Genomic DNA, 56,643 nt, shown 5'->3' with positions numbered 1-56,643 from the left:
TGCGGCGATGATACTGATGACGCGTAAGTACGTTGAAAACTGGCTGCTGTGGGTGATCATTAACGTAATAAGCGTAGTGATTTTCGCCCTGCAAGGCGTATATGCCATGTCGCTGGAATATGTGATCCTGACTGTTATCGCACTGAACGGTAGCAGGATGTGGATTAACAGCGCGCGCGAGCGGGGTTCCCACGCGCTGTCCCATTAATGGTGATGGTGTGAATGGCCGGATACCCCCTGATACAGGTGGCAGTCCGGCCCATTACACGGCTGATACTCCATCTGGATTGTGGCGTGTTCAATCTGGTAGTGATGGATAAGGAAATGCTGAATACGCTCCAGCAGCGCGTCGTGATCGTGCGGCGGGACCACCTGCACATGCAGCGTCATTACCGGTTTTTCACCCACCATCCAGACATGGACATGGTGCACATTGCGGACTTCGGGGATATCCCGGCTGAGATGGCGCTGTAGTGCGGCGATATCCAGCGTCAGCGGGGCGCCTTCCAGTAATTCATTAACGCTATCCTTTAACAGTCGCCAGGCGCTACGCAGTACCAGCACGGAAACCAGAATCGAGAGAATCGGGTCCGCAGGCGTCCAGCCCGTCCAGATAATAATCAGCGCAGCGATGATCGCCCCGACCGAGCCGAGTAAATCGCCCATCACATGTAGTGCCGCGGCGCGGACGTTCAGGTTTTTCTCCTCACTGCCGCGGTGTAGAACCCAAAAAGCCAGCACGTTAGCCAGTAAACCCGCGACAGCTATAACCATCATCATGCCGCCAGCCACGGGGCGGGGCGTATGGAAGCGCTCAATGGCTTCCCAGACGATTAAAATGGTGATCACGACCAATGCGATGGCGTTAACAAACGCGGCCAGTGTCGTGAGCCTCAGCCAGCCGAAGGTGTGTCGTATTGTGGGCGGGCGATGGGAAAACCGGACGGCCAGCAGCGCAAAAAGGAGCGCTGCGGCATCAGTGAGCATATGCCCGGCATCGGCCAACAAGGCCAGTGAACCTGAAAGTATTCCACCCACCACTTCAACCAACATAATTCCGGCTGTAATGCAGAATGCAAACATCAAGCGGCGGGCATTATTGTCCTTGGGTTGCTCAGAAGAAGTATGAGTATGCGAGTGCGCCATTATGCCATCCCTTTGTTATTCTCATCTTTACTGTATGCCATCATACCGTTTTTGGGATGATAAAATTAAAAAGGAGAGCTATTGCTCTCCCATTATTAGCTTTATTTTCAGCGTTACTGCGTAGTGCCATCAGTTTTTGTCTCAGCATCATTGTTAATGCCGTTTCCGGTCTCAACCTTCTTATTCACATCAGGGCAGCGACCGTCCTTACACATGGTGTTTTTGTGCATCTCGTCTTTGGTCATCCCTTCATGGTTCATTGATGAACCGTTCGGGTGCAGCATTGTGCCACCCGAATTCACGTTACTGTTGTCGACATTATTTGGTGCCACGTTTTCGCGTGCGTCTGGGGCGACCTGACCGGCATCCGCCGAGGAATTTGCCTGGCCGTTATTGGACTGCGTATTGGTTTCAGCTGCCAGCGCCGCGCCGCTGGCGAGGCTGAGTGTAGCGGTAAGAAAGAGTGAAGCCAGCTTTGTCATATGCATAATATGCTCCTGTTATGGTCGATATGTCGGATAACGTCTTCCAACAGTGCATGTGCCAGTTACATCATCAATATGTGGTTAATAGTTTTGCCAGAGAAATTAAACCCAGCATAGAATCTTGAAATTTATGAAAATTAAAGCTGTTACAGTTATAAATTGTAGGTTGGATCTCGTTTTTCGCTACTTTATTGCGTTTTTTTGGCCAATTCCAGGATTAATCCGTCCAAAGTGTAAAACCCCGTTTACACTTTATGACTGAAGATATAGATTGGAGGGATTGCATTCATTTATATAAGTATGGCAACGCTGGAATAATCATGAATTATCAGAACGACGATTTACGCATTAAAGAGATCAACGAGTTATTACCGCCAGTCGCATTGTTGGAAAAATTCCCCGCTACTGAAAATGCCGCAAACACGGTGGCTCATGCTCGTAAGGCGATTCATAAAATCCTGAAAGGGAGTGACGATCGCCTGCTGGTAGTGATTGGGCCTTGCTCTATTCATGATCCGGCAGCCGCCAAAGAGTATGCCGCTCGCCTGCTGGCACTGCGTGAAGAGTTAAAAGGCGAGCTTGAAATCGTTATGCGCGTCTATTTTGAAAAACCGCGAACTACCGTCGGCTGGAAAGGGCTTATCAACGATCCGCACATGGACAACAGCTTCCAGATCAACGATGGGCTGCGCATTGCGCGTAAACTGCTGCTGGATATCAATGACAGCGGATTGCCTGCTGCGGGTGAATTCCTCGATATGATTACGCCGCAATACCTCGCCGACCTGATGAGCTGGGGCGCGATTGGGGCACGTACCACAGAATCTCAGGTGCACCGCGAATTGGCGTCTGGTCTGTCCTGCCCGGTTGGCTTTAAAAACGGTACTGATGGCACGATAAAAGTAGCGATTGATGCGATTAACGCCGCAGGAGCGCCGCACTGCTTCCTGTCTGTGACCAAATGGGGTCATTCGGCGATCGTAAATACCAGTGGTAATGGCGATTGCCATATTATTTTGCGCGGCGGCAAAGAGCCGAACTACAGCGCTCAGCACGTTGCCGATGTGAAAGAAGGTCTGATCAAAGCAGGGCTTTCAGCGCAGGTGATGATCGACTTTAGCCATGCCAACTCCAGCAAGCAGTTCAAAAAGCAGATGGATGTCGCGAAAGATGTTTGCGGACAAGTTGCTGGGGGCGAAAAAGCAATTATTGGTGTGATGATCGAAAGCCATCTGGTAGAAGGTAATCAGAACCCGGATAGCGGTGAGCCGCTGACCTACGGTAAGAGCATCACCGACGCCTGCATTGGCTGGGAAGATACCGATGCAGTATTGCGCCAGCTGGCGGATGCTGTAAAAGCGCGCCGCGGTTAAAAAATTCATCCGGGCTACGCTCGGTAGGCCGGATAAGGCAACGCCGTCATCCGGCAATAAAAAAGCGTGGAGCATTCCACGCTTTTCTCGTTTGATCCGGGATGAAAATTACTTCGCTTTACCCTGGTTCGCAACGGCTGCCGCTTTTGCTGCGATCTCGTCAGCATTACCCAGATAGTAGTGTTTGATTGGTTTGAAGTTTTCGTCGAACTCATATACCAGCGGTACGCCGGTCGGGATGTTCAGTTCAAGGATCTCATCTTCGCCCATGTTATCCAGATATTTAACCAGCGCACGCAGAGAGTTACCGTGAGCGGCGATAATTACGCGCTCACCGCTTTTCATGCGCGGCAGAATGGTTTCGTTCCAGTAGGGGATAACGCGATCGATGGTCAGCGCCAGGCTTTCGGTAACCGGTAACTCTTTGTCGGTCAACTTCGCATAACGCGGATCGTGACCCGGATAACGCTCGTCATCTTTGGTCAGTTCCGGTGGCGTTACCGCAAAGCCGCGACGCCATTGCTTAACCTGCTCGTCACCGTATTTTTCAGCGGTTTCAGCTTTGTTCAGACCCTGCAGCGCGCCGTAATGACGTTCGTTCAGTTTCCAGGATTTTTCAACCGGCAGCCAGGCCTGATCCAGTTCGTCCAGTACGTTCCACAGGGTGTGGATGGCACGTTTCAGCACAGAAGTATAAGCAAAATCGAAGCTGTAGCCTTCTTCTTTCAGCAGTTTACCTGCCGCTTTTGCTTCGCCCACGCCTTTCTCTGACAGATCAACGTCATACCAACCGGTAAAACGGTTTTCGTTGTTCCACTGACTTTCACCGTGACGTACCAGAACCAGCTTAGTTACAGCCATACACTCACTCCTATAAATCATATTGAATGATAATAATTCTCATTATATTGCCGTAAAGCGTCAGCGGCAATGCTTACGCATAACCATAGCGAAAATAGCGCCACAGTGTAAGGTTCTTGTGAATTCAAGGTTGCGATTTTGTCTTTGAGTGGTGGGGATTTGAGCGGTTCTACTGTGATAAACAAATAACAGGCCCGCTACGTTACGTCATCGGGCCTGTGAGGGGAAAGGATCAGACTGGAATAAACTGATATTCCGTCACGCTGGCATACTCTTCACCCGGGCGTAAGAAGCAGTCCGGCTGCCGCCACTCTGGATGGTTTGGGCTGTCCGGGAGAAACTCACTTTCCAGCGCCAGACCTTGCCAGTCTTCGTAGGCGTCTGGTCCGCGAGATGGTGTACCGCCGAGGAAGTTGCCGGAGTAAAACTGCAATGCTGGGGCGGAGGTGTATACCACCATCTGCAGTTTTTCATCCTGGGACCACAGTCGAGCGACCGGCGTACGCGCATTGCCCTGTGCCTGAAGCAGGAAGGCGTGATCGTAACCTTTCACCTTGCGCTGATCGTCATCGGCAAGAAATTCACTGCTGATGATTTTAGGCGTGCGGAAATCGAAAGTGCTACCAGCGACGGATTTCAGCCCGTCATGCGGGATGCCCATTTCGTCCACCGGCAAGTACTCATCCGCCATAATTTGCAGCTTATGCTGGCGCACATCCGTTTTGTCACCGTCGAAGTTAAAATAAACGTGATTCGTCAGATTCACCGGACAGGGCTTATCGACCGTGGCGCGGTAGGTTATCGAAATACGATTATCGTCAGTCAGGCGATACTGCGCGGTGGCGCAAAGATTACCAGGGAAACCCTGGTCGCCATCGTCAGATGTTAAGGCGAACAGCACCTGACGGTCATTCTGATTCACTATCTGCCAGCGACGTTTGTCGAAACCGTTCGGTCCGCCGTGCAGTTGGTTATCACCCTGGCTTGGCAGCAATTCAATGGTTTCGCCGGCAAAGGTATAGTGGCTGTTGGCGATACGGTTAGCGTAGCGACCAATTGAAGCGCCCAGAAACGCAGCCTGCTCCGGGTATTGTTCCGGACTGGCGCACCCGAGTAATGCTTCGCGCACGCTACCATCGCTAAGCGGAATACGCGCAGAGAGCAGCGTCGCGCCCCAGTCCATGAGCGTGACCACCATCCCTGCGTCATTGCGCAGGGTGAGCAGGCGAAACGGCTGACCGTCCGGAGCCTGCACAGGGGTTTCGCTTAACATTGTCCTGCTCCTTGTGAAGGTTTGCAGACGTAGAATGTTTCTTTGATACCGGTTTTTGCTTCGTATTGTTCCGCGACGGCCTGCTGTACGGCAGGTACCAAATCTTGCGGGATCAGCGCCACGATGCAGCCGCCGAAGCCGCCGCCGGTCATACGGACACCGCCTTTATCGCCGATGGTCGCTTTGACAATCTCGACCAGCGTATCAATTTGCGGCACGGTAATTTCAAAGTCATCGCGCATTGAGGCGTGAGATTCCGCCATCAGCTGGCCCATGCGCAGCAGGTCGCCTTTTTCCAGCGCCTGTGCGGCTTCAACGGTATGCGCATTTTCCGTGATCACGTGGCGAACGCGTTTGGCGACAATCGGATCCAGTTCGTGGGCGACGGCGTTGAAGGCTTCAAGGCTGACATCACGCAGCGCTGGCTGCTGGAAGAAACGCGCGCCGGTTTCACACTGTTCGCGACGGGTATTGTATTCGCTACCGACCAATGTGCGTTTAAAGTTACTGTTGATGATCACCACCGCGACGCCCTCAGGCATGGAAACGGCTTTGGTGCCCAGCGTTCGGCAGTCGATCAGTAGCGCATGATCTTTCTTACCAAGCGCCGAGATCAGTTGATCCATAATGCCGCAGTTACAGCCGACAAACTGGTTTTCAGCTTCCTGGCCATTCAGGGCAATCTGCGCGCCGTCGAGCGGCAGATGATAGAGCTGCTGGAATACCGTACCCACAGCGACTTCCAGTGAGGCAGAAGAGCTTAAGCCCGCACCCTGCGGGACGTTACCGCTGATAACCAGATCCGCGCCGCCAAAGGCGTTATTGCGCTTTTGCAGATGTTTCACTACGCCACGCACGTAGTTTGACCACTGCTGGCTGTCATGAGCGATAATTGGCGCATCAAGCGAGAACTCATCAACCTGATTGTCGTAATCAGCGGCGATCACACGGACTTTTCGATCGTCGCGTGCCGCACAGCTGATAACGGTTTGATAGTCGATAGCGCAGGGCAGAACGAAGCCGTCGTTATAATCGGTATGTTCACCGATCAGGTTCACACGACCCGGTGCCTGAATAGTATGGGTGGCAGGGTAGCCAAATGTTTCAGCAAACAGAGATTGTGTTTTTTCTTTCAGACTCATTATTTAAACTCCGGATTCGCGAAAATGGATGTCGCTGACCGCACGCAGTCGTTCAGCCGCTTGTTCTGCCGTCAGGTCGCGCTGGGTTTCTGCCAGCATTTCATATCCGACCATAAATTTACGCACGGTCGCGGAACGCAGCAGCGGCGGGTAAAAGTGTGCGTGCAACTGCCAGTGTTGGTTTTCTTCACCGTTAAACGGTGCGCCGTGCCAGCCCATAGAATAGGGGAATGAGCACTGGAACAGGTTGTCATAACGACTGGTCAGTTTTTTCAACGCCAGCGCCAGGTCAGCACGCTGTTCGTCGGTCAAATCGGTAATTCGCAACACGTGCGCTTTCGGCAGCAGCAGCGTTTCGAACGGCCACGCGGCCCAGTAAGGGACAACTGCCAGCCAGTGCTCGGTTTCAACGACCGTACGGCTGCCGTCCGCCAGCTCACGCTGGACGTAATCAACGAGCATCGGTGCGCCTTGTTCGGCGAAGTACGCTTTCTGCAGGCGATCTTCACGTTCGGCTTCGTTAGGCAAAAAGCTGTTGGCCCAAATTTGTCCGTGTGGGTGCGGGTTTGAGCACCCCATCGCTGCGCCTTTATTCTCAAATACCTGCACCCAGGGATAGGTTTTGCCTAAGTCTTCAGTCTGTTCCTGCCACGTTTTCACAATTTCTGTTAGTGCAGGGACGCTGAGTTCCGGCAGCGTTTTGCTGTGATCGGGCGAGAAGCAAATTACACGGCTGGTACCGCGCGCGCTCTGGCATCGCATTAACGGATCGTGACTGTCCGGCGCGTCCGGGGTATCGGACATCAGCGCCGCAAAGTCATTGGTAAAGACATAGGTCCCGGTGTAATCCGGGTTTTTGTCGCCGGTAACGCGCGTATTGCCAGCGCACAGGAAGCAGTCCGGGTCATGTGCAGGCAGTACCTGCTTAGACGGAGTTTCCTGCGCCCCTTGCCACGGGCGTTTGGCGCGATGTGGTGATACGAGGATCCACTGCCCGGTGAGCGGGTTAAAACGGCGATGTGGATGATCGACAGGATTGAATTGCGTCATGATTGGTCCTTAATCCGAATATCCCTGCGGGTGGCGTGACTGCCAGTGCCAGGTATCTTGTGCCATTTCATCCAGTGTGCGGGTCACGCGCCAGTTGAGCTCTCGATCGGCTTTGCTGGCGTCAGCCCAGTAGGCCGGAAGATCGCCATCACGGCGCGGGGCGAAATGGTAATTCACCGGTTTACCGCAAGCTTTGCTGAAGGCGTTGACCACGTCCAGCACGCTGCTACCGATGCCTGCACCGAGGTTGTAAATATGTACGCCCTGTTTGCCCGCCAGTTTTTCCATGGCAGCAACATGGCCGTCGGCGAGATCCATCACGTGGATGTAGTCGCGTACGCCGGTGCCATCTTCAGTAGGGTAGTCATTGCCAAATATGGCAAGAGATTCGCGACGGCCAACGGCAACCTGCGCGATGTAAGGCATCAGGTTGTTTGGAATACCTTGCGGATCTTCCCCCATATCTCCCGATGGATGAGCGCCAACTGGGTTAAAATAGCGCAGCAGGGCAATGCTCCAGTCGGGCTGCGCTTTTTGCAGATCGGTCAGGATCTGTTCCACCATCAGCTTGCTTTTGCCGTACGGACTTTGCGGCGTGCCGGTGGGGAAGCTTTCAACGTAAGGAATTTGCGGCTGATCGCCATAGACGGTCGCGGAGGAGCTGAAAATGAAGTTTTTCACGTTGGCAGCGCGCATTGCATTCACCAGACGCAGAGTGCCGTTGACGTTGTTGTCATAGTACTCCAGCGGCTTGGCAACGGATTCTCCAACGGCTTTTAAACCGGCAAAATGGATGACCGTATCAATGGCATGATCGTGCAGAATTTCGGTTATCAGCGCTTCGTTACGGATGTCTCCTTCCACGAAGGTCGGATGCTTGCCGCCTAAACGCTCAATGACGGGCAGTACGCTGCGCTTGCTGTTGCAGAGATTGTCCAGGATCACCACTTCGTGACCATTTTTCAGTAACTGCACGCAAGTGTGGCTTCCAATGTAACCGCTACCACCTGTAACCAATACTCTCATAATTCGCTCCGTTAAGCCTATGGTATGCAATAACCATAGCATAACAAAGATGCGAAAAGTGTGACACGGAATAAATTAGTGGAATCGTTTACACTCCGGTGTTTTCACTCGATACTGCCAGTTACTTTATTATAAATCATTATGTTAGGTTGTTATTTCAGCACTTGTCTGAAAAAAAAGCAGAAAAAAGGGCGTGATAAACGCCCTGGCATGAAAATTAACGCAGAGAGGTTTGTCGATAGGCGTAGATATCACCCTCGGGTACAAACTCTAGCCGATGGGTAATGCAGGCAGGGGCATCTTCGGCGTGATGAGAGACAAACAAAAGCTGAGTTTCACCTTCACCGATCAGGACATCCACAAACCGACGGATCAGTTGACGGTTGAGCGGATCTAATCCTTGCAACGGTTCATCGAGGATCAGCAACGTAGGATGTTTCACCAGTGCACGAACAATCAATGCCAGCCGCTGCTGCCCCCAGGAAAGACTATGAAATGGCGCATCCGCGGTACGTTTATCGATGCCCAGAATATCCAGCCACTGTTGTACCAGCTTGTGCTGCCTGTCGGAGACGGCCTGATAAATGCCGATTGAATCGAAATAACCGGAGAGAATAACGTTGCGAACTGTCGTACTTACCCGGTAATCCAGATGCAGGCTGCTGCTGACATAGCCAATATGTTTTTTGATATCCCAGATAGTTTCACCGCTGCCCCGGCGGCGGCCAAACAGGGTCAGGTCGTTGCTATATCCCTGGGGATGATCGCCAGTGATTAAACTGAGCAGGGTTGATTTCCCCGCACCGTTGGGGCCGATGATTTGCCAGTGTTCCCCCGGATTTACCCGCCAGCTCAGATGATGCAGGATAGGGCGATCGTTATACGAGACGGTGCCGTCGTTAAGCACAATGCGCGGCTCGTTATCTGACAACGTGTGGCGCACCGAAGGCTCATCCGGTTCAGGTAACTGGATGCCTTCCAGCCGTTCGCTATGGGCAAGCTGAGCGATTAATGCCTGTTGCAGAAGGTCGGGTTTTGCACCGGTTTCCGTCAGCGTGCAGTCGGCAAGTACGCCGGCAAACTGCACGAACTCAGGAATTTCATCAAAGCGATTAAGCACCAGTACCAACGTTAAACCGGCCCGGTGCAACTCAGCGAGCAACTCTGCTAACTGGCGACGGGACGCCACGTCCAGCCCGTCAAAGGGTTCATCAAGGATCAGCAAATCCGGTGTGGACATTAATGCCTGGCAGAGCAGGGTTTTGCGCGTTTCACCGGTGGAAAGGTATTTGAAACGCCTGTTAAGTAGGGATGAAATGCCAAACTGCTGCGCCAGCGCAGCGCAGCGGGCGGGGTCGTGGACCTCATCCTGAATGATTTCTGCGGTCGTGCGCCCGGTGTCGTCTTCACCGGGACTAAGAAGATCGGTGTTGTTTCGCTGCCACTCGTCGCTGACCAGCTTTTGTAGCTGCTCAAAAGAGAGTCGGGTAATACGCGTAAACTGACAGTGACGTTCGCCTTTCAGGAGCGGTAACTCGCCCGCCAGCGCGCGGGCCAGCGCAGATTTCCCGCTGCCGTTAGAGCCAACAAACGCCCAGCTATCGCCCGCGTTTAACGTCAACGCATCTAACTGGAGCGTTTTTGTGTCGCTAAGACGAAACGTGCCTTGCGAAATTTGCAACGATGACATTTTGTATCCCATTATTTGCAGCGATGAATAACAGGGATACGTGTTCTTCAGGCTGATGTCAATTAACTCAGCACAGTGTGGCGATAATCACCCTGTCCGCATTAAAATATGCTGTGACGTTAGCGCCTTCCGTTAATGTGTGGGTCTGCTCTATCGGCAAAGTCGCGCACAGCGTCTGGCCGTCTGGCAAGGTCATCAACACTTCGCACTGCTCCGCTCCGCGTTCGATATGGCTAATCGTGCCCTGCAACTGGTTATCGGCGGCCTGAGCGATGGCGTCGTCCTGAGTGATTCCTACCCAAGGCGCTTTCAACAGAATCAGTACTTCTTTGCCTTCCTCAAGCCCGAGACGCTCGCCGCTTTGTGCAGTGATTGCCACTTTCAGGCGCGTTTCGCCATCCGCCAGTAGCACGTCGACATGCTGTTGAACCTGATCGTGGTCGCGGGCGGTAATGGTGCCAAACCACTGGTTACGGGCGCTGGTTTGCAGCGAAAAGCGAGAGATCGCCGCCAGCAGGCTATTGAGCGGCAGTGCGTCGTCATCGCTCAAAACATCGAAGGCTTTCTGTTGGATTTGCGCTAATAAATCATACAGCTGGATTAAGCGTTGGCCGTAGCGCGTTAACACCGCGCCGCCGCCGCCTTTGCCGCCAGTGGCGCGCTCAACCAGCGTTTGCTCACTGAGCTGGTTCATTTCGTTAATCGCATCCCAGGCGCTTTTATAGCTGATACCTGCATCCTTCGCGCCCTGACTGATGGAGCCGGAAAGCGCAATGTGCTTAAGCAGAGAAATGCGACGGGGATCGGCAAACAGTTTTTGCTGAAGTTTCAGCGTAAGAAGGATTTCGGCCTGCATCACAAGCTCCTGGCAAAAGGGGTATTGTGACGGAAAACCGCGCGCGCGCAAAGCCAACCGCACAAAAGGGGAGTGCTTTTCTGTGTTATGTGGTTAGAATACAACTAAGGACTATATCTGGAGTTGACCATGTTAGAGTTATTGAAAAGTCTGGTATTCGCCGTAATTATGGTTCCTGTGGTGATGGCTGTCATCCTGGGGCTGATTTACGGACTGGGTGAAGTGTTCAACATCTTCTCCTCTATCGGTCAGAAAGACCAGTCCAGACAGAATCATTGATTCCCCAAACGCCCGCTCAGTCGGGCGTTTATATTTTTTGCCTGCCAACTCGTTTTCTCAAGATCTTGCTTTCCCTGCCGATATTTTCTTTGTGTAACCTCTAATTGGTATCAATAACCACTGGGAAAATCCTGGTTTACTCGTTATATTTGCGCCTACATAACGAAACGCAAAGGAGTTACAGATGGCACGTACATGGTTACGCTTGTTTGCAGGGGCAACACTTTCTCTTACCGTTGCCGGACATGCGCTGGCGGATGAAGGAAAGATTACCGTTTTTGCAGCGGCTTCGCTGACCAACGCGATGCAGGACATTGCAACGCAATATAAAAAAGAGAAGAACGTTGATGTTGTCTCCTCTTTTGCTTCTTCTTCCACGCTGGCGCGTCAGATTGAAGCAGGCGCACCGGCCGATCTGTTTATTTCTGCCGATCAGAAATGGATGGACTACGCGGTAGACAAGAAGTCGATTGATACCGTATCGCGTGAAACGTTGTTGGGTAACAGTCTGGTGGTGGTTGCGCCGAAAGCCAGCGCGCAGAAAGACTTCACCATTGACAGCAAAACCAACTGGACCAGTCTGTTGAATGGTGGACGCCTGGCTGTTGGCGATCCAGAACATGTTCCGGCGGGCATTTATGCCAAAGAAGCGCTGCAAAAACTGGGTGCATGGGATACCCTGGCCCCGAAACTGGCTCCTGCTGAAGATGTGCGCGGTGCGCTGGCGCTGGTAGAGCGTAACGAAGCGCCGCTGGGGATCGTCTATGGTTCCGATGCTGTCGCCAGTAAGGGCGTAAAAGTTGTTGCGACTTTCCCGGAAGATTCGCACAAAAAAGTGGAATACCCTATCGCGATTGTTGATGGGCACAAAAACGCAACGGTTAGCGCGTTCTATGATTACCTGAAAGGACCGCAGGCTGCTGAAATCTTTAAACGTTATGGATTTACGACCAAGTAATGATACTGACCGATCCTGAATGGCAGGCCGTCATCCTGAGCCTGAAAGTTTCTTCCCTGGCTGTGTTGTTTAGTTTGCCGTTTGGGATCTTCTTTGCCTGGCTGCTTGTGCGATGCAAGTTCCCGGGCAAAGCGCTGCTCGACAGCGTTCTGCATTTGCCGCTGGTTCTGCCGCCGGTCGTGGTGGGCTATCTGCTGTTGGTCGCCATGGGGCGGCGCGGATTCATTGGCGAATGGTTGTACGACTGGTTTGGCATTACCTTTGCCTTTAGCTGGCGCGGTGCGGTACTGGCTGCGGCGGTGATGTCTTTTCCTCTGATGGTACGGGCAATTCGTCTGGCGCTGGAAGGTGTCGACGTCAAGCTGGAGCAGGCGGCCCGCACGCTGGGAGCCGGACGCTGGCGTGTATTCATGACCATTACGCTACCGCTGATGCTGCCCGGCATTATTGTCGGTACGGTGCTGGCGTTCGCGCGTTCCCTCGGGGAATTCGGCGCAACCATTACTTTTGTTTCCAACATTCCTGGCGAAACCCGCACCATTCCTTCGGCGATGTATACCCTGATCCAGACTCCCGGCGGCGAAAGTGCGGCGGCGAGGTTGTGTATCATTTCTATTGTTTTAGCGCTGATTTCGCTGCTGATTTCTGAATGGCTGGCGCGTATTAGCCGTGAGCGGACGGGGCGATAATTATGCTGGAACTCAATTTCTCCCAGACGCTGGGGACGCATTGCCTGACGCTCAACGAAACGCTGCCAGCCAGCGGCATCACCGCTATTTTTGGCGTTTCCGGCGCGGGCAAAACCTCACTGATTAACGCCATCAGCGGCCTGACGCAGCCGCAGTCCGGACGCATCGTGCTCAACGGTCGGGTCTTAAACGACGTCGAGAACGGTATCTGTTTAACGCCGGAAAAACGCCGGGTGGGCTATGTTTTCCAGGATGCGCGCCTGTTCCCGCACTATAAAGTGCGCGGCAACCTGCGTTACGGAATGGCGAAAAGCATGGCCGGACAGTTTGATAAGCTGGTGGCGTTGTTGGGCATTGAACCGCTGCTTGACCGTCTGCCTGGCGGTCTTTCTGGCGGTGAAAAGCAGCGTGTCGCCATCGGTCGGGCGCTGCTGACCGCGCCTGAGTTATTGCTGCTTGATGAGCCGTTAGCCTCACTGGATATACCGCGTAAACGCGAACTGCTGCCTTACCTGCAACGCCTTGCACGTGAAATCAATATTCCGATGCTGTATGTCAGCCACTCGCTTGATGAGATTTTGCACCTGGCGGATAAAGTGATGGTGCTGGAGAACGGGCAGGTCAAAGCGTTTGGTTCGCTGGAAGATGTCTGGGGTAGCAGCGTGATGCACCCCTGGCTGCCTAAGGAACAGCAAAGCAGTATTCTGAAAGTCAGCGTGCTGGAACATCATCCACACTATGCGATGACCGCGCTGGCGCTCGGCGATCAGCATCTGTGGGTCAATAAGCTGGAGCAACCGCTGCAAACCGCGCTGCGTATTCGTATTCAGGCATCTGATGTTTCACTGGTGCTCCAACCACCCCAGCAGACCAGTATTCGTAACGTTCTCCGGGCAAAAGTCGCGCAATGTTATGACGATAACGGTCAGGTGGAAGTTCAGCTTGAGGTGGGCGGTAAGACGCTGTGGGCAAGGATCAGCCCGTGGGCCAGGGATGAACTGGGTATCAAACCTGGCCTGTGGCTGTACGCGCAAATTAAGAGCGTATCGATTACCGCCTGATTACAGCAGGTGGGAGTAGATAAATTTCGCAATGCTGTCTGTGGTATTGTCACCAATCACGATGTTGGCGCGGGCTTTGACCGCGTCATCCGCGTTGCCCATCGCCACCCCGGTACCTGCGGCTTCCAGCATGCTGATGTCGTTAAAGTTATCGCCAAAGGCAATCACGTTTTCCATTGACCCGCCCTGTGCTTCAATCCACTGGGTCAGGCGTCGTCCTTTGCTGTTGCCTTTACGGGCAATGTCGACCTGATCGTGCCAGGACCATTCACACTCCAGCCCCAGCTGTTGCTCGACGTGCCGACCAAACTGCTGCAATTTCGGAATATCTTCATCGGTCAGGGCAAATTTCCAGACGGCGTTAACGTCATGCGCGGCCTGCGCCAGCGAAGGAACCTGGGTGAAGGTCGGGCGCTGTTCCGGCGGCAGAGTTTGTGCCCAGTTAGCGGTACGCACCACATGCCCGGTTGGGCGCTCATACAGCATGGCCTCATCCACATACATCAGCCCGTGGATCTGATGTTCATCCAGCATTTCGATCAGCTGTAATGCCTGGTCAACCGGGAGGGGATCGGATTCCAGTACCTTTTTTGCCTGATAATCATACAAGTAGGTACCGTTACAGCAAATTGCAGGTGTATCCAGCGCCAGTGCCTGATAAAAAGGATGAATAGCAACGTGATGGCGACCTGTGACAATGATAAGTTGGTAGCCTGCTTCTCTGGCGCGCGAGAGCGCTTCGAGAGAGGATGGCAGCAAGGTTTTTTTCGGGGTCAACAGGGTACCGTCTAAATCCAGGGCAATCACGCGTGCGGTCATAGTTTTTTCCAGATTAAGGTTGAGAATTTTGTCTGCTGGAATGGTACACCGAGACGGGAGCCGGACAAAATTCTGAGCCTTAATTAAGCATTCACCGTTAAAAGCGTCTACCTTAGGCGTGTGTCAGGCAATTGCAGCCACCTGCCAAAAAGCAAAGGAGTATTCATGAAGCAAACCGTTTATACCGCCAGCCCTGAAAGTCAGCAAATCCACGTCTGGAGCCTGAATCACGATGGTTCTCTGACGCTGACGCAGGTGGTTGATGTACCGGGTCAGGTACAGCCGATGGTCGTCAGCCCGGATAAGCGTTACCTCTATGTTGGTGTGCGCCCGGAGTTTCGCGTGTTGGCTTATCGTATTGCGCCTGATGACGGAGCGCTGACCTTCGCGGCAGAGTCTGCGCTGACGGGTAGCCCGACGCATATTTCTACCGATCATCAGGGACGTTTCGTGTTCGTTGGCTCTTATAACGCGGGTAGCGTGAGCGTCACGCGTCTGGAAGATGGCCTGCCGGTGGAACTGGTTGACGTGGTAGAAGGTCTGGATGGTTGCCACTCAGCCAACATCTCTCCGGATAACCGTACCCTGTGGGTTCCGGCGTTGAAACAGGATCGTATCTGCCTGTTTGACGTTAGCGATGATGGCCATCTGGTTGCGCAGGAACCGGCTGAAGTGACTACCGTTGAAGGCGCGGGCCCGCGTCATATGGCGTTCCATCCGAATAAGCAATATGCCTACTGCGTGAACGAGCTGAATAGCTCTGTTGATGTCTGGGAGCTGAAAGATCCGTACGGCAAGATTGAGTGTGTGCAGACGCTGGATATGATGCCTGCTGATTTCGCGGATACCCGTTGGGCAGCAGATATTCACATCACACCGGATGGTCGTCATCTGTATGCCTGTGATCGCACCGCCAGCCTGATTACGGTCTTTAGCGTCTCTGAAGATGGCAGCGTGTTGACCAAAGAAGGTTTCCAACCTACCGAAACTCAGCCACGCGGTTTTAATATCGATAACAGAGGTAAATACCTGATTGCAGCCGGACAAAAATCGCACCATATCGCGGTATACGAGATTGCTGGCGAACAAGGACTGTTGACGGAGAAAGGTCGTTACGCGGTAGGACAAGGCCCGATGTGGGTGGTTGTTAACGCGTACTAATATTGCGTCTAATGCCGGATGAGTATCCGGCACATTGCCCGGCAGAGCATGAATCTGCCGGGTTTACATCAGAGAATGACGTTTACTGCTTAGGTTCAGCAACCACTTTGCTACCGATACCGCGGTTGTTGTATTCCCACATACGGTTGAAGTTGGTGTCGTTCAGGTTACGCTGGATTTCACCTTTGTCATCTTCCGCACCGGTATTACCGGCAAACGGGCGTTTTGCGATAACGCTGTCAGCCCATGGTTTTGCCATGTTAAAGCCTTCGTTAATCACGCTGTCACGAATCACGACCTGACCGTTAGTGTTGGAATCGACATCCAGCGAGCGGCCTAACTGCGCCACGCCATCGCCACTTGCCGTGAAGCGACTATTAATCGCCAGGAAACCGTAGTAGATGTTTGACAGGGTAGCCGGTGCGAATACATAGGCTTCATGCTGGGTACGGGAGTTCACTACGCGGAAATCGGTGTTATCGAACACTACGGCACCGCGACCGGAAACGATATCCACATCGCCTTCAATGTAGCTGTTGGTAACCAGCGTACGCGGCTGACGATCGTTTTCCAGACGGTTTTGTACGCCGCTATTGGTCACGAAGAAGGTATTCTGGCGGCCAAGGATATTGACCTTGTTGATCTGCACTTTATCGCCATCGGTACGCAGTGCAACGGCCGGGTGGTTACCCGCATCAACGCTGTCACCCAGGTTGTTTTCGATGGTCAGGTTCTGCAATTGCAACCCGTTGTTTTGCGACCAGACGACAGCAGAACACATCACGCCAATATTCGTGCCGCGTTTGTTCTGGCAATTATCAAACATATACCACGCAGGTTTACCCGGCATGTATTTACCGGCTGGGTTCACCGTACGACGCCAGTCCGCGGTGCTCATTTCACCGTCAATGGCCTGGCCAATTTTCACATCAAGCGGTTTTTCGCCCATGCCGTACAGCGTCAGGCTACCTGTTGCTGCCGGGATATATACCGTACCCTGGTACTCGCCTGGCATAATCGCGATGTACTGACGTTTGTTAGTACGTTTGATGATTGCTGCATCAACAGCGGCCTGAATGCTGGTATGGGTGACGCCCTGAGTCCCTGCCGGGCCAACGACGAAGTCAGGCTGTGCAGGCAGAGAAATAGAAGAAGGGCTCCACGGCGCGGTGTTTGGCGTCAGCGCGGAAAAATAGTGCGCAGTAACGAAGTTTTTCGCTTCATTGGCCGACAAAATCGGGCGCGAAGAGGTTCCTGGCGCGGTTTGATCGGAAGGAATTTGATCGGGCGGCGTAGAGCTACAGGCGGTCAGCGTCACGCCAAAAGCCATTGCCAGCGCCAGACGGGAAACTGATGATATGTTCACAGGTTGCTCCGGGCTTTGAAAGTTATCCATTAAAGCCTGCTTTTTTATACTAAGTTGAGCGAAACGGGAAGGCGAAAAGGTAAAAAGTTGTTTTTTATCGCAGCAATGTCTGGCGCGGAGAGTCTTTATATCACAAATAGATAACAATTATGGTTCTTCAGGTTGACAACATCCCTATAATCAAAAATAAATGTCTATACAACCTATGACAAGTGGTGAGTCGAATGCAGCAATTCTTCCCTGATGATGTTATCTGGCGCAATGTTCGTCTGGCGACTATGGACCCTGAACGTGGTACCCCATATGGGCTGTTGGACGGTCACGCGCTGATCGTCCGCCAGGGCAAGATTCGCGATATCGTCCCGGAATCATCGTTATATCTCACGCATGACAATACTCTTGATATGCAGGGCAGGCTGATTACGCCTGGCCTGATTGATTGCCATACGCATCTGGTCTTTGGCGGAAACCGCGCAGGTGAGTGGGAGCAGCGGCTAAATGGTGTCTCCTACCAGCAGATAAGCGCTCAGGGTGGGGGGATCAATGCCACCGTATCGGCGACCCGCAGCGCCACGGATGAACAACTCTTACACGTAGCCCATCAGCGGATGGAACAGCTGATCAAAGAAGGTGTTACGCTGCTGGAAATAAAATCCGGCTACGGCCTGGATTTGCCGACAGAAGAGAAAATATTGCGCGTGGTGGCAGCGCTGGCGGCAGAGAGTATCGTTGAAATCAGCCCGACGCTGTTGGCCGCGCATGCAACTCCAGCGGAATACCGGGATGATCCTGACGGCTATATTACGCTGGTGTGTGAGACCATTTTGCCGCAATTGTGGGAACAAGGGCTGTTTGAGACCGTCGATCTGTTCTGTGAAAGCGTTGGTTTTTCGTTGGCGCAGAGTGAGCGGGTGTTTCAGGCTGCACAGGCGCTGGGCATCCCGATTAAAGGCCATGTCGAACAACTGTCATTGCTTGGCGGCGCACAGTTGGTAAGCCGCTACCAAGGGCTATCCGCCGATCATATTGAATACCTCGATGAAGCGGGTGTAGCGGCGATGAGCCAAAGCGGTACGGTCGGTGTGCTGCTGCCCGGCGCATTCTATTTCCTCAAAGAGCAGCAGCGCCCACCGGTAGCGTTGCTGCGTCAATATCAGGTACCGATGGCGGTAGCGACAGATTTTAACCCCGGTACCAGTCCGTTTATCAGCCTGCACTGGGCGATGAATATGGCCTGCGTTCAGTTTGGCCTAACGCCGGAAGAAGTATGGGCGGGCGTAACCCGTCATGCGGCCCGGGCACTGGGGCGTCATGCCACCCACGGTCAATTGAAGGCCGGGTTTGTGGCCGATTTTGTGGTGTGGGATGCAACCCTCCCGGTCGAGATCCTGTATGAACCCGGGCGCAATCCGCTCTACCAACGCGTATTCAAAGGACAAATAGCATGACCAACTGGCAACCAGCCTCACCTGCGCTGTGGCAGGGACGTGATGACCGCGCCGAATCGCCGAATGCGCTGCGCCTGTTTCAGACTATCACCCTGAGCCAGACGTTTAGCCCAGAAATGTACCGCGAGCAGATAGCGTTACTCGGGTTTGCCTGCGACGAAGGCGTTAAACGCAATCAGGGGCGCACGGGCGCCGCCGGAGCGTCCGATGTGCTGCGCAAGGCGTTGGCGAATTTAGCCAGTCATGATGGGCACAATCGACTGGTGGATCTGGGAAATATTGTGGCGCAGGCTCCCGATCTTGAGGGCGCGCAGCAGGCGTTACGCAATGCGGTACAGCGCTGTCAGCACGAGAACATGCGTACCTTTGTTTTGGGCGGGGGACACGAAACTGCCTTTGCGCACGGCGCGGGCGTACTGGATGCGTTCCCGCAGGCGAAAGTGGGGATAGTCAACTTCGATGCGCATCTCGATTTGCGCAAAGCTGAACAAGCTACATCCGGTACGCCATTTCGCCAGTTGGCGCAGCTTTGCGATGAACAGCAGCGTGAATTTCACTATGCCTGTATCGGCGTTAGTCGGGCGGCAAACACCCAGGCGTTGTGGGATGAGGCCCAGCGGCTCGGTGTTACCGTGGTGGAGGATCTGCATTGTGATACGGCGCAGGCGCAGTTAGCGCAGTTCATTGCCAATCTGGATGTCATCTATCTGACAATCGACCTCGACGTGCTGCCGGTGTGGGAAATGCCCGGCGTGTCGGCCCCCGCCGCGCTTGGCGTACCGTTGGCGACGCTGCTGAGACTGATTGAGCCTCTGTGTCGTAGCGGTAAACTCCTGGCGGTGGATATAGTTGAATTTAATCCACGCTTTGACGATGATGGCAGAGCAGCACGCGTGGCGGCGCGATTAGGCTGGCAAATCGCCCACTGGTGGCACTGATATACCTGATGGCGTTGCGCTTATCAGGCTCGGGTAATGCCTGTAAACTCTACCCACTCACATTTTCAGCTTAAGGAAGGCTCACGCATGCTCCCATCCCGTTCTGCTCCGGCTCCTTTTTACGAAAAGGTCAAACAGGAGATCAGCGAAAAAATTGCCAGCGGTATCTGGCAGCCTCACGATCGCATTCCGTCTGAGGCAGAACTGGTGGCGCAGTATGGTTTCAGCCGCATGACCATCAACCGGGCGCTACGTGAGTTAACGGATGAAGGTTTACTGGTGCGTTTGCAGGGCGTGGGGACGTTTGTCGCCGAGCCCAAAGGCCAGTCCGCGCTGTTTGAAATCCGCAGCATAGCGGATGAAATCAACGCCCGTCAGCATCAGCACCGGTGCGAAGTGCTGACGCTGGAAAAAACCCAGGCCAACGCCCAGCAGGCTTTGGTGTTAAATGTCAAAGAAGGCACCTCCATTTTTCACTCTGTCATGGTGCACTACGAGAACGACCTGCCGGTACAGATAGAAGATCGCTGCGTGAATGCCGAAATTGTGCCGGAGTATCTGGCGCAGGATTACAGCCAGACTACACCGCACGCATACCTGTCGTTGATAGCCCCTTTAACGGAAGGTGAGCATATTGTTGAAGCGGTACGTGCCAGCGCTGAAGAGTGCGCGCTGCTGAATATCAAAGAACACGATCCCTGCCTGCTGATTCGCCGTAAGACCTGGTCTGCGTCGTCCATAGTCTCTCATGCCCGTTTGCTGTTCCCGGGTTCCCGCTATCGCCTGCAAGGACGGTTTATGTCCTGATACAGGACATGAAAACCGTGATTGCTGACGCAATATAATAAAAATGTATCCTAATTGTTAAAATCACCCTTGCGATGACTTGTATAGACAAGTATATGTTTCTTATCTATCCGACGTTCGCGAGGAGTTTTCTGTCATGTCCCATAGCAAATATCGTCAGCAGGATATTCGTGCCCCACGCGGCACCACCTTAACGGCCAAAAGCTGGCTGACCGAAGCGCCGCTGCGCATGTTAATGAATAATCTGGATCCCGATGTGGCGGAAAATCCGCATGAGCTGGTGGTATACGGTGGGATTGGCCGCGCCGCGCGTGACTGGGAATGTTATGACGCCATCGTCAACGCGCTGACTAAACTGGAGACCGATGAAACTCTGCTGGTCCAGTCTGGTAAACCGGTAGGCGTATTCAAAACTCACGACAACGCACCGCGCGTGCTGATTGCCAACTCCAACCTGGTGCCACATTGGGCTACCTGGGAACACTTCAACGAACTGGATGCCAAAGGGCTGGCGATGTACGGCCAGATGACCGCCGGGAGCTGGATCTACATCGGCAGCCAGGGCATCGTGCAGGGGACTTATGAAACCTTCGTTGAGGCCGGGCGTCAGCATTATCAGGGTAACCTCAGCGGACGCTGGGTGCTGACCGCCGGGCTGGGCGGCATGGGCGGAGCACAACCGCTAGCCGCTACACTTGCGGGTGCGTGTTCGCTGAACATTGAATGCCAGCAAAGCCGAATTGATTTCCGTCTGCGTACCCGTTATGTCGACGAGCTGGCGACATCGCTTGACGATGCGCTGGCGCGTATCGACAAATACACCCGCGAGGGTAAAGCTGTGTCCATTGCGCTGTGTGCTAATGCCGCCGACGTTGTGCCGGAACTGGTGAAGCGCGGTGTGCGCCCGGATATGGTCACCGACCAGACCAGCGCCCACGATCCGCTGCATGGTTATCTGCCGTGCGGCTGGAGTTGGGAAGAGTATCAGGCAAAAGCGGTGTCCGATCCCCAGGGCACGGTGCAGGCGGCGAAACGTTCAATGGCAACGCACGTTGAGGCGATGCTGGCGTTTAGCAAAATGGGTGTGCCGACGTTTGATTACGGCAACAACATTCGCCAGATGGCCAAAGAGATGGGCGTGGAAAACGCCTTTGATTTCCCCGGCTTCGTACCTGCTTATATTCGCCCCCTGTTCTGTCGCGGTATAGGCCCGTTCCGTTGGGTGGCGCTGTCGGGCGATCCGCAGGATATTTATAAGACAGATGCCAAAGTGAAAGAGATCGTGGCTGATGATAAGCACCTTCATCACTGGCTGGATATGGCGCGTGAGCGGATTAACTTCCAGGGCTTACCAGCGCGTATCTGCTGGGTCGGCCTGGAGTGGCGACAAAAGCTGGGGCTGGCGTTTAATGAAATGGTGCGCTGCGGTGAAGTATCCGCGCCGATTGTTATTGGCCGTGATCATCTGGACTCCGGTTCTGTTGCCAGCCCAAACCGCGAAACAGAAGCTATGCGCGACGGTTCAGACGCCGTATCCGACTGGCCGCTGCTGAACGCGCTGCTTAACACCGCCAGCGGCGCGACCTGGGTGTCGCTTCATCACGGCGGCGGGGTTGGCATGGGCTTCTCTCAGCATGCCGGGATGGTGATTGTTTGCGATGGCACCGATGAAGCCGCGGCGCGCATCGCCCGGGTATTACATAACGATCCGGCTACCGGGGTGATGCGCCACGCCGACGCCGGGTATGACATTGCGGTGGAGTGCGCCGTTGAAGAAGGGCTGAATTTGCCAATGATTGCTGCGACGCAGGAGAAACGCTGATATGAACACCATGACACTCACGCCGGGCCATCTGAGTTTTACCCAGCTACGTGAAATCTGGCAGCAGCCGGTCAAACTGAACCTGGATGCCGGGGCGATTGATGCAATCAACGCCAGCGTCGCCTGCGTCAATAATATTGTCGCAGAAGGCCGTACGGCGTATGGCATTAATACCGGCTTTGGCCTGTTGGCTCAGACCCGTATCGCCACGGAAGATTTGCAGAATTTACAGCGTTCGCTGGTGCTTTCCCATGCGGCAGGCGTTGGCGAGGCGCTGGATGACGCAATGGTTCGCCTGATTATGGTGCTGAAAATCAACAGCCTGGCGCGCGGTTTTTCCGGCATTCGTTTGAGCGTGATTGAAGCGCTGATTGCGCTGGTGAATGCCGAGGTATATCCACTGATCCCGGCGAAAGGGTCGGTGGGCGCATCGGGCGACCTGGCGCCGCTGGCACATATGTCGTTGACGCTACTGGGCGAAGGTAAAGCGCGCTGGCAGGGGGAATGGCTCCCGGCTACCGACGCGCTGAAAAAGGCCGGACTGGAGCCGATCACGCTGGAGGCGAAAGAGGGACTGGCGCTGCTCAACGGCACTCAGGCTTCCACCGCCTTTGCACTGCGCGGGTTAATTGAAGCTCAGGAACTGTTTGCGTCTGCGACGGTGTGCGGGGCGCTGACCACAGAAGCCGTGCTGGGCTCCCGTCGTCCGTTTGACGCCCGTATTCATGCCGCGCGAGGGCAGCGTGGGCAGATTGATGCCGCAACGCTGTACCGTCATGTGTTGACCGACTCCAGCGCGCTTTCGCAGTCGCATCATAACTGTGAAAAAGTTCAGGATCCGTATTCTCTGCGCTGTCAGCCACAGGTGATGGGGGCATGTCTGACACAAATGCGCCAGGTGATGGATGTCCTGCTGGTTGAGGCCAACGCGGTTTCCGACAACCCGCTGGTGTTTGCCGAAGAGGGCGATGTGATCTCCGGTGGGAATTTCCATGCTGAACCGGTGGCGATGGCGGCAGATAATCTGGCGCTGGCGATTGCGGAAATCGGCTCGTTGTCAGAGCGGCGCATTGCGCTGATGATGGACAAACATATGTCGCAGTTGCCGCCGTTCCTGGTGAAAAATGGCGGGGTTAACTCCGGCTTTATGATTGCTCAGGTAACTGCCGCCGCGCTGGCGAGCGAGAACAAAGCGCTGGCGCATCCGCACAGCGTGGACAGCTTGCCGACATCTGCTAACCAGGAAGATCATGTTTCTATGGCTCCGGCGGCGGGGCGCAGACTGTGGGAGATGGCAGCAAATACGCGCGGCGTGATTGCCGTGGAGTGGCTGGCGGCGTGTCAGGGGATTGACCTGCGTGAAGGGTTAACCTCCAGTCCGTTGCTGGAGCAGGCGCGACAGGCGCTGCGCGAGCAGGTTGCCCACTACACGCAGGATCGCTTTTTTGCCCCGGATATTGAGTGCGCGACCGAGCTGTTAGCGCAAGGAACGTTGCTGAAATTGTTGCCTGAATTTCTGTAGAAAATTGCCTGATGTCGACGCTGACGCGTCTTATCAGGCCTACGGTCTGCTTTGTAGGCCGGATGAGGCGAAACCGACATCCGGCTCAACACAGCTTAGCTAAACATCGCCGTAATCGAAGCGCTGGCGAGCGAGTGGAAATGGACGTTAAATCCAACCATCGCGCCGCTGGCACCTTCATCGACATCAATACGCTCCACATCCAGGGCGTGAACCGTAAAGATATAGCGGTGGGTTTCACCCTTCGGCGGCGCAGCGCCGCCATAACCAGCTTTACCAAAATCTGTACGGGTCTGAATCACCCCATCCGGCAGCGCAACCAGCCCGGAGCCGAATCCTTGTGGTAGTACGCGGGTATCAGCCGGCAGATTTACCACCACCCAATGCCACCAGCCGGAGCCGGTTGGCGCATCAGGATCAAAGCAGGTCACGACAAAGCTTTTGGTTCCTGCGGGTACGTCATCCCACGCCAGATGCGGGGAAATATTATCCCCGTCATACCCCATGCCGTTAAAGACGTGGCGATGCCCAAGCTTATCGCCATCGCGCAGATCGTTACTGATTAGTTTCATGCTGACTCCTCTCGTTAGCCAAAAAGTGTAGCCAGAAACCGTAGAGCTTACCGCTGATTAATCGCTAAAAAATGTTGCATTGCGCACAGCCTCGTTCACGGCCTGCGTCAGGCGACGCAACTGATCGGGCTGGATGATGTACGGCGGCATCAGGTAGATGAGCTTGCCAAACGGTCTTATCCACACGCCCTGTTCGACAAAGAACTTCTGTAACGCTGCCATATTCACCGGATGCGTGGTTTCGATGACGCCGATGGCGCCGAGCACGCGTACGTCCGCGACCCAGCAGGAATCTACCGCCGGGGCGAGTTCTGCCCGCAGTTGCGCTTCAATGGCCGCTACCTGCGTGCGCCACTCGCCGGTTTCGATTAACGACAGGCTGGCGGAGGCGACGGCGCAGGCCAACGGATTGCCCATAAAGGTCGGGCCGTGCATGAAGCATCCGGCTTCACCGTTGCTGATGGTTTCCGCAACCTGGCGGGTGGTGAGGGTTGCAGAAAGGGTCATTGTTCCGCCGGTTAACGCTTTGCCCAGGCATAAAATGTCCGGAGTGATGTCGGCATGCTCGCAGGCAAACAGCTTGCCTGTACGACCAAATCCGGTGGCGATTTCATCGGCAATCAGCAGGATCCCTTCACGGTCGCACATCTTACGGATGCGTTTTAACCATTCGGGATGATACATGCGCATACCGCCAGCGCCCTGTACGATTGGCTCTAGGATCACCGCCGCAATTTCGTGGCGATGCGCGGCCATCAGACGGGCAAAAGGCACCATATCCAGTTCGTCCCACTCGCCGGCCATGCGGCTTTGTGGGGCAGGGGCAAACAGGTTCTCCGGCAGGTACCCCTTCCACAGACTGTGCATTGAGTTGTCAGGATCGCAGACCGACATCGCGCCGAAGGTATCACCGTGATAACCGTTACGAAATGTCAGGAAACGCTGGCGGGATTCGCCTTTAGCCTGCCAGTATTGCAGCGCCATTTTCATTGCAACTTCTACTGCGACCGACCCTGAATCCGCGAGAAAAACGCACTCCAGCGCCTCTGGCGTCATCGCCACCAACTGGCGGCACAGCGCAATGGCCGGGGCATGGGTAATGCCGCCAAACATCACATGCGACATGGCATCAATCTGCGTTTTCATCGCGGCGTTCAGCTGCGGGTGATTGTAACCGTGGATTGCCGCCCACCAGGATGACATGCCGTCAATCAGCTTCTCACCGCTGGCTAAGATCAGTTCGCAACCTTCGGCACGCGCCACCGGATAAACCGGCAACGGGGAGGTCATGGAGGTGTATGGGTGCCAGATATGGCGTTGGTCAAACGCAAGATCGTCCGTTGTCATAATCGACTTGTAAACCAAATTAAAAAGATTTAGGTTTACGAGTCTACACCAAACTAACAACGAAACGTATACCAATATGGCTCATTCTTCTCGCTGGACAATGTCGCAAGTCACCGAATTATTTGAAAAACCACTGTTGGATCTGCTGTTTGAAGCGCAGCAGGTTCATCGTCAGCATTTCGATCCGCAGCAGGTACAAGTTAGTACGCTGCTGTCGATTAAGACCGGTGCTTGCCCGGAAGATTGCAAATACTGCCCGCAAAGCTCCCGCTATAAAACCGGTCTGGAAACAGAACGGTTGATGGAGGTTGAACAGGTACTGGACTCGGCACGTAAGGCGAAGCAGGCCGGTTCAACGCGGTTTTGCATGGGCGCGGCGTGGAAGAACCCGCATGAGCGCGATATGCCGTACCTGGAACAAATGGTTCAGGGCGTGAAAGAACTGGGGCTGGAAGCCTGTATGACGCTGGGCACGCTGGACGAATCTCAGGCCCAGCGCCTGGCCAATGCGGGTCTGGACTACTACAACCACAACCTCGACACCTCGCCGGAATTTTACGGCAATATCATCACCACCCGCTCGTACCAGGAGCGCCTGGATACGCTGGATAAAGTGCGCGAGGCGGGCATTAAAGTTTGCTCCGGCGGGATTGTTGGGCTGGGCGAAACGGTGACCGACCGCGCGGGTCTGCTGCTGCAATTAGCGAATCTGCCGACGCCGCCGGAAAGTGTGCCGATCAACATGCTGGTGAAAGTGAAGGGCACGCCGCTTGCCGATAACGACGACGTAGATGCTTTTGATTTTATTCGTACTATCGCCGTGGCGCGTATCATGATGCCGACCTCATACGTGCGTCTTTCTGCCGGGCGCGAGCAGATGAACGAACAAACCCAGGCGATGTGCTTTATGGCCGGGGCCAACTCGATTTTCTACGGCTGCAAACTGCTGACCACTCCGAACCCGAACGAAGATAAGGATTTGCTGTTATTTCGCAAGCTGGGTCTTAACCCGCAGCAAACGGCGGTACTGGCGGGCGATAACGAACAGCAACAACGTCTGGAGCAGGCGCTGCGTACCCCGGATACCGACGATTACTACAACGCGGCAACCGTATGACCTGGCAGCAAAAAATTGACGATGCGCTAACAGCGCGTCGTCGTGCTGATGCCCTGCGTCAGCGCTATGCAGTGACGCAGGGAGCCGGGCGCTGGCTGCAGGCCGACGGTCGCCAGTATCTGAATTTCTCCAGCAACGACTACCTCGGCTTAAGCCACCATCCGCAGATTATCTGCGCGTGGCAGCAGGGCGCTGAGCGTTTTGGCGTCGGCAGCGGCGGCTCGGGCCATGTCAGCGGTTATTCCGTTGCTCATCAGGCGCTGGAAGAAGAGCTGGCGCAGTGGCTCGGCTATTCCCGGGCGCTGTTGTTCATCTCTGGTTTTGCCGCCAATCAGGCGGTCATTGCCGCACTGATGGGAAAAGATGACAAGATTGTTGCCGACAGGCTCAGCCATGCCTCGCTGCTGGAGGCTGCCAGTCTTAGCCCTGCCGTGTTACGTCGCTTTACTCATAACGACTCGCAACATCTGGATCGTCTGCTGACAGCCCCCTGTCCGGGGCAGCAGCTGGTGGTCACCGAAGGCGTGTTCAGCATGGATGGCGACAGCGCGCCGCTGGCAGAAATCCACGCGGTGGCGAAACGGCAGGGCGCGTGGCTGCTGGTGGATGATGCGCATGGGATTGGCGTAAGCGGTGAGGAAGGGCGTGGTTCGTGCTCCCGACAGCAGGTGAAACCTGAGCTGTTGGTGGTGACATTTGGCAAAGGGTTCGGCGTCAGCGGTGCGGCGATCCTGTGTTCTGATAGCGTGGCCGATTATCTGCTGCAGTTTGCCCGTCATCTGATCTACAGCACCAGCATGCCGCCAGCCCAGGCTCAGGCCTTGCGCGCCGCGCTGGCGGTGATCCGCAGCCGCGAAGGCGATGAGCGCAGAGAAAAGCTGGCGATGCTGATCCAGCGTTTTCGCGCAGGGGTGAATACTACGGATTTGACGCTGGCACATTCAGACAGCGCTATTCAACCGCTGATCGTTGGCGACAATCATAAAGCCTTGCAACTGGCACAGACGCTACGGCAACAGGGGTGCTGGGTGACGGCGATTCGTCCACCGACGGTGCCGGTTGGGACGGCCAGGCTGCGGATTACGCTGACCCAGGCGCATGAAGTCCAGGATATCGACAACTTACTGGAGGTGCTGCATGGCGCAGGTCAATAAGCAGGCGATTGCCGCTGCGTTTGGTCGCGCGGCCACGCACTATGAGCAACATGCGGAGCTTCAGCGTCAGAGCGCCGATGCGTTACTGGCGCAACTCAATGGCCGGGCGTTCTCACGGGTTTTGGACGCGGGCTGTGGGCCTGGGCGTATGAGTCGTTACTGGCGGGAGCAGGGGAGCGAGGTCTGTGCGCTGGATCTGTCGGCGCAAATGCTTACGCAAGCGCAGCGTCACGATGTCGCCCATCACTATCTGCTGGCGGATATCGAAGCCATTCCGCAGGCCGCTGCCACTTTCGACCTGGCCTGGAGCAATCTGGCCGTGCAGTGGTGCAACGACCTGCGCGGCGCGTTACGCGAGCTATACCGGGTGGTGCGTCCTGGCGGGGCGGTGGCGTTTAGTACGCTGGCGCAAGGGTCGATGCCGGAACTTCGTCAGGCGTGGCGAGCAGTTGATGACCGGGAGCATGCCAACCGTTTTTTGCCCGTGGAGCAACTGGAAAACGCTCTGTGCGGCTGGGACGTTGAATACCAGTCTCATGCCGTCACGCTGTGGTTTGATGATGCACTGAGCGCCATGCGCTCGCTGAAGGGCATTGGCGCGACGCATTTGCATGATGGACGCGAGCAGCGTGTGCTGACCCGCTCGCAGTTGCGCCAGTTACAGCTCGCCTGGCCCTGTCAGCAGGGTAAATATCCGCTGACCTATCATCTTTTTTTGGGAGTGATTCAACGTGACTAACACATATTTTGTCACCGGGACGGACACCGAAGTAGGTAAAACTATCGCCAGCTGTGCGTTGCTTCAGGCGGCGGGACAGCTGGGGTTGCGAACGGTCGGCTATAAGCCGGTGGCGTCAGGCAGTGAAATGACGGCTGAAGGTCTGCGAAACAGCGATGCGCTGGCTCTACAGCGCAACAGCGTTGTGGCAGTGGATTATGCGGCCATCAATCCGTATACCTTCGCCGAACCTACCTCACCGCATATCATCAGTGCTGACGAAGGACGCCCCATTCAGGCTTCAGTGATGTCTGCGGGTTTACGCTTGCTTGAAGAACAAGCTGACTGGGTATTGGTGGAAGGCGCAGGCGGATGGTTTACGCCACTTTCACCAACGCTGAGTTTTTCTGACTGGGTAAAAGCGGAACAACTGCCGGTGATTCTGGTGGTTGGTGTTAAGCTCGGTTGTATCAACCATGCCATTTTGACCGCCCAGGCGGTGCAGCAGGCCGGGCTGACGCTCGCCGGATGGGTTGCCAATGATGTGATGCCACCTGGCAAGCGTCATGCTGAATATATGGCGACGCTAAAGCGTGCGCTTGCGGCTCCGCTACTGGGGGAAATACCCTGGCTGGCAGAAGAGCCGGAACGAGCATCGACAGGTCGTTATATCGATCTTAGCGTTTTGTCTCTGGCATCCACCAGTTGTTGATTAGCGGGTCGCTGAATTGTGTTATTTGTCCTTGAGCCACGTTGCGGCCACGATGTAACAAGCAATAGCAGTCGGCGACCCGACGAATAAACGGCAGGCTCTGCTCCGCGAGCATAATGGCGATGCCAAGCTCCTGGCTTAGCCTCACAATCAGATTCCCCAATTTGTGGATATACGCCTGGCCACTTCCTCGCGTCGGCTCATCGAGGATCAGCAGGCGCGGGCGAGTGACCAGCGCACTGGCGAGTGCAAGCAGGTGCTGATTTTCCTCTGATAATGCCACCCCTTTGGCCTGACGCAGTACAAACAGCTGCGGAAACAGGCGGTAAATATCGCTGCTGTTCATCGCTTCGCTTTCCTCAACCGCCTGGCGCGCAATGTGCAGATTTTCCTCTACCGTCAGCTGCGAAAAAATTCGCCGTTCCTGTGATACACAGTTAATACCCAGCGCAATGCGCTTTGCCGCCGGAATCTGAAGCAGATCGCAAGGTGGTGCGCCAGCCTGATGCCAGAACATGGTTCCGCTCTCAATCGGTAAATTACCGATGATGCAATTGGCCAGCGTGGTTTTTCCCATCCCTGGAAGACCCAGCACGGCGGTACATTTGCCGGGCAACAGGTCGAGATCGACATCCCAAAGCGAGTGTTGATTACCGTAATAGTGATTCACTGCACGAAGACTCAACATAGATTTCTCCCTCATGATGATATCCGCCTCGCGGGCTGATGGTCGGGAGAAAACTGCAAATCTCTTGCCAGAAGCGGAATTAGGGGAAAATACAGCAGAATAGCGTATTGAGCGGGTTGCGGTATCCGGCTTGTTGTGGATGAGCGCCGCAGTGTGCACATTGTCAGTGCCTGGTGGCGTTGTGATGGTGCAAGCAGGAAAATGATGAAAATGCGAGCAAGATCTCGGCCATCCCAGGTCGCTTCGTTAGCTGATAAATATCAAAAAATAGCGATAATTTTTTTTTATCCCACCAGAAAAGATCATCAGGACGTTTTTGCCAGGCTACAGTCCGTACGGGCTGGAGGCAGTTATCCACTATTCCTGTGGATAACCTTGTGTATTAGAGTTAGAAAACACAAGGTAAGCGAGAGAAGACGCGGCCTGCGACTAAATTGATGCGAAAGACGGCTTGAGATAATAGTCATTAAATTACAGTGTGTTAGATAAATGCAATGGCTGTCGCAGAAGTGTCATGTGTTGCCACAAAACTTTCATCGGGTAGCTTGACAAATGTTAAAAAAGTCATTGGTTTGGGGATAACACATTTTTGCTGGTGTTTTATCTTGCCTGCGGACAAATTTTAGCCTGTAGTCACGGCCATTTTGCTGGCGTAACAGAAATATTCTGGCGCGTTACTGTTTTTTCATCCAGTATATTTTACTGGCAAAATATACTGCTGCGAGTAAAATTACACACCTGCCCGCCCATTGCTTCAGGTAGCTGCTCATGAGTAAACCGTTCAAACTAAATTCCGCTTTTAAACCCTCTGGCGATCAGCCTGAGGCGATACGTCGCCTGGAAGAAGGTCTGGAGGATGGTCTGGCGCATCAGACGTTGCTGGGGGTGACGGGGTCGGGGAAAACATTCACCATCGCGAACGTGATTGCGGACCTACAGCGCCCTACCATGGTGCTGGCCCCCAATAAGACGCTTGCCGCGCAGTTGTACGGTGAGATGAAAGAGTTCTTTCCGGATAACGCGGTGGAGTATTTCGTCTCCTACTACGACTATTATCAGCCGGAAGCCTACGTGCCAAGTTCTGACACCTTCATCGAGAAGGATGCTTCGGTTAACGAACACATTGAGCAGATGCGTCTGTCAGCAACCAAAGCGTTGCTTGAGCGACGGGATGTCGTCGTCGTAGCGTCGGTTTCCGCGATTTATGGTCTGGGTGACCCGGACCTGTACCTGAAAATGATGCTGCACCTGACGGTGGGGATGATTATCGACCAGCGCGCGATCCTGCGTCGTCTGGCGGAGCTGCAGTATACTCGCAACGATCAGGCATTCCAGCGCGGGACCTTCCGCGTGCGCGGTGAAGTGATCGACATATTTCCGGCGGAATCTGACGACATCGCGTTGCGCGTGGAACTGTTTGATGAAGAGGTCGAACGTTTGTCGCTGTTTGACCCGCTTACCGGACAGGTCGAATCTACTATTTCGCGCTTTACTATCTACCCTAAAACGCACTACGTGACGCCGCGCGAACGTATTGTACAGGCGATGGAAGAAATTAAAGTTGAGCTGGCAGAGCGGCGAAAAGTCCTGTTGGCTAATAACAAACTGCTGGAAGAACAGCGCTTAAGTCAGCGTACCCAGTTCGATCTGGAAATGATGAACGAGCTGGGTTACTGCTCGGGGATTGAAAACTATTCCCGCTATCTGTCCGGGCGTGGTCCGGGCGAGCCGCCGCCGACGCTGTTTGATTACCTGCCTGCCGATGGCCTGCTGGTGGTGGATGAATCTCACGTGACTATCCCGCAAATTGGCGGCATGTATCGCGGTGACCGGGCGCGTAAAGAAACCCTGGTCGAATACGGATTCCGTCTGCCGTCGGCGCTGGATAACCGTCCGCTTAAATTTGAAGAGTTTGAAGCGCTGGCCCCGCAAACCATCTATGTTTCGGCGACGCCGGGCAACTATGAGCTGGAGAAATCCGGTGATGATGTGGTCGATCAGGTCGTAAGACCGACCGGCCTGCTGGATCCGGTCATTGAGGTGCGCCCGGTGGCGACGCAGGTTGACGATCTGCTATCTGAGATCCGCACCCGTGCGGCGATTAACGAACGTGTGCTGGTCACCACGCTCACCAAACGGATGGCGGAGGATCTCACCGAGTATCTTGAAGAGCACGGTGAACGGGTGCGTTATCTGCACTCTGACATCGATACCGTGGAACGTATGGAAATCATTCGTGATCTGCGTCTGGGCGAGTTTGACGTGCTGGTGGGTATCAACCTGTTACGTGAAGGTCTGGACATGCCTGAGGTCTCCCTGGTGGCGATTCTGGACGCAGACAAAGAAGGGTTCCTGCGTTCTGAACGGTCACTTATTCAGACCATCGGTCGTGCGGCGCGTAACATCAACGGTAAGGCGATTCTTTACGGTGATAAAATTACCGCCTCTATGGCTAAAGCGATTGGTGAAACCGAACGTCGTCGTGAGAAACAGCAGCTCTATAACGAAGAACACGGTATTACGCCGCAGGGGCTGAACAAGAAAGTGGTCGATATTCTGGCGCTGGGTCAGAATATTGCGAAGACCAAAGCGAAAGGCAAAGGGAAGTCACGCGCAGGCGCGAAGTCTGAGGTTGTCGAACTGGATATGACGCCAAAAGCGCTGCAGCAGAAGATTCACGAGCTGGAAGGGCAGATGATGCAACACGCGCAGAATCTCGAATTTGAAGAGGCCGCGACAATCCGTGACCAGTTGCATCAGTTGCGCGAGTTGTTTATTGCGGCATCGTAAGGCGGTGTCGGATGCGGGGTAAACCCTTATCCGACCTACGGGGTAGATAGCGTACGTAGGCCGGATGCCGGAGCAAATCGTTTTGTAGGCCTGATAAGCGCAGCGCATCAGGCAAATCCGTTCAGCCCAGCACCTGCACCGCTTTCTCCAGCGCACTATGCAATAGCTGGCGGTCATGACGGTAGGGAATATCGCTGGCTTCCAGCACTTCCTGGATCACAACGCGGTCGGTAACGGCGGAAGCATCCACTTTCGGCCCCACAACCACCGCATCAATCACTTTCTTCCCGACGTACTGTTCAATAATGGCCAGCTTATCGCTAAGCGTCAGGCTGGCTGCTGGCAGGCTTAATTCTCGCCCAAGATTGCCTATGTAGACCATCGGAGCCGGTGTGCGACGTAATGCCTGTGACATTTCATCGAGTAACAGAATCGGCATCAGGCTGGTGTAAAAACTGCCGGGGCCTATCAAAATTAAATCCGCTTCAGCGATAGCCTCAACGGCCTCCCGTGTAGTCGGGACTTTTGGCGAAAGCATCAGTTCCTGAGGTGGGACGGTGAGCTGATCGATATTCACTTCGCCATAAACTTCGTGTCCCTGGTCATCAATGGCCATCAGATCCACCGGCAGCTCCGACATCGGAATTAAATGTGCGTCAACTTTCAGCAGGCTACGAATTAAATTGATAGCTTCCAAAGGCCGCACGCTGAGGTGATCGAGCGCCTTTAACATTAGATTTCCGAGGTTATGCCCGGAAAGTTCGCCATTACCGCCAAAACGATACTCAAACATAGCGGATGCAACGCTGGGTTGAGTAATTAGCTGGTTCAGACAGTTACGCATGTCTCCCCAGGCAATCCCTCCTTCAGAGCGACGAATACGACCTGTCGACCCGCCGTTATCGGTGGTGGTGACGATACCCGTCAGGCGGGAACCTAATGGGGAAAGAGAGGAGAGAACGCGTCCTAATCCATGCCCTCCGCCGAGAGCGACAACGCGGTCCAAATCTGCCAGCGTGCGAGTGCGCATATATTTTCCTGATATCAATTGATCGGCGCTACAGTAACGTAAATAGCGTGTTTTCAGCAATTATCCAGTCGGCATCTGCCGTAATTTTTTTCTGCGATCTACTCCTTTCTGACGACACTCACCTGATGGCAAGATGATGTATATCAATGCAAAACTGTGATTTTTGCTTATTCTGTAGCGAAATTGCACGATCATGTCGCTATATACATATTTATACAGCGAAAGTGTACATGGCAAAAGCGCCATTTACACGCTAGTATCGGCATAACCACAAAGTACTCTTAAAAATTTGAGTTGCCGTAAGCCAACGCATCTGCAACTCGAAGTATGATGAGTATAAACACTCTAGCCTCTGCACCTGGGTCAAATGATACGGTGCTTTGGCCGTGACAAGACTTGAAAAAGTTTGTCACCAGGGCGCAGGAAGAAATGACTACGTCTCCCGTAATTGGAAAGGTGTACATGGGCTCTCAACTTACCGATGCTTTCGCACGTAAGTTTTACTACTTACGTTTGTCGATTACCGATGTGTGTAACTTTCGTTGCACCTACTGCCTGCCGGATGGCTATAAGCCCGGCGGGGTCACCAATAACGGCTTTTTAACCGTTGATGAAATTCGCCGTGTCACGCGTGCGTTCGCCAGTCTGGGAACGGAAAAAGTGCGTCTGACGGGGGGCGAACCTTCACTGCGTCGCGACTTCACTGACATTATCGCCGCCGTGCGCGAAAACGACGCCATTCGCCAGATTGCGGTAACCACCAATGGTTATCGTCTGGCGCGCGATGCCGCCGCCTGGCGCGATGCCGGACTGACCGCGCTCAACGTCAGCGTCGACAGCCTCGACGCCCGTCAGTTTCACGCCATTACCGGACAGGACAAGTTTCAGCAGGTGATGGCGGGCATTGATGCCGCCTTTGATGCCGGTTTTGAAAAAGTGAAAGTCAACACCGTGCTGATGCGCGACGTAAACCATCATCAACTGGACACCTTCCTGGCGTGGATCCAACCTCGACCAATCCAACTGCGTTTTATTGAACTGATGGAAACGGGCGAGGGCAGCTCTCTCTTCCGTAAACACCATATTTCAGGACAGGTACTGCGCGATGAGCTGCTGCGTCGCGGCTGGATCCACCAGATCCGACAGCGTAGCGACGGCCCGGCTCAGGTTTTCTGTCATCCTGATTATGTTGGCGAAATTGGTCTGATCATGCCTTATGAGAAAGACTTCTGCGCCACCTGTAATCGTCTGCGCGTTTCCTCTGTCGGCAAGCTTCATCTGTGTTTATTTGGTGAAGGCGGCGTAAGCCTGCGTGATTTGCTGGAAGACGATGCTCAGCAACCGGCGCTGGAAGAACGTATTTCAGCCACGCTGCTGGAGAAAAAGCAGACCCATTTCCTGCATCAGAACAATACCGGTATTACGCAAAACTTATCTTACATTGGCGGCTGATCGCTAAAAGGAGTTTTTCATGAGTCAGGTAAGCGCTGAATTTATCCCGACACGCATTGCTATTCTTACTGTTTCCAACCGTCGCGGCGAAGAAGATGACACCTCCGGCCATTATCTGCGTGACTCGGCGCAAGAAGCGGGTCATCAGATTGTCGATAAGGCGATTGTCAAAGAGAACCGCTACGCCATCCGCGCCCAGGTTTCTGCCTGGATTGCCAGTGACGATGTACAGGTGGTGCTCATTACCGGTGGCACTGGCTTAACCGAAGGGGACCAGGCGCCGGAAGCGCTGCAACCGCTGTTCGACAGAGAAGTCGAAGGGTTTGGCGAAGTATTCCGTATGCTGTCGTTTGAAGAGATTGGCACCGCGACGCTGCAATCCCGCGCGATTGCCGGGGTGGCCAATAAAACGCTGATTTTTGCCATGCCGGGTTCGACCAAAGCGTGTCGTACTGCCTGGGAAAATATCATTGCGCCGCAGCTTGATGCCCGTACGCGTCCGTGTAATTTCCACCCACATTTGAAGAAATAAGTATGTCGCAACTGACTCATATTAACGCCGCTGGCGAAGCGCATATGGTGGATGTCTCCGCCAAAGCGGAAACCGTACGCGAGGCGCGTGCAGAAGCATTTGTAACCATGCGTAGCGAAACGCTGGCGATGATCATCGACGGCAGTCACCATAAGGGTGATGTTTTCGCCACGGCGCGTATTGCCGGTATTCAGGCTGCCAAACGGACCTGGGATCTTATCCCACTGTGTCACCCACTGATGTTGAGCAAGGTCGAAGTCAATTTGCACGCCGAGCCGGAGCACAATCGCGTACGTATTGAAACGCTGTGTCGCCTGACCGGTAAAACCGGCGTTGAAATGGAAGCGTTAACGGCAGCCTCCGTGGCGGCGTTGACCATCTACGATATGTGCAAAGCGGTGCAAAAGGATATGGTGATTGGTCCGGTGCGTTTGCTGGCAAAAAGCGGCGGCAAATCGGGTGATTTTAAGGTGGATGCGCATGATTAAGGTTCTTTTCTTTGCTCAGGTACGGGAACTGGTGAACACCGATGCGTTAGAAGTTGCCGCCGAGTTTGCAACGGTAGAAGCGCTGCGCAAGCATCTGGCGGCGCAAAGCGATCGCTGGGCGCTGGCGCTGGAAGACGGCAAGCTGCTGGCGGCGGTGAATCAGACGCTGGTCAGTTTTGACCATCCTCTTAACGCGGGTGATGAAGTCGCTTTCTTCCCGCCGGTAACCGGAGGCTAAAATGGCTGAAACGCGAATTGTTGTTGGTCATGCGCCGTTCAGCGTCGGGGATGAGTATCCCTGGCTGGCAGAGCGCGATGAAGACGGCGCGGTAGTCACTTTCACCGGTAAAGTCCGCAATTACAATCTCGGTGACAGCGTTAAGGCGTTAACGCTGGAACACTATCCGGGAATGACCGAAAAAGCGCTGGCGGAGATTGTCGACGAAGCGCGTTCGCGCTGGCCGCTGGGTCGGGTGACGGTGATCCATCGCATTGGCGAACTGTGGCCGGGTGACGAAATCGTTTTTGTTGGCGTGACCAGCGCGCATCGCAGCAGCGCGTTTGATGCCGGGCAGTTCATTATGGATTACCTGAAAACCCGCGCGCCGTTCTGGAAGCGCGAGGCCACGCCGGAAGGTGAGCGCTGGGTTGATGCCCGCGACAGTGATAAGCTAGCAGCAAAACGCTGGTAGAGTACAATTGTTGTAGGCTCATACTGATTCAGGAGATTGTCATGGACCGATTCCCACGATCCGATTCTATTGTACAGGCCCGTTCCGGCCTGCAAACGTATATGGCGCAGGTGTACGGCTGGATGACCTGCGGACTGTTGCTGACGGCGTTTATCGCCTGGTATGCGGCAAATACGCCCGCGGTGATGATGTTTGTCTTCTCCAGCAAAATCACCTTCTTTGGCCTGATCATCGCTCAACTGGCGCTGGTGTTTGTTCTGTCCGGCATGGTGCAAAGGCTGAGCGCGGGTATGGCGACCACGCTGTTTATGCTCTATTCGGCATTAACCGGGTTGACGCTATCAAGCATCTTTATTGTCTATACCTACTCGTCTATCGCCAGCACCTTCGTGGTCACTGGCGGGATGTTCGGGATCATGAGTTTGTATGGCTACACCACCAAGCGCGACCTGAGCGGCTTCGGCAATATGCTGTTTATGGCGCTGATCGGTATTGTGCTGGCTTCGCTGGTTAACTTCTGGCTGAAGAGCGAAGCGCTGATGTGGGCGGTGACCTATATCGGGGTGATAGTGTTTGTCGGTCTGACCGCCTATGACACGCAGAAGCTGAAAAATATCGGTGAGCAGATCGACCTGCGAGACAGCTCCAATCTGCGTAAATACGCGATTCTTGGGGCCTTAACGCTGTATCTGGACTTCATCAACCTGTTCCTGATGCTGCTGCGTATTTTCGGCAATCGTCGTTAATTGTCTGTTGCCGAATGGTATAAAAAGTAGGCCGGATAAGGCGTTAAGCCGCATCCGGCACTATAAGCACCATCATTTCGCCATCGCCTTCTCGTTCTTTGCCCGTAGCTTTTTCGCCCGACTCTCCAACAGCAAATAACACATCAGCGCCAGCAGTAGCGGAATAAAATAGTACAGCACGCGATAGGCGAGCAGGGCAGCAATGATCGTGCCCTGAGACGTATTCTCTCCCGCCAGCAGCGCCATAAAAACCGCCTCCAGCACGCCGATCCCTGCCGGAATATGCACAATAACCCCGGCAATACTGCTCACCAGCAGCACGCCAAGCACGAAGAAATAGTTAATATTCTGACCCAGCAACAACCAGATAATCGCCCCCATAACCATCCAGTTAGTCCCGGATATCGCCATCTGCGCGAGGGCAAATTTCCAGGAGGGGAGCACCAGCTTTTGGCCCTTGATGGTGATGTGACGATGTTTAGCGAAGGTGCAAAACCACAGATAAACAACAATAATCAGCAGCAGCGCTATGCCTAAAATGCGCAATGTGACTTCATCGATATACCAGTGAGCGGGCAGTTCGACGACGCCGAAGGTAAATATAAAACCGCCCAGCAGAATATAGCCCAGCCAGTTAGTGGTAATGCTCAGCGAAAAAATCCGCGTTATTGTGCCCCCCGGCAACCCGAGACGCGAGTAGAGCCGATATCGCATCCCAATACCGCCCACCCAGGTGCTTAACGTCAGGTTAAACGCGTAACAGATAAACGACACCAGCATGACCTGGCGTTTTGCCAGTTTGTGACCGCAGTAGTAGCGCCCGAGCAGATCATAACAACCGTAAAGTAAATAACTGACGATCACCAACCCCACGGCGTTGAGCAGGGCGATCCGGTTGTAATCGCGAATTACCGTCCACACTTCCTGCCAGTTGACTTTGCTGGCATAAACGACCAGCAACACGATCACCGCAATAAAAAATAACCATGTGAGGATCTTTTTCGCTAACCGCCAGCGTCGGTGATTTTTTGCCATCAGGATTTCCCTCCTGCATCCTCAGTTTGTATACGGTCCTGAGTTTCCAGAGCGGGCTGCGCGGGCGGCTCTACCTCGGCCAGATGCGGGGTATGCGCCGGAAGCCAGCCGACCAGCGCCGGGAAGTGGCGTAAAAAGTGGAAGGCCAACACGCTTTTAGTCAGGTTCCACCAGGTGCGTTTTGGCAGCATGGATTCATCTACCCGCTTGCAGTCCTGCGCAATAATAGGGTTCAGGTTGTCGCGCAGGGTCTGGTTAAACGTGCGGTCATGAATAATCAGATTCGCTTCCAGATTCAGTGACAGGCTCAGCGGATCAAGATTGCTGGAGCCCACCGTCGCCCAGTGATCGTCCATCAGCGCCACTTTGCCATGCAGAGGTTTACGGCGGTATTCGTAGACATGGACGCCACCTTTAACCAGATAGTTGTACAGCAGGCGGGCACCCACTTTCACAATCGGCATATCCGGTTCACCCTGCACAATGAGTTTTACCCGAACGCCGCGTCGTGCTGCTTTACGCAGGGCATGCAGCAGGCGATAACCGGGAAAGAAATAGGCATTGGCAATGATCACTTCCCGTCGGGCCTGGGTCAGCATTTTAAGATAATGGCGTTCAATATCATCGCGATGCTCTTCGTTATCGCGCCAGACAAACAGCGCCTGCGCTTCGCCGGGGCGATGATTGTCGATTGCCCGGTGATGACGTCGCCACCAGCGTCGTACGGCGCTTTGCCCGGGCAGGTTTTCCAGTACAAAGTTCAGAATGTCAGCAACGACTGGACCTTCAACGCGAACGGCGTAATCCTGCTTGGCCTCCGGGCCGTAATCCGACATATGTTCAGCGGAGTAATTGATGCCGCCGACAAAGGCAACACGGTCATCAATGACCACTATTTTTCGATGCATACGGCGAAAGAGATTGGTGCGCATTCCAAAAAGACGCGGACGCGGATCGTAGTAGCGGAAAACAACACCGGCTACGGTCAGCTCTTCAACAAAACTGTCGCTCAGATCCGGCGAGCCGTAGCCATCCAGCAGCACCTCTGCTTTGATTCCTCGTCGGGCGGCTTCGAGCAACGCGGCATGCAGCTGTTTTCCTACCGCATCTTCAAACCAGATAAAAGTCTCAAGGATAATTTTTTGCTGTGCCTGCTCAATGGCGTCAAAGACGGCGGGGTAGAATTGATCGCCGTTTTCCAGCAGTTGAATTTGATTGCCTTCACGCCAGCCATATTTCATAAATGAATCTCCGCACTCAGGGGGGCATGATCGGACAAATGTCGCCAGTGACGCAGCGCAAGCGTCGTCGGGGTACTGGCATTCGCGTTTTTCACATAGATCCTGTCCAGGCGCAGCAGAGGAAACTGCACCGGAAACGTTCGCGCCGGGCGACCGTGGGCGCGGGTAAAAATCTCGTCAAGACCAGCTTTGGCTTTCAACGGGCGATTGGCCGTTTGCCGCCAGTCGTTAAAATCTCCAGCAATCACCACGGGCTCCGCGTTGGGCAGGGCGTTAACCCAGTCTGCCAGCATTGAGAGCTGAGCCTGGCGGTGAGCTTCACGTAGGCCGAGATGCACACACATCACATGAATGGGGTGGGAGAGCATTGGCGGTACGATGCGGCAGTAAAGGACTCCGCGCTTTTCACTCGCACCGACTGACACATCACGATTTTCATAATGCTCAATGGGATACCGCGACAGCACTGCATTACCGTGATGTCCCTGCGGGTACACGGCGTTACGCCCGTAGGCGAAATCGCTCCACATCGTGTCCGCCAGAAATTCGTAGTGGCTGGTATCCGGCCAGTTCTCAATGTGCAGCGAATGCGCTTCGTGCGCCCCCATGACTTCCTGCAGACACACAATGTCTGCGCCGACGGTTCTGACGGCTTCCCGTAGCTCAGGCAAAATAAAACGCCGGTTGAAGGCGGTGAACCCTTTGTGAGTATTAATGGTGAGCACATTGAATGAAAATTGAACTCCCGATCCGCTCATGAGCCTCCCGATGGCGTCACTTCCTAAATAAAATAGTGTAGTCGTCGTCACAAAAAGATGCGGTGTTGCGGAATTTTCCGTAAAGTCCGGTACTCTGAACAATTAGTCGAAAATCCTTCAGGAGAATAGCCATGAGGTGGCAACAACGTGTTCGTGTCGCAACGGGTCTAAGTTGCTGGCAGATAGTGTTGCATTTACTGGTAGTGGCGTTGCTGGTAATGGGCTGGATGAGCGGCAGACTGGTGCATGTCGGCCTGGGATTGTGCGTCGTGTACGGCGTTACCGTTTTATTGATGCTTGCATTGCAACGTCACCACGAACAGCGCTGGCGCGACGTGGCTGATGTGCTGGAAGAGTTGACCACGACGTGGTATTTCGGTGCCGCCATGATCGTACTGTGGCTGCTGTCACGCGTGCTGCAAAACAACGTCTTGCTGGCACTGGCAGGGCTGGTCATCCTTGCCGGACCCGCCGTGGTCTCGCTGCTGGCGAAAGACAAAAAGCTACATCACCTTGCGTCTAAACATCGCATACGCCGCTGATCCGGTCGTGGCCGCTATCACTAATAGCGGCCACAAGCTTCCCCAGACAATCTGCAGACTCGCATCTTTCAGGTAAATCTGTTTCGTGATGTCCGTAAAATGGCGGATCGGGTTTATCCACGTCAGATTCTGCAACCAGACCGGCATGTTTTCGACCGGTGAGACATAGCCCGAGAGTAAAATCGCCGGCATCATAAACACAAACACCCCGATAAACGCCTGCTGCTGGGTGGCGCACAGTGACGAAATCAGCAGACCAAAGCCGACCAGCGACAGCCCGTAAATCACCATTGTGAAATAGAACAGCCCCAATGAACCGGCAAACGGAATGTGATAAGCCCAGATGCCGATCGCCAGCACAATGGTGGCCTGAAAAGTAGCCACAATTAGCGCGGGCACAGCTTTACCGATAAAAATCTGCCAGGTGGTAAGCGGGGAAACCAGCAGTTGATCCAGTGTGCCTTGCTCGCGCTCGCGGGCAACCGAGAGCGAGGTGACGATCATTACGCCGATGGTGGTGATCATGGCGATCAGCGACGGAACCACAAACCATTTGTAATCCAGATTCGGGTTATACCAGTTACGCACCACTAGCTCGCTGTTGTTCGGTTTCGGCTTGCCGTCCATCAGCTCCTGCTGATACTCCTTAACGATTTGCTGCAGGTAATTCGCGGCAATTTGCGCGCTGTTGGAGTTACGTCCGTCGAGGATAATCTGCATGGGAGCCTGCTGGAAGGTATCCAGATTACGCGAAAAATTGGCCGGGAAACGCACCAACAGCAGGGCTTTTTGCGTGTCGATGGTGGGCTGGATCTCCTGCGGACTTTTCAACAGAAGAACATGCGTAAAGGCGCTGGCGCGGGCGAAGCGCTGGGTAAGCTCAACCGAATGTTTACCGTTGTCTTCGTTATAGATAGCGATAGTGGCGTTGGTGACTTCCAGCGTTGCCGCGAACGGGAACAGGATAACCTGAATCAGCACCGGTAAAATCAGAATGGCTCGCGTCTGCGGTTCGCGTAATAGCGATTGCAGCTCTTTGCGAATTAATGTCCATAAGCGATGAAACATGCCTGTCCTCTCAGTCCAGTTTGTAGGCCTGATAAGCTAAGCGCATCAGGCATAATGCCGGATGGCGACGTGAACGCCTTATCCGGCCTACGGCTACAATTATCCATACACGAATTTAATCCAGCCGACGTTTGGTTTTAAGCCACGTCAGGCCAATAAACATCACCGCCGAAGCGATTAAAAACAGCACGTTGATAATCAGCACCACCGGGATATTGCCCGCCAGGAACAAGCTTTGCAGGGTGCTGACGAAATAACGCGCCGGAATAATGTAGGTTACCGCCCGGATAATCGCGGGCATGCTGTCTATCTGGAAGATAAATCCCGACAGCATAATCGAGGGCAGAAAGGCGGCGTTCAGCGCAACCTGCGCGGCGTTAAACTGGTTGCGGGTGATGGTGGAAATAAGCAACCCCATACCGAGTGTACTGAGCAGAAACAGGCTGGTAATGAAAAACAGGATCAGCAACGAGCCGCGGTAGGGCACGCCAAGAATAAACACCGACACCAGCATACACAGCAGCATCGCCAGCATGCCCAGAAAGTAATACGGGATTAGTTTGCACAGTAGGAGTTCGACGCGGGTGACTTCTGTCGACAGCAGCGCTTCCATGGTGCCGCGCTCCCATTCGCGCGCCACCACTAATGAGGTGAGGATGGCGCCAATCACCGTCATGATGATGGTGACCGCCCCGGGAATAATAAAGTGCTGGCTGATGGCCGCCGGGTTAAACCAGTAGCGGGTTTGCACGTCGATCAAAGGTTTGAACGATTCCCCACGATCTTCTGCCCGCTGTTGCTGCCAGATTTGCCAGATGCCTTCGACATAACCCTGCACAAAGTTGGCGGTATTCGGTTCGCTGCCGTCGGTGATCACCTGGATCGGGGCGACATCGTTAGGTCGCGCCATCTGCTGGGCAAAATCCACTGGGATCACCACCAGACCGCGAATGCGCCCGGCCTGCATTTTCTCAATCAGTTCCTGGCGATTATCGCTGATGGTGGCGTCAATATACGGCGAACCGGTCATGGTATGGGTAAAATCCAGCGCCTCTTCACTCTGCTGTTCGAGCAAAATCCCTACCCGCAGCTTGCTGGAGTCGAGGTTGATCCCGTAGCCGAAGATAAACAGCAGCAGCAGCGGGATCACCACCGCAATCAGCCAACTGCTGGGATCGCGGACGATCTGGCGCGTCTCTTTCACGCACAGCGCGCGGACGCGACGCCAGGAGAGAGCGGAGTTACTCATGCGTATGCTCCTTATCCCAGTCATTGATTAGCGTGATGAACGCCTGTTCCATGGTCGGGTCCGGCGTGTCGCTGTCGGCAGCCTGAGCCTTCAGGTCGTCTGGCGTACCGCTGGCTATCAGTTTGCCGCGATACACCAGCCCGATGCGATCGCAGTATTCTGCCTCATCCATAAAGTGGGTGGTCACCATCACCGTGACGCCTTTTTCCACCATGCTGTTGATATGCAACCAGAACTCACGACGGGTGAGGGGATCGACCCCGGAAGTGGGTTCATCAAGGAACAGAATGTCGGGTTCATGCATCAGCGAGCAGGCCAGCGCCAGACGCTGCTTAAATCCCAGCGGCAGTTCATCGGTGGCATGGGAAGCGATACTCTTCAGGCCAAATGCCTCGCTCATACGATCGATTTTCTCTTTCTGCGCCCGACCGCGCAGGCCGTAGACGCCGGAGAAAAAGCGCAGATTCTGTTCAACCGTCAGGTTACCGTACAGGGAGAATTTCTGCGCCATATAGCCCAGATGCTGACGCGCTTTACCGGAGCTAACTTTCAGGTCCATATCCAGCACCAGCGCTTTGCCGGAAGTGGGGACCAGCAGGCCGCACATCATTTTAAAGGTGGTGGATTTGCCAGCGCCGTTGGGTCCTAACAGACCAAAAATCTCGCCGCGCTGCACGGCAAAGTCTACGTGGTCGGTGGCGGCAAAATCGCCAAATTTCTTGGTCAGCGCTTTGGCTTCGATCACCGTTTCGCCAGGCGTGCCTTCCACGGTATGCAGGATAGCGCCCAGCGGGGATTCCGATGTTCCGGCTCCACCGAGTAAATCGATAAAGGCATCTTCGAAGCGGGGTGCGGTTTCGTTGATGGTTATCTCCGGCATGCCGTCAGCGTTTTGGATCTGCTGAGCAGTAGCCTCTTTTTTTAGGATTAAACGGACGGATTTGCCCTGAATCATTCCGTCGCTGACCAGCGGCAGTTTTAACGCGCGTTGCAGCAGTCGGCGGTTGTTTTCCTGCGGACTGCTCATCAGGAAGCTGCGACCTGCCATGGTTTGCGTAAGCTGAGTAGGATCGCCCTGGTATAACAGTTCACCTTCGTTCATCAGCAGCACATCACGGCATTGCTCTGCTTCATCCAGATACGACGTACTCCAGAGGATCAGCATGCCGTCCCCGGCCAGCTCGTGGACCATTTGCCACAGTTCGCGACGGGAAATAGGATCGACACCTACGCCTGGCTCATCCAGCAGCAACACTTTGGGTTCGCCAACCAGCGTACAGGCAAGCCCGAGCTTCTGCTTCATGCCGCCAGAAAGCTTGCCAGCCAGTCGTCCGGTAAATGGTCCCAGCGAGGTGAATTCCAGGAGTCGGGCAAAGGTTTTTTCTCGCGCTTCACCGGTGACGCTGCGTAAGTCGGCATAGAGATTGAGGTTCTCCATGACGGTTAAATCTTCGTACAGACCAAATTTCTGCGGCATATAGCCCAGCACCGCATGTAGTGCGCTGTCGTCTTTGATGGGGTCAAAACCAATCACTTCAGCACTTCCGGCATCAGGTTTTAATAATCCCGCCAGCATTCGCATCAACGTAGTTTTGCCCGCGCCGTCCGGCCCGACAAGCCCGGTCACGTAGCCTGCATGAACGGTACAGTCGAGCGGGGCGACGGCCGGTTTTTCCATTCCGGCAAAGTTTTTCGTCAGCCCTTTAAGCGTAATGACGGCGTCATTCATGCCGTGCCTCATCGCCAAACTTTATCGTTACCGGCATTCCCTGACGCAGCGCATCGTCCGCGTCGGTCACCACAATTCGCAGGCGATAAACCAGGTCGGTACGCAGGTCAGGAGTCTCGACCGTTTTCGGGGTAAATTCGGCGGTAGGAGAAACGAAGCCGATTTTGCCGTGATACGGTTTGTCCGGGCGGCCATCGGTATAGAGCAGGATCTCACGTCCTGGCTGCGCCTGGCTCAGATTTCGTTCGTCAACGTAAGCACGAACCCAAACCGGACGCATGAGCGACAGCGTCAGTACCGTGCCCCCTTCGTTCAGCATGCTGCCGGGTTCAACTGCACGGGTGAGAAGCGTGCCGTCAGACGGCGAGGTCAGCGTGGTGTCATGCAAATTAAGCTCTGCCTGTGCCAGCTCGGCCTGAGCTTGTTCGAGCGTGGCTTTTGCCTGCTCGATGTCCTGCACACGATTACCGCTGCGATATTGCGTGAGTTTATCCTGTGCGGATTTCAGCGAAGCTAACGCCTGATCGCGAGATGAACGGGCGTTTTCCAGATCGTTGGCTGAAATGGTGCGGCTTTTCCACAATCCGACCTGCCGATTGTAAAAGTTCTGCGCGTAATCATAGGCGGCCTGCGCCTGTTTGACTGCCGCCGCGGTTTGCGCGATCTCTTCTTCGCGATACCCTGCCAGCATCAGATCGTATTGTGCCTGTGCGGCGGCAACGTTGGCTTTTGCCTGCATCAATGCGTTTTCATACGGTGCGCGGTCCAGTTCACCCAGCACCTGACCGGCGGTAATCGCATCGCCTTCGTCAACCGCCAGCGAGGCCAGCCTGCCGCCGACACGAAAACTCAGGTTGACGCTACGGATATCGACATTGCCGTATAGCGTCAGGCCGTTATCTTGCCGACTCTGATACCACCACGTTCCACCGGCAATCACGGCAACGAGGGCCGCGATAACCAGCCCGAGAACGACAGGTTTTTTCATGACTCCAGACTCCTTTGCGTTAAACCTTGCAGAATAAGATCGATGTGACAGGTGATCGTTTGGTCAATCAGCGCGGTTTTATCCTCATCAAATTGTGACCAGCCTGTACGCAACAGAATGGTTTCTTTCCCCAGACGAAAAGCCAGCACCTCGCCGAGTATGGCGTGGGTGTGCAGAATCATTTGGGTATCATTGGCATCGCCGCCCGTATAGGCGGCAATCAGGCGCGTCAGATGTGTATGCAGCGGATTGATAACCTGGTCGTGCACCAGTTGATAAGCCGCGGTGGGGGAAAGCTGTTCGCGCGAGATAAATTTGCTCAGGTTAACGGTGTCGTCCTGAGTTAACAGCATGATCATATTTTTGCAGGCGCGCAGGATCAGTTCGCGCATCGCGCCACGGTCCGGCTCAGGCTGGGCGAATAAACGCTCGGCCTCTTCAGCGTGCGGGCGAAACTGTGCACCGATAAAATCCGCAATCCACTGGGCGCAGGCGAGATATAAATCCTCTTTTGAGCCAAAATAGTAGGTGATAGCCGCAATGTTTTGCCCGGCCTGTGCAGCGATATCGCGCGTCGTGGCGTGCAGACCATACTCACCGAATTGCGCCAATGCGGCGGCAATGAGCTGGTTCTTCGCCTGTTCACCTTTGGTTGTCATGGTGGGTGTATTCATGGCACGACTCTGATCTTAATCAATCGATTGATTAAGATTATGACTGATGTGCAGCCTTGTCCAGTCCGGAGCGTTATTTTCCAGTGAAGGGATAATTTATGCGGCACATCACAAAAACTGCTACACTCCGCCCCTTCATGACATTGTGGTTTTTGTCATCTCTATTGTATGTATCTCCCTGAAAACGACACCGGTAACGGTCAGGGCGGTTCGGAGTTGTTATGTCTTTTGATTCCCTTGGTTTAAACCCTGAAATTTTACGTGCCGTTGCCGAGCAGGGTTACCGTGAACCTACCCCTATTCAGCAGCAGGCTATTCCTGCCGTGCTGGAAGGCCGCGATCTGATGGCTAGTGCCCAGACCGGTACGGGGAAAACGGCAGGTTTTACCCTGCCGCTGTTGCAGCACCTGATCACCAATCAGCCGCATGGTAAAAGCCGTCGTCCGGTTCGTGCGCTGATCCTCACGCCAACCCGCGAACTGGCGGCCCAGATTGGCGAAAACGTCCGTGATTACAGTAAGTATCTGAATATTCGCTCGCTGGTGGTCTTCGGCGGCGTCAGCATTAACCCGCAGATGATGAAGCTGCGTGGCGGCGTAGATGTGCTGATTGCCACTCCGGGTCGTTTGCTCGATCTGGAACACCAGAATGCGGTGAAACTGGATCAGGTTGAGATCCTGGTACTGGATGAAGCTGACCGCATGCTGGATATGGGCTTTATTCACGATATTCGTCGCGTTCTGGCAAAACTGCCGGCAAAACGTCAGAACCTGCTGTTCTCGGCAACGTTCTCTGATGACATTAAATCGCTGGCCGAAAAACTGTTGCACAACCCGCTGGAAATCGAAGTGGCGCGTCGTAATACCGCGTCAGAGCAGGTTACTCAGCACGTTCATTTCGTTGATAAAAAACGTAAACGCGAACTACTGTCGCAGATGATTGGTCAGGGCAACTGGCAGCAGGTGCTGGTGTTTACCCGTACCAAACATGGCGCGAACCATCTGGCAGAGCAGCTGAATAAAGACGGCATCCGCAGTGCGGCTATCCACGGTAATAAATCTCAGGGTGCGCGTACGCGTGCGCTGGCTGATTTTAAATCCGGTGATATTCGCGTGCTGGTAGCGACCGACATTGCCGCGCGAGGTCTGGACATTGAAGAGTTACCGCACGTGGTGAACTACGAGCTGCCAAACGTCCCGGAAGACTACGTGCACCGCATTGGTCGTACCGGTCGTGCGGCCGCTACCGGCGAAGCGTTGTCTCTGGTGTGCGTCGATGAACACAAGCTGTTGCGTGACATCGAGAAGTTGCTGAAAAAAGAGATCCCGCGTATTGCAACGCCAGGCTATGAGCCAGACCCGTCCATTAAAGCTGAGCCGATCCAGAACGGTCGTCAGCAGCGTGGCGGCGGCGGTGGTCGCGGGCAGGGCGGAGCAGGGCGTGGACAGCAGCCGCGTCATCAGGATGGCGGAGCGCCAAAAGCGAAGCCGCGTAATGGCGAAGGCAAACCGGCAGGTGATAAACCTCGTCCACCGCGCCGTCCGCGCAAACCGTCTGCAGCGCAGTAATTGCGAGCCCGGCCGAAAGGTCGGGCTTTTCTTTTTGCGACACGGGATAGAAAGTGCCACAATAGTGGCTGTTTATACAGTATTTCAGGTTTTCTCATGGCACTTACCACCGCGCTAAAAGCGCAAATCGCTGCCTGGTACAAGGCGCTTCAGGAACAGATCCCCGACTTTATCCCCCGTGCGCCGCAGCGGCAGATGATTGCTGACGTCGCGAAAACGCTCTCCGGGGAAGAAGGGCGGCATCTGGCGATTGAAGCACCGACCGGAGTGGGGAAAACCCTGTCGTATCTGATTCCCGGTATTGCCATCGCGCGCGAAGAACAAAAAACGCTGGTGGTCAGTACCGCCAACGTCGCTTTGCAGGACCAGATCTACAGCAAAGATTTACCGCTGCTGCGCAAAATTATCCCCGACCTGCGTTTTACCGCTGCGTTTGGTCGCGGACGCTATGTCTGCCCGCGTAACTTAGCGGCGCTGGCCAGCACTGAACCCAATCAGCAGGATCTGCTGGCTTTTCTCGACGATGACCTGACGCCCAACAACCAGGAAGAACAAAAGCGCTGCGCCAGGCTAAAAGGCGATCTCGACAGCTACAAGTGGGACGGGCTGCGCGATCACACCGATATCGCTATCGACGACGGACTCTGGCAGCGTCTGAGCACCGATAAAGCCAGCTGTCTGAATCGCAACTGTCACTACTATCGTGAATGCCCTTTTTTTGTCGCCCGCCGGGAGATTCAGGAAGCTGAAGTGGTCGTGGCTAATCATGCGCTGGTAATGGCGGCCATGGAAAGCGAAGCCGTTTTGCCGGAGCCGAAAAACCTGTTGTTGGTACTTGATGAAGGCCACCATTTGCCGGATGTCGCGCGCGATGCACTGGAGATGAGCGCAGAAATCAGCGCCCCCTGGTATCGACTTCAGTTGGATCTATTTTGCAAATTAGTGGCTACCTGCCTGGAGCAGTTTCGCCCGAAGACCACGCCGCCACTGGCAAATGCCGAGCGTCTGAACGGTCACTGTGAGGAACTGTATGAGCTGATTTCATCGCTCAATAACATTCTTAATCTGTATATGCCCGCTACCCAGGAGGCAGAACACCGCTTCGCGATGGGCGAATTGCCTACGGAAGTGATGGAGATTTGTCAGCGTCTGGCAAAGCTAACAGAAATGCTGCGCGGTCTGGCGGAACTGTTCCTCAACGATCTCAGCGAAAAAACCGGCACTCACGATATCGTGCGTCTGCATCGGGTTATTTTGCAGATGAACCGGGCGCTGGGCATGTTTGAGGCGCAAAGCAAACTGTGGCGGCTGGCATCGCTCGCGCAATCGTCAGGCGCGCCGGTGAGTAAATGGGCGACGCGCGAGGTGCGTGACGGGCAGATCCACGTCTGGTTCCACTGCGTGGGGATCCGTGTGAGCGATCAGCTCGAACGACTGCTGTGGCGTAGCGTCCCGCATATTATTGTCACTTCCGCAACGCTGCGCTCGCTCAACAGCTTCTCGCGTTTGCAGGAGATGAGCGGTCTGAAAGAAAAAGCAGGGGACCGGTTTGTCGCGCTGGATTCACCGTTTAATCACGTTGAACAGGGCAAAATCGTCATTCCGCAGATGCGCTACGAACCGTTAATTGATAACGAAGAGCAGCATATCGCGGAAATGGCCGCCTATTTTCGCGAACAGCTGGAGAGTAAAAAGCATCAGGGCATGCTGGTACTCTTTGCCAGCGGTCGGGCGATGCAGCGTTTTCTTGAACACGTTACCGATCTGCGCCTGCTGTTGTTGGTGCAGGGCGATCAGCCGCGCTACCGTCTGGTGGAGTTGCACCGCAAACGGGTGACCAACGGCGAGCGCAGTGTGCTGGTTGGGCTGCAATCTTTTGCTGAAGGTCTGGACTTGAAAGGCGACCTGCTGACTCAGGTGCATATTCACAAAATTGCTTTTCCGCCTATCGACAGCCCGGTGGTGATCACCGAGGGCGAGTGGTTGAAAAGCCTGAACCGCTACCCCTTCGAGGTGCAGAGCCTGCCTGCGGCGTCGTTCAATTTGATCCAGCAGGTTGGGCGACTCATCCGTAGCCATGGCTGCTGGGGAGAAGTGGTTATTTATGACAAGCGTTTATTGACCAAAAGCTATGGCAAGCGTTTACTAAACGCGTTACCCATATTTCCGATAGAGCAACCTGCTGTGCCAGACGTTATAGTAAAACCAAAAGAAAAAGCGAAACCCACGCGCCGCCGTCGGCGTTAACGATGCGAGCAACAGGCAAGGAGTTATCGATGGATTACCGCAAAATCATTAAAGAGATTGGGCGAGGAAAAAATCACGCGCGTGACCTGGATAAGGATACTGCTCGCGGACTGTATACCCATATGATGAACGGTGACGTACCTGACCTTGAGATGGGCGGGGTACTGATTGCGCTACGTATCAAGGGCGAAGGTGAAGCGGAGATGCTGGGCTTTTACGAAGCGATGCAAAACCACACCATTCGACTGACTCCGCCGGTAACCAAACCCATGCCGATTGTCATTCCCAGCTACAATGGCGCGCGCAAGCAGGCGAATTTGACTCCGCTGCTGGCGATTTTACTGCATAAACTCGGTTTTCCGGTGGTGGTGCACGGCGTCAGCGAGGATCCAACCCGTGTACTGACTGAAACCATTTTCGAACTGATGGGGATTACGCCAACGCTGCATGCCGGGCAGGCGCAGGCAAAGCTGGATGGTCATGAGCCGGTGTTTATTCCGGTGAGCGCGCTGTGCCCTCCGCTGGAGAAACAGCTGGCGATGCGCTGGCGCATGGGGGTGCGTAACAGTGCACATACGCTGGCTAAATTAGCCACGCCGTTTGCTGAAGATGCCGCGCTGCGTCTTTCCAGCGTGTCCCACCCGGAATATGTTTCGCGCGTGGCGAAGTTCTTCGGCGATATCGGTGGGCGCGGCCTGTTGATGCATGGTACCGAGGGCGAAGTGTATGCCAACCCGCAGCGCTGCCCGCAGATAAGCCTGATAGATTCATCCGGTGTGCGAGTGCTACAAGACCGACAGAGCGAGATGCCTGACGAGCCGGTACCCCTACCGGTAGCAAAAGACCCGGAAACCACCGCGCGCTGGATTGAGCGTTGTCTGGCTGGCAGTGAGCCTGTTCCGGCATCGTTGAAAATCCAGATGGCCTGCTGCCTGGTGGCAACCGGTGAGTCCGCCTCACTGGCTGAAGGACTTGCCCGCGTCGAGCAAAGTTTCTAAACCATTTGTTATCCCGACGGGCCTGTTGCCTGGCCTGTCGGCTCTCTCTGTTCGGCAATGTGAAATTTCTGCACGTTTATTGACCTCCAGCGCACCGTGGCGCAGCATAGTTTGTTGAAAAATAAGAAACACAACAAACACGCGACACAACAGGAGATAACAATGAACAGTGGACATCGCTTCCATGTGCCAACGCTGCACGCCTTTATCCAGGCCGTTTTTCATCAGATGGGAAGCAATGATCGGGAGGCGCGGCTGGTGGCCGACCATCTGATAGCCTCTAACCTCGCCGGTCACGACTCCCATGGCATCGGTATGATCCCAAGCTATATTCGTTCATTCTCGCAGGGGCATCTGCAGATCAACCGTCATGCCAAAGTGGTAAAAGATGCGGGGGCGGTGATTACGCTTGACGGCGACTGTGCGTTTGGTCAGGTGGCAGCGCACGAGGCAATCACGCTTGGAATCGAAAAAGCGCGTCAGTACGGAATCTCTGCCGTGGCATTACATAATTCGCACCATATCGGCCGTATTGGCTACTGGGCGGAGCAATGTGCGGCGGCAGGTTTTGTCTCGGTACACTTTGTGAATGTGGTGGGGATCCCGATGGTCGCACCGTTTCATGGCCGCGATAGCCGTTTTGGCACCAATCCCTTCTGCGTCGTATTCCCGCGTAAAAATACCTTCCCACTGTTGCTGGACTATGCAACCAGCGCCATCGCGTTTGGCAAAACCCGTGTGGCATGGCATAAGGGCGAGCCGGTGGCTCCAGGATGCCTGATTGATGTGGCGGGTGTGCCCACTACCGATCCTGCGGTAATGCAGGTTTCTCCGCTGGGGTCGTTGCTGACCTTTGCCGAGCACAAGGGGTATGCGCTGGCGGCGATGTGCGAAATTATGGGCGGTGCGCTTTCTGGCGGTAAAACCACACATGAAGAGAGCCTGCAGACCAGCGCGGACGCCATCATTAACTGTATGACCACCATCATTATGAATCCACAACTGTTCGGCGCGCCGGACTGCGACAACCAGGTCGCGGCATTTGCTGAGTGGGTGAAAGCGTCCCCGCATGCTGAAGATGCCCCGATCCTATTGCCTGGGGAGTGGGAGGTGAACACTCGCGAGGAACGGCTGGAACACGGTATTCCGCTGGATGCCGGAAGCTGGCAAGCGATTTGTGAGGCGGCACTGCAAATTGGGATGCCAGACGCCGTGTTGCAGGAATTCTGTCAACGGCTGAAACAATAGGCAAAAAAAAGCCCGTCCAGTGGCGGACGGGCAAACAAAGGGTAACAAACAGGGTCAATGAGGGTTGGAGCATTGGGTCGTACAGGTAATCTTTCGGTTATTTATAGATAACCGCGGTGCCGCTCATTTTGTCTTTGCCGATAGCAGAAGTGATGCTGTACCCAGTTGCGCCAGCAGCATTCGCTTTCTCAGCCAGTTTGGCTTCCAGTCCGTCCAGCGTAGTGGCGCCGTCAGCAGATACCACTCCAATTTTGTTCATGTTTTGCGCCTGAGTAGAGGAAACCGGCTCGGCAGCGAAAACGCCAAATGACAGGGTAGACAGGGCGATGGCAGCAACAGCAAATTTGATATTTTTCATGATTAATCTCTCGCAGGGTTGTTCTGTTAGTCAGTGTTCTTTAAGAAGACGTTGTTCCGTCGATGTGATAAGTATCACGTTTTTTTTGGTGAGAGAAAATCGAATAGAATTGACGACATCAATCAAAAAAATTGAATGACAAATAACTTATTGAATATTAATAAATTCGAGTAAGGGATTTACAGTTCTTGTCATTGCGCTTTACAGAGAAGGCGACAACGGCACATTTTGCTACACAGGGTGCAAAAAAGCGTGCTCGTAAAGGAAATCGTATGCGCTGAAACTTTTGGTAAAGATAAGTCAACGTAGCTGGCTGTCTTTCGAACCCCTGCGATTATATCCTGAAAATGCTGAGTTATGTGAATCTTTATCCTGTTGGCAGGCGATGCACAAGCGTACCCCTGGCACGGCCTCACGTCTGGCCTGAGGGATAGGATTGCCGCATTCTTCGCATTCATACAGACTTTCCCCCGTCGGTAACTCACCGCGAGCGCGGGCAACAGCATCTTCAATAGTATTGTTGATCTGTTCGTTAACCGCGTCGTCATTTGCCCATCCGGATGCCATGTGTACCTCCTGCTGATGTCTACAGACTAAGTATAGCGAAGGTGATGGTTGAAAAACGACCACGCGCCAGCAGTATCAGATTTCAGACCATTCGCGCAGCAGGTTATGGTAGAGATTGAGTAATGACAGGATCTCGCTGCTCTCCCCATCGCGAGCCTTCAGGGATTGAATGTTTTTATCCAGTTCAAAAAGCATGGCGCGATTTTTGTCGTCACGGACCATCGACTGTATCCACATAAAAGACGCCACACGAACGCCATGGGTCACTGGCGTAACGCAATGTAGGCTGCTGGAAGGGTAAAGCACCAGATCGCCTGCCGGAAGCTTCACCGCATGCTGGCCGTAAGTATCATTGACCAGCAGTTCTCCCCCTTCATAATCATTGGGGTTACTCAGGAATAAAGTTGCGGAAAGGTCTGTGCGCATCCAGCCGTTTTGCGGATGGCTACGCACCGCACCGTCAACGTGAAAACCGTAGGTCTCGTTGTCCTGGTAGCGATTAAACAGCGGTGTGGAGAGCGTTTTCGGTAGTGCTGCGGCGAAGAAAAGCGCGCTGTTATTTATCGCAGTCTGTACCGCCTGTTGTAAAACGCCGTAGCGTTCACTTTGCGTATTCACCTGCTGGTTGTTTTTAACCTGCGCCCCCTGAGCGCCGGTGGTTGCGCGGCCATCAACCCAGTCGGCAGCGTCCAGTTGTTCGCGAAACCAGGCTACATCCTGCGCCGACAGAACGCCGGGAATGTGGTACATCATCAGTGTTTCTCCTGAAAGTGGGGCTTACGCCCCACGCGATGGATTAGAAATGCATATTGGCGGTGAGCAGGAAAGTTCTTGGTTCGCCCGGATGATAACGGTATCCACTCTTGTTTATGGAGGATACATAATCGGTGTCGAACAGGTTATAGACGTTTAGTTGGAAATCGAGATTGCGATTCACGCGATAGCCCAGTTTGGCGTCAGCGACCCAGTAACCTTCAGTGTAGGATGGCGTACCCACCGCACCGTCGGAACCGCGATGCATACTGCCCACGTAGCGAGCGCCTGCGCCAACGGAGATATCATCGGTAGCCTGATACTGGTTCCACAGCGTGAATGCATGTTCCGGTGTATATGGCAGGGAAGAGGATCCATCCTGAGCAACGTTTTTACCGCTGTGGATGGTCGCGCGTTGCTGGGTGTAACCCCCAATAATCTGCCATGCGGGAGTGATGTTACCTGCTACCGAGAGCTCGTAGCCTTCAACGCGTTTCTCTCCGTACTGGGAATAGGTACCGTCGTCGTTCTGCTCAACTTCATTCTCAATATCTGTGCGGAAAATCGCGGCGGTTAACAGCAGGCGCTTATCCAGCACCTCCCATTTGGTGCCGATCTCGCTGGTTTTCGCTTTCTGCGGTTTGAAATCGGTACGGTTCGCACTGTTACCGCTGCCGCCCTGAGCAAGAGCAAAGTTGCTGCCGCCCGGCGGTTGCTGAGAAACGGCATAGTTGATGTACACGTTACCGTTATCGGTCAGGTGATACAGCGCGCCAGCTTTCCAGTTCACCAGATTGCCTGATTTGGCAGTATCTACAGTGGTGACCGGGGAACCTTTGGCTACGCCTGTCGGGCACGCGACTGCGCCGCGACCGGAAGCGCCACAAGCGGTGGCGCTGTCATATTCCGTGCGGTAATTGTCAAGGCGAATACCACCGTTCAGCTCGAATTCACGGGTAATTTGTAGCGTATCAAAAGCGTATACACCGAAGGTGTCTGTTTGCCCGTTAGCGTTGGCGCCGTTACGAGACAATCCGCCGATATTCACGTTGCTGTCGGGGTGATAGATATTAACCGGTGGTGGGGTGATCGGCACCACGCCATAGTTGGTTTGTGTTTCGCGCGTCAGCTCCACGCCGGTGCTGATGTCGTGACCGATGGATCCCGTGTAGAACGTTGAGGTCAGGTTGGTCTGGTTGGTCAAGATCTTATTGCTGACATCCTTGGTATTTGCCAGGCGTGACCAGGTCCAGCTGTCGACGCTGCTGGTGGGTTGGGTGATGTTAGACGCGCCGCCCATCACCGCCGTCATCAGATAATCCTGTTTAATGCGCGACCAGCGGGTGGTGTTGCGAATAGTGGTGCTGTCGTTCAGGTCATGTTCAAAACGCATCGTCGCGGTATCGGTTGTCGAATCGTCATAATCCGAGTTGGTACCGTAGAAATTATGCGTGTCCACTTTGCCTGAATGATTCAGTGCAGAAGTCCCCGCAGAAGGTGCGGAGTATCCCGGCAGGCCAATGGTAGGGATGCCGCCATCCGGTGTGTTGTGTTGGGTGACATGCAGATAGTTCAGGTACAGTCGGTTCTCAGTCCCTAAGCCAAAAGCGAGAGAGGGGGCCACACCGTAACGTTCATTCTTAACATTATCGCGACCAGCATCATGCGTTTTTTCACCCATCAGGTTTAAACGTGCGGCGGTGGTCTCGCCGATGACCTGGTTAATGTCCAGCGTACCACGGCGGAACCAGGCGCTACCGACGCTGGCCGATGCATCGATTCCTGAGTCGGTGCGTGGCTGTTTGCTGAT

The 56,643-nt window shown here is 54.3% G+C and carries 55 protein-coding genes and 1 riboswitch (2 of these 56 running past the window's edge); of the genes, 28 read left to right on the top strand and 27 right to left on the bottom strand.

The features are described from left to right. Positions 1–208, top strand: the 3' portion of a protein-coding gene (pnuC, locus tag GHC22_RS16065; RefSeq protein WP_003831446.1) for a nicotinamide riboside transporter PnuC. It extends 512 nt beyond the left edge of the window; only the last 208 of its 720 coding nucleotides appear in the window; its start codon lies off the left edge, out of view; its stop codon occupies positions 206–208. Here pnuC and zitB read toward each other — a convergent pair. Both zitB and GHC22_RS16055 read right to left on the bottom strand, forming a co-directional pair. Next, positions 205–1,146, bottom strand: coding sequence for a CDF family zinc transporter ZitB (gene zitB, locus GHC22_RS16060; protein WP_153753509.1), 942 nt, complete (start codon positions 1,144–1,146; stop codon positions 205–207). The two genes, pnuC and zitB, sit on opposite strands and share 4 nt — an antisense overlap. A gap of 113 nt (positions 1,147–1,259) precedes the next feature. Continuing rightward, a complete protein-coding gene (locus GHC22_RS16055; protein WP_003022994.1) occupies positions 1,260–1,634 on the bottom strand; it encodes a YbgS-like family protein in 375 nt (124 codons plus the stop codon). A gap of 317 nt (positions 1,635–1,951) precedes the next feature. On the opposite strand from GHC22_RS16055, the gene aroG reads away from it, so the two are divergent. Continuing rightward, positions 1,952–3,004 carry a 3-deoxy-7-phosphoheptulonate synthase AroG gene (aroG, locus tag GHC22_RS16050; RefSeq protein ID WP_003831449.1) on the top strand — a complete coding sequence of 351 codons (1,053 nt, stop codon included), beginning with the start codon at positions 1,952–1,954 and terminating at the stop codon, positions 3,002–3,004. A 108-nt stretch (positions 3,005–3,112) separates the two neighbouring features. On the opposite strand, the gene gpmA is transcribed toward aroG, so the two are convergent. From gpmA to modE, 7 genes are all read right to left on the bottom strand, one after another. Then, positions 3,113–3,865 carry a 2,3-diphosphoglycerate-dependent phosphoglycerate mutase gene (gene gpmA, locus GHC22_RS16045; RefSeq protein WP_003022999.1) on the bottom strand — a complete coding sequence of 251 codons (753 nt, stop codon included), beginning with the start codon at positions 3,863–3,865 and terminating at the stop codon, positions 3,113–3,115. Between the two features lie 232 nt (positions 3,866–4,097). After that, complete coding sequence (gene galM / locus GHC22_RS16040; RefSeq protein ID WP_153753507.1) at positions 4,098–5,138, bottom strand: galactose-1-epimerase; 1,041 nt, start codon at positions 5,136–5,138, stop codon at positions 4,098–4,100. Beyond that, positions 5,132–6,280 (bottom strand): galactokinase, encoded by a 1,149-nt coding sequence (gene galK, locus GHC22_RS16035; RefSeq protein WP_153753506.1) that lies wholly within the window; start codon positions 6,278–6,280, stop codon positions 5,132–5,134. Before galK ends, galM begins: the two co-directional genes overlap by 7 nt. Before the next feature lie 3 nt (positions 6,281–6,283). Then, on the bottom strand, positions 6,284–7,330 hold the full coding sequence (gene galT, locus GHC22_RS16030; RefSeq protein WP_032942745.1) for a galactose-1-phosphate uridylyltransferase: 1,047 nt from the start codon (positions 7,328–7,330) through the stop codon (positions 6,284–6,286). A gap of 9 nt (positions 7,331–7,339) precedes the next feature. Beyond that, the gene (gene galE / locus GHC22_RS16025; protein WP_003831462.1) at positions 7,340–8,356 is read right to left on the bottom strand and encodes a UDP-glucose 4-epimerase GalE; all 1,017 of its coding nucleotides are present in this window, start codon (positions 8,354–8,356) and stop codon (positions 7,340–7,342) included. 217 nt (positions 8,357–8,573) lie between these two features. Further along, complete coding sequence (modF, locus tag GHC22_RS16020) at positions 8,574–10,046, bottom strand: molybdate ABC transporter ATP-binding protein ModF (protein ID WP_153753504.1); 1,473 nt, start codon at positions 10,044–10,046, stop codon at positions 8,574–8,576. 67 nt (positions 10,047–10,113) lie between these two features. Further along, positions 10,114–10,902 carry a molybdenum-dependent transcriptional regulator gene (modE, locus tag GHC22_RS16015; protein ID WP_003831465.1) on the bottom strand — a complete coding sequence of 263 codons (789 nt, stop codon included), beginning with the start codon at positions 10,900–10,902 and terminating at the stop codon, positions 10,114–10,116. A 129-nt stretch (positions 10,903–11,031) separates the two neighbouring features. Here modE and GHC22_RS16010 point away from each other — a divergent pair, with 129 nt between their 5' ends. The 4 genes from GHC22_RS16010 to modC all read left to right on the top strand — a co-directional run bounded on the left by GHC22_RS16010 (position 11,032) and on the right by modC (position 13,889). Next, on the top strand, positions 11,032–11,181 hold the full coding sequence (locus GHC22_RS16010) for an AcrZ family multidrug efflux pump-associated protein (RefSeq protein WP_020996536.1): 150 nt from the start codon (positions 11,032–11,034) through the stop codon (positions 11,179–11,181). A 184-nt stretch (positions 11,182–11,365) separates the two neighbouring features. Then, positions 11,366–12,139: a molybdate ABC transporter substrate-binding protein gene (gene modA / locus GHC22_RS16005; RefSeq protein ID WP_153753502.1), complete on the top strand. Its 774-nt coding sequence runs from the start codon at positions 11,366–11,368 to the stop codon at positions 12,137–12,139. Continuing rightward, positions 12,139–12,828 carry a molybdate ABC transporter permease subunit gene (modB, locus tag GHC22_RS16000; RefSeq protein WP_008784169.1) on the top strand — a complete coding sequence of 230 codons (690 nt, stop codon included), beginning with the start codon at positions 12,139–12,141 and terminating at the stop codon, positions 12,826–12,828. The genes modA and modB overlap by 1 nt, the downstream gene beginning before the upstream one ends. A gap of 2 nt (positions 12,829–12,830) precedes the next feature. Then, complete coding sequence (gene modC, locus GHC22_RS15995) at positions 12,831–13,889, top strand: molybdenum ABC transporter ATP-binding protein ModC (protein WP_003831474.1); 1,059 nt, start codon at positions 12,831–12,833, stop codon at positions 13,887–13,889. Here modC and GHC22_RS15990 read toward each other — a convergent pair whose 3' ends face one another. Continuing rightward, positions 13,890–14,708: a pyridoxal phosphatase gene (locus GHC22_RS15990; protein WP_008784170.1), complete on the bottom strand. Its 819-nt coding sequence runs from the start codon at positions 14,706–14,708 to the stop codon at positions 13,890–13,892. Positions 14,709–14,873: 165 nt separating this feature from the next. Here GHC22_RS15990 and pgl point away from each other — a divergent pair, with 165 nt between their 5' ends. After that, positions 14,874–15,869 carry a 6-phosphogluconolactonase gene (gene pgl / locus GHC22_RS15985; RefSeq protein ID WP_153753501.1) on the top strand — a complete coding sequence of 332 codons (996 nt, stop codon included), beginning with the start codon at positions 14,874–14,876 and terminating at the stop codon, positions 15,867–15,869. A gap of 82 nt (positions 15,870–15,951) precedes the next feature. Here the strand turns inward: pgl and GHC22_RS15980 are convergent, their stop codons facing one another. Beyond that, positions 15,952–17,235: a putative acyl-CoA thioester hydrolase gene (locus GHC22_RS15980; protein WP_153753499.1), complete on the bottom strand. Its 1,284-nt coding sequence runs from the start codon at positions 17,233–17,235 to the stop codon at positions 15,952–15,954. Between the two features lie 224 nt (positions 17,236–17,459). On the opposite strand from GHC22_RS15980, the gene hutI reads away from it, so the two are divergent. From hutI to hutH, 5 genes are all read left to right on the top strand, one after another. Beyond that, complete coding sequence (hutI, locus tag GHC22_RS15975; RefSeq protein ID WP_153753498.1) at positions 17,460–18,683, top strand: imidazolonepropionase; 1,224 nt, start codon at positions 17,460–17,462, stop codon at positions 18,681–18,683. Next, on the top strand, positions 18,680–19,621 hold the full coding sequence (hutG, locus tag GHC22_RS15970) for a formimidoylglutamase (RefSeq protein ID WP_153753496.1): 942 nt from the start codon (positions 18,680–18,682) through the stop codon (positions 19,619–19,621). The genes hutI and hutG overlap by 4 nt, the downstream gene beginning before the upstream one ends. Positions 19,622–19,708: 87 nt before the next feature. Then, positions 19,709–20,428, top strand: coding sequence for a histidine utilization repressor (locus GHC22_RS15965; RefSeq protein ID WP_003831502.1), 720 nt, complete (start codon positions 19,709–19,711; stop codon positions 20,426–20,428). Between the two features lie 136 nt (positions 20,429–20,564). Beyond that, complete coding sequence (hutU, locus tag GHC22_RS15960) at positions 20,565–22,250, top strand: urocanate hydratase (protein ID WP_153753494.1); 1,686 nt, start codon at positions 20,565–20,567, stop codon at positions 22,248–22,250. A gap of 1 nt (position 22,251) precedes the next feature. Further along, the gene (hutH, locus tag GHC22_RS15955; RefSeq protein ID WP_100272738.1) at positions 22,252–23,772 is read left to right on the top strand and encodes a histidine ammonia-lyase; all 1,521 of its coding nucleotides are present in this window, start codon (positions 22,252–22,254) and stop codon (positions 23,770–23,772) included. 95 nt (positions 23,773–23,867) lie between these two features. Here hutH and GHC22_RS15950 read toward each other — a convergent pair whose 3' ends face one another. Beyond that, a complete protein-coding gene (locus tag GHC22_RS15950) occupies positions 23,868–24,344 on the bottom strand; it encodes a kinase inhibitor (RefSeq protein WP_008784178.1) in 477 nt (158 codons plus the stop codon). Positions 24,345–24,401: 57 nt separating this feature from the next. Continuing rightward, the gene (gene bioA, locus GHC22_RS15945; RefSeq protein ID WP_153753493.1) at positions 24,402–25,691 is read right to left on the bottom strand and encodes an adenosylmethionine--8-amino-7-oxononanoate transaminase; all 1,290 of its coding nucleotides are present in this window, start codon (positions 25,689–25,691) and stop codon (positions 24,402–24,404) included. Between the two features lie 76 nt (positions 25,692–25,767). Between bioA and bioB the strand changes: the two genes are divergently transcribed. From bioB to bioD, 4 genes are read left to right on the top strand one after another with little or no spacing between them, the layout of a single operon-like run. Continuing rightward, positions 25,768–26,808, top strand: a complete 1,041-nt coding sequence (bioB, locus tag GHC22_RS15940) for a biotin synthase BioB (protein ID WP_008784180.1) — start codon at positions 25,768–25,770, stop codon at positions 26,806–26,808. Continuing rightward, on the top strand, positions 26,805–27,962 hold the full coding sequence (bioF, locus tag GHC22_RS15935; protein WP_153753491.1) for an 8-amino-7-oxononanoate synthase: 1,158 nt from the start codon (positions 26,805–26,807) through the stop codon (positions 27,960–27,962). The genes bioB and bioF overlap by 4 nt, the downstream gene beginning before the upstream one ends. Beyond that, positions 27,946–28,701: a malonyl-ACP O-methyltransferase BioC gene (gene bioC, locus GHC22_RS15930; RefSeq protein ID WP_032942762.1), complete on the top strand. Its 756-nt coding sequence runs from the start codon at positions 27,946–27,948 to the stop codon at positions 28,699–28,701. Before bioF ends, bioC begins: the two co-directional genes overlap by 17 nt. Next, complete coding sequence (bioD, locus tag GHC22_RS15925) at positions 28,694–29,392, top strand: dethiobiotin synthase (protein ID WP_153753489.1); 699 nt, start codon at positions 28,694–28,696, stop codon at positions 29,390–29,392. Before bioC ends, bioD begins: the two co-directional genes overlap by 8 nt. Here bioD and GHC22_RS15920 read toward each other — a convergent pair. Further along, on the bottom strand, positions 29,358–30,080 hold the full coding sequence (locus tag GHC22_RS15920) for an ABC transporter ATP-binding protein (protein WP_153753487.1): 723 nt from the start codon (positions 30,078–30,080) through the stop codon (positions 29,358–29,360). The two genes, bioD and GHC22_RS15920, sit on opposite strands and share 35 nt — an antisense overlap. Before the next feature lie 768 nt (positions 30,081–30,848). Here GHC22_RS15920 and uvrB point away from each other — a divergent pair. Then, positions 30,849–32,870 (top strand): excinuclease ABC subunit UvrB, encoded by a 2,022-nt coding sequence (gene uvrB, locus GHC22_RS15915; RefSeq protein ID WP_008784186.1) that lies wholly within the window; start codon positions 30,849–30,851, stop codon positions 32,868–32,870. Positions 32,871–32,991: 121 nt separating this feature from the next. Here uvrB and yvcK read toward each other — a convergent pair whose 3' ends face one another. Continuing rightward, positions 32,992–33,900: a uridine diphosphate-N-acetylglucosamine-binding protein YvcK gene (gene yvcK, locus GHC22_RS15910; RefSeq protein ID WP_153753485.1), complete on the bottom strand. Its 909-nt coding sequence runs from the start codon at positions 33,898–33,900 to the stop codon at positions 32,992–32,994. A gap of 329 nt (positions 33,901–34,229) precedes the next feature. Further along, positions 34,230–34,375: riboswitch (molybdenum cofactor riboswitch) on the top strand. On the opposite strand from yvcK, the gene moaA reads away from it, so the two are divergent. From moaA to GHC22_RS15880, 6 genes are all read left to right on the top strand, one after another. Further along, a complete protein-coding gene (gene moaA / locus GHC22_RS15905; RefSeq protein WP_153753483.1) occupies positions 34,363–35,352 on the top strand; it encodes a GTP 3',8-cyclase MoaA in 990 nt (329 codons plus the stop codon). (Overlaps the previous riboswitch by 13 nt.) A gap of 19 nt (positions 35,353–35,371) precedes the next feature. Further along, positions 35,372–35,884: a molybdenum cofactor biosynthesis protein B gene (gene moaB / locus GHC22_RS15900; RefSeq protein ID WP_003035187.1), complete on the top strand. Its 513-nt coding sequence runs from the start codon at positions 35,372–35,374 to the stop codon at positions 35,882–35,884. Between the two features lie 2 nt (positions 35,885–35,886). Further along, positions 35,887–36,372 carry a cyclic pyranopterin monophosphate synthase MoaC gene (gene moaC / locus GHC22_RS15895; protein ID WP_003035188.1) on the top strand — a complete coding sequence of 162 codons (486 nt, stop codon included), beginning with the start codon at positions 35,887–35,889 and terminating at the stop codon, positions 36,370–36,372. Beyond that, entirely contained in the window at positions 36,365–36,610 is a 246-nt protein-coding gene (gene moaD / locus GHC22_RS15890; protein WP_003831530.1) for a molybdopterin synthase sulfur carrier subunit, read from the top strand. Before moaC ends, moaD begins: the two co-directional genes overlap by 8 nt. 1 nt (position 36,611) lies before the next feature. Further along, positions 36,612–37,064, top strand: a complete 453-nt coding sequence (gene moaE, locus GHC22_RS15885) for a molybdopterin synthase catalytic subunit MoaE (RefSeq protein WP_153753481.1) — start codon at positions 36,612–36,614, stop codon at positions 37,062–37,064. A gap of 41 nt (positions 37,065–37,105) precedes the next feature. Then, positions 37,106–37,810 carry a Bax inhibitor-1/YccA family protein gene (locus tag GHC22_RS15880; protein WP_003831536.1) on the top strand — a complete coding sequence of 235 codons (705 nt, stop codon included), beginning with the start codon at positions 37,106–37,108 and terminating at the stop codon, positions 37,808–37,810. Between the two features lie 72 nt (positions 37,811–37,882). On the opposite strand, the gene GHC22_RS15875 is transcribed toward GHC22_RS15880, so the two are convergent. Genes GHC22_RS15875 through GHC22_RS15865 form a run of 3 tightly spaced genes read right to left on the bottom strand, consistent with a single transcriptional unit; the run spans position 37,883 to position 40,844 of the window. Continuing rightward, on the bottom strand, positions 37,883–38,845 hold the full coding sequence (locus GHC22_RS15875; protein WP_153753479.1) for a YbhN family protein: 963 nt from the start codon (positions 38,843–38,845) through the stop codon (positions 37,883–37,885). Then, the gene (clsB, locus tag GHC22_RS15870; RefSeq protein ID WP_008784192.1) at positions 38,845–40,086 is read right to left on the bottom strand and encodes a cardiolipin synthase ClsB; all 1,242 of its coding nucleotides are present in this window, start codon (positions 40,084–40,086) and stop codon (positions 38,845–38,847) included. The genes GHC22_RS15875 and clsB overlap by 1 nt, the downstream gene beginning before the upstream one ends. Continuing rightward, the gene (locus tag GHC22_RS15865) at positions 40,083–40,844 is read right to left on the bottom strand and encodes an endonuclease/exonuclease/phosphatase family protein (RefSeq protein WP_153753477.1); all 762 of its coding nucleotides are present in this window, start codon (positions 40,842–40,844) and stop codon (positions 40,083–40,085) included. Before GHC22_RS15865 ends, clsB begins: the two co-directional genes overlap by 4 nt. Positions 40,845–40,975: 131 nt before the next feature. Between GHC22_RS15865 and GHC22_RS15860 the strand changes: the two genes are divergently transcribed. Next, positions 40,976–41,386: a YbhQ family protein gene (locus GHC22_RS15860; protein WP_003831542.1), complete on the top strand. Its 411-nt coding sequence runs from the start codon at positions 40,976–40,978 to the stop codon at positions 41,384–41,386. Here GHC22_RS15860 and GHC22_RS15855 read toward each other — a convergent pair. The 5 genes from GHC22_RS15855 to cecR all read right to left on the bottom strand — a co-directional run bounded on the left by GHC22_RS15855 (position 41,348) and on the right by cecR (position 47,094). Beyond that, positions 41,348–42,454, bottom strand: a complete 1,107-nt coding sequence (locus GHC22_RS15855) for an ABC transporter permease (protein ID WP_008784194.1) — start codon at positions 42,452–42,454, stop codon at positions 41,348–41,350. The two genes, GHC22_RS15860 and GHC22_RS15855, sit on opposite strands and share 39 nt — an antisense overlap. A gap of 115 nt (positions 42,455–42,569) precedes the next feature. After that, on the bottom strand, positions 42,570–43,703 hold the full coding sequence (locus GHC22_RS15850; RefSeq protein ID WP_003831545.1) for an ABC transporter permease: 1,134 nt from the start codon (positions 43,701–43,703) through the stop codon (positions 42,570–42,572). Beyond that, positions 43,696–45,432 (bottom strand): ATP-binding cassette domain-containing protein, encoded by a 1,737-nt coding sequence (locus GHC22_RS15845; RefSeq protein WP_060682507.1) that lies wholly within the window; start codon positions 45,430–45,432, stop codon positions 43,696–43,698. The genes GHC22_RS15850 and GHC22_RS15845 overlap by 8 nt, the downstream gene beginning before the upstream one ends. After that, positions 45,425–46,420, bottom strand: coding sequence for a secretion protein HlyD (gene hlyD, locus GHC22_RS15840; protein ID WP_153753476.1), 996 nt, complete (start codon positions 46,418–46,420; stop codon positions 45,425–45,427). The genes GHC22_RS15845 and hlyD overlap by 8 nt, the downstream gene beginning before the upstream one ends. Next, on the bottom strand, positions 46,417–47,094 hold the full coding sequence (gene cecR / locus GHC22_RS15835) for a transcriptional regulator CecR (RefSeq protein ID WP_003831550.1): 678 nt from the start codon (positions 47,092–47,094) through the stop codon (positions 46,417–46,419). Before cecR ends, hlyD begins: the two co-directional genes overlap by 4 nt. A gap of 221 nt (positions 47,095–47,315) precedes the next feature. On the opposite strand from cecR, the gene rhlE reads away from it, so the two are divergent. From rhlE to GHC22_RS15815, 4 genes are all read left to right on the top strand, one after another. Continuing rightward, complete coding sequence (rhlE, locus tag GHC22_RS15830; RefSeq protein WP_153753474.1) at positions 47,316–48,662, top strand: ATP-dependent RNA helicase RhlE; 1,347 nt, start codon at positions 47,316–47,318, stop codon at positions 48,660–48,662. Between the two features lie 96 nt (positions 48,663–48,758). Then, on the top strand, positions 48,759–50,909 hold the full coding sequence (dinG, locus tag GHC22_RS15825; RefSeq protein WP_153753472.1) for an ATP-dependent DNA helicase DinG: 2,151 nt from the start codon (positions 48,759–48,761) through the stop codon (positions 50,907–50,909). Positions 50,910–50,938: 29 nt separating this feature from the next. Continuing rightward, positions 50,939–51,907, top strand: coding sequence for a DNA-binding protein YbiB (gene ybiB / locus GHC22_RS15820; protein WP_048214626.1), 969 nt, complete (start codon positions 50,939–50,941; stop codon positions 51,905–51,907). Between the two features lie 162 nt (positions 51,908–52,069). Beyond that, on the top strand, positions 52,070–53,155 hold the full coding sequence (locus tag GHC22_RS15815; protein WP_153753470.1) for a malate/lactate/ureidoglycolate dehydrogenase: 1,086 nt from the start codon (positions 52,070–52,072) through the stop codon (positions 53,153–53,155). 97 nt (positions 53,156–53,252) lie between these two features. On the opposite strand, the gene ybiJ is transcribed toward GHC22_RS15815, so the two are convergent. The 4 genes from ybiJ to GHC22_RS15795 form a co-directional block, all read right to left on the bottom strand. After that, entirely contained in the window at positions 53,253–53,513 is a 261-nt protein-coding gene (gene ybiJ / locus GHC22_RS15810; RefSeq protein WP_003831561.1) for a DUF1471 family protein YbiJ, read from the bottom strand. A gap of 300 nt (positions 53,514–53,813) precedes the next feature. Continuing rightward, positions 53,814–54,080, bottom strand: coding sequence for a DksA/TraR family C4-type zinc finger protein (locus GHC22_RS15805; RefSeq protein ID WP_003831562.1), 267 nt, complete (start codon positions 54,078–54,080; stop codon positions 53,814–53,816). 75 nt (positions 54,081–54,155) lie between these two features. Then, positions 54,156–54,833 (bottom strand): PKHD-type hydroxylase YbiX, encoded by a 678-nt coding sequence (ybiX, locus tag GHC22_RS15800; RefSeq protein WP_100272724.1) that lies wholly within the window; start codon positions 54,831–54,833, stop codon positions 54,156–54,158. A 43-nt stretch (positions 54,834–54,876) separates the two neighbouring features. Beyond that, positions 54,877–56,643 carry the 3' portion of a catecholate siderophore receptor Fiu gene (locus GHC22_RS15795; protein WP_153753468.1) on the bottom strand. The gene runs 519 nt beyond the window's last position, so 1,767 of the gene's 2,286 nt are visible here — the last part of the coding sequence; the start codon falls outside the window, past its right edge; it ends in the stop codon at positions 54,877–54,879.

It is taken from the genome of Citrobacter sp. H12-3-2 (genome assembly GCF_009649895.1).
Taxonomy (GTDB): Bacteria; Pseudomonadota; Gammaproteobacteria; order Enterobacterales; family Enterobacteriaceae; genus Citrobacter; species Citrobacter portucalensis.
The sequence above is the reverse complement of the archived record's forward strand: the minus strand, read 5'-3'. Positions and strand labels throughout refer to the sequence as shown.

What these genes read in the sequence shown, in the direction of transcription:
- zitB (WP_153753509.1), bottom strand. Translation starts at nt 1,146, where the DNA reads ATGGCGCACTCGCATACTCATACTTCTTCTGAGCAACCCAAGGACAAT.
- GHC22_RS16055 (WP_003022994.1), bottom strand. Translation starts at nt 1,634, where the DNA reads ATGCATATGACAAAGCTGGCTTCACTCTTTCTTACCGCTACACTCAGC.
- aroG (WP_003831449.1), top strand. Translation starts at nt 1,952, where the DNA reads ATGAATTATCAGAACGACGATTTACGCATTAAAGAGATCAACGAGTTA.
- gpmA (WP_003022999.1), bottom strand. Translation starts at nt 3,865, where the DNA reads ATGGCTGTAACTAAGCTGGTTCTGGTACGTCACGGTGAAAGTCAGTGG.
- galM (WP_153753507.1), bottom strand. Translation starts at nt 5,138, where the DNA reads ATGTTAAGCGAAACCCCTGTGCAGGCTCCGGACGGTCAGCCGTTTCGC.
- galK (WP_153753506.1), bottom strand. Translation starts at nt 6,280, where the DNA reads ATGAGTCTGAAAGAAAAAACACAATCTCTGTTTGCTGAAACATTTGGC.
- galT (WP_032942745.1), bottom strand. Translation starts at nt 7,330, where the DNA reads ATGACGCAATTCAATCCTGTCGATCATCCACATCGCCGTTTTAACCCG.
- galE (WP_003831462.1), bottom strand. Translation starts at nt 8,356, where the DNA reads ATGAGAGTATTGGTTACAGGTGGTAGCGGTTACATTGGAAGCCACACT.
- modF (WP_153753504.1), bottom strand. Translation starts at nt 10,046, where the DNA reads ATGTCATCGTTGCAAATTTCGCAAGGCACGTTTCGTCTTAGCGACACA.
- modE (WP_003831465.1), bottom strand. Translation starts at nt 10,902, where the DNA reads ATGCAGGCCGAAATCCTTCTTACGCTGAAACTTCAGCAAAAACTGTTT.
- GHC22_RS16010 (WP_020996536.1), top strand. Translation starts at nt 11,032, where the DNA reads ATGTTAGAGTTATTGAAAAGTCTGGTATTCGCCGTAATTATGGTTCCT.
- modA (WP_153753502.1), top strand. Translation starts at nt 11,366, where the DNA reads ATGGCACGTACATGGTTACGCTTGTTTGCAGGGGCAACACTTTCTCTT.
- modB (WP_008784169.1), top strand. Translation starts at nt 12,139, where the DNA reads ATGATACTGACCGATCCTGAATGGCAGGCCGTCATCCTGAGCCTGAAA.
- modC (WP_003831474.1), top strand. Translation starts at nt 12,831, where the DNA reads ATGCTGGAACTCAATTTCTCCCAGACGCTGGGGACGCATTGCCTGACG.
- GHC22_RS15990 (WP_008784170.1), bottom strand. Translation starts at nt 14,708, where the DNA reads ATGACCGCACGCGTGATTGCCCTGGATTTAGACGGTACCCTGTTGACC.
- pgl (WP_153753501.1), top strand. Translation starts at nt 14,874, where the DNA reads ATGAAGCAAACCGTTTATACCGCCAGCCCTGAAAGTCAGCAAATCCAC.
- hutI (WP_153753498.1), top strand. Translation starts at nt 17,460, where the DNA reads ATGCAGCAATTCTTCCCTGATGATGTTATCTGGCGCAATGTTCGTCTG.
- hutG (WP_153753496.1), top strand. Translation starts at nt 18,680, where the DNA reads ATGACCAACTGGCAACCAGCCTCACCTGCGCTGTGGCAGGGACGTGAT.
- GHC22_RS15965 (WP_003831502.1), top strand. Translation starts at nt 19,709, where the DNA reads ATGCTCCCATCCCGTTCTGCTCCGGCTCCTTTTTACGAAAAGGTCAAA.
- hutU (WP_153753494.1), top strand. Translation starts at nt 20,565, where the DNA reads ATGTCCCATAGCAAATATCGTCAGCAGGATATTCGTGCCCCACGCGGC.
- hutH (WP_100272738.1), top strand. Translation starts at nt 22,252, where the DNA reads ATGAACACCATGACACTCACGCCGGGCCATCTGAGTTTTACCCAGCTA.
- GHC22_RS15950 (WP_008784178.1), bottom strand. Translation starts at nt 24,344, where the DNA reads ATGAAACTAATCAGTAACGATCTGCGCGATGGCGATAAGCTTGGGCAT.
- bioA (WP_153753493.1), bottom strand. Translation starts at nt 25,691, where the DNA reads ATGACAACGGACGATCTTGCGTTTGACCAACGCCATATCTGGCACCCA.
- bioB (WP_008784180.1), top strand. Translation starts at nt 25,768, where the DNA reads ATGGCTCATTCTTCTCGCTGGACAATGTCGCAAGTCACCGAATTATTT.
- bioF (WP_153753491.1), top strand. Translation starts at nt 26,805, where the DNA reads ATGACCTGGCAGCAAAAAATTGACGATGCGCTAACAGCGCGTCGTCGT.
- bioC (WP_032942762.1), top strand. Translation starts at nt 27,946, where the DNA reads ATGGCGCAGGTCAATAAGCAGGCGATTGCCGCTGCGTTTGGTCGCGCG.
- GHC22_RS15920 (WP_153753487.1), bottom strand. Translation starts at nt 30,080, where the DNA reads ATGTTGAGTCTTCGTGCAGTGAATCACTATTACGGTAATCAACACTCG.
- uvrB (WP_008784186.1), top strand. Translation starts at nt 30,849, where the DNA reads ATGAGTAAACCGTTCAAACTAAATTCCGCTTTTAAACCCTCTGGCGAT.
- yvcK (WP_153753485.1), bottom strand. Translation starts at nt 33,900, where the DNA reads ATGCGCACTCGCACGCTGGCAGATTTGGACCGCGTTGTCGCTCTCGGC.
- moaA (WP_153753483.1), top strand. Translation starts at nt 34,363, where the DNA reads ATGGGCTCTCAACTTACCGATGCTTTCGCACGTAAGTTTTACTACTTA.
- moaB (WP_003035187.1), top strand. Translation starts at nt 35,372, where the DNA reads ATGAGTCAGGTAAGCGCTGAATTTATCCCGACACGCATTGCTATTCTT.
- moaC (WP_003035188.1), top strand. Translation starts at nt 35,887, where the DNA reads ATGTCGCAACTGACTCATATTAACGCCGCTGGCGAAGCGCATATGGTG.
- moaD (WP_003831530.1), top strand. Translation starts at nt 36,365, where the DNA reads ATGATTAAGGTTCTTTTCTTTGCTCAGGTACGGGAACTGGTGAACACC.
- moaE (WP_153753481.1), top strand. Translation starts at nt 36,612, where the DNA reads ATGGCTGAAACGCGAATTGTTGTTGGTCATGCGCCGTTCAGCGTCGGG.
- GHC22_RS15880 (WP_003831536.1), top strand. Translation starts at nt 37,106, where the DNA reads ATGGACCGATTCCCACGATCCGATTCTATTGTACAGGCCCGTTCCGGC.
- GHC22_RS15875 (WP_153753479.1), bottom strand. Translation starts at nt 38,845, where the DNA reads ATGGCAAAAAATCACCGACGCTGGCGGTTAGCGAAAAAGATCCTCACA.
- clsB (WP_008784192.1), bottom strand. Translation starts at nt 40,086, where the DNA reads ATGAAATATGGCTGGCGTGAAGGCAATCAAATTCAACTGCTGGAAAAC.
- GHC22_RS15865 (WP_153753477.1), bottom strand. Translation starts at nt 40,844, where the DNA reads ATGAGCGGATCGGGAGTTCAATTTTCATTCAATGTGCTCACCATTAAT.
- GHC22_RS15860 (WP_003831542.1), top strand. Translation starts at nt 40,976, where the DNA reads ATGAGGTGGCAACAACGTGTTCGTGTCGCAACGGGTCTAAGTTGCTGG.
- GHC22_RS15855 (WP_008784194.1), bottom strand. Translation starts at nt 42,454, where the DNA reads ATGTTTCATCGCTTATGGACATTAATTCGCAAAGAGCTGCAATCGCTA.
- GHC22_RS15850 (WP_003831545.1), bottom strand. Translation starts at nt 43,703, where the DNA reads ATGAGTAACTCCGCTCTCTCCTGGCGTCGCGTCCGCGCGCTGTGCGTG.
- GHC22_RS15845 (WP_060682507.1), bottom strand. Translation starts at nt 45,432, where the DNA reads ATGAATGACGCCGTCATTACGCTTAAAGGGCTGACGAAAAACTTTGCC.
- hlyD (WP_153753476.1), bottom strand. Translation starts at nt 46,420, where the DNA reads ATGAAAAAACCTGTCGTTCTCGGGCTGGTTATCGCGGCCCTCGTTGCC.
- cecR (WP_003831550.1), bottom strand. Translation starts at nt 47,094, where the DNA reads ATGAATACACCCACCATGACAACCAAAGGTGAACAGGCGAAGAACCAG.
- rhlE (WP_153753474.1), top strand. Translation starts at nt 47,316, where the DNA reads ATGTCTTTTGATTCCCTTGGTTTAAACCCTGAAATTTTACGTGCCGTT.
- dinG (WP_153753472.1), top strand. Translation starts at nt 48,759, where the DNA reads ATGGCACTTACCACCGCGCTAAAAGCGCAAATCGCTGCCTGGTACAAG.
- ybiB (WP_048214626.1), top strand. Translation starts at nt 50,939, where the DNA reads ATGGATTACCGCAAAATCATTAAAGAGATTGGGCGAGGAAAAAATCAC.
- GHC22_RS15815 (WP_153753470.1), top strand. Translation starts at nt 52,070, where the DNA reads ATGAACAGTGGACATCGCTTCCATGTGCCAACGCTGCACGCCTTTATC.
- ybiJ (WP_003831561.1), bottom strand. Translation starts at nt 53,513, where the DNA reads ATGAAAAATATCAAATTTGCTGTTGCTGCCATCGCCCTGTCTACCCTG.
- GHC22_RS15805 (WP_003831562.1), bottom strand. Translation starts at nt 54,080, where the DNA reads ATGGCATCCGGATGGGCAAATGACGACGCGGTTAACGAACAGATCAAC.
- ybiX (WP_100272724.1), bottom strand. Translation starts at nt 54,833, where the DNA reads ATGATGTACCACATTCCCGGCGTTCTGTCGGCGCAGGATGTAGCCTGG.